The sequence below is a fragment of the Cohnella xylanilytica genome (genome assembly GCF_014212175.1).
Classification (GTDB): Bacteria; Bacillota; Bacilli; order Paenibacillales; family Paenibacillaceae; genus Cohnella; species Cohnella xylanilytica.
On record NZ_JACJVR010000140.1, the window covers coordinates 1 to 56,016 of the forward strand.

The 56,016-nt window shown below is 62.1% G+C and carries 44 protein-coding genes; 9 read left to right on the forward strand and 35 right to left on the reverse strand.

Going from position 1 to position 56,016, the window contains the following annotated elements; translation table 11 throughout:
• Positions 1-510: 510 nt before the first annotated feature.
• Both H7B90_RS30655 and H7B90_RS30660 read left to right on the forward strand, forming a co-directional pair.
• Complete coding sequence (locus H7B90_RS30655; protein WP_185139714.1) at positions 511-1,152, forward strand: DedA family protein; 642 nt, start codon at positions 511-513, stop codon at positions 1,150-1,152.
• Entirely contained in the window at positions 1,149-2,612 is a 1,464-nt protein-coding gene (locus H7B90_RS30660) for an ArnT family glycosyltransferase (RefSeq protein WP_185139715.1), read from the forward strand. Before H7B90_RS30655 ends, H7B90_RS30660 begins: the two co-directional genes overlap by 4 nt.
• A 640-nt stretch (positions 2,613-3,252) precedes the next feature.
• Here H7B90_RS30660 and H7B90_RS30665 read toward each other — a convergent pair.
• From H7B90_RS30665 to H7B90_RS30685, 5 genes are all read right to left on the reverse strand, one after another.
• Positions 3,253-4,368, reverse strand: coding sequence for a glycoside hydrolase family 88/105 protein (locus H7B90_RS30665; protein WP_221482230.1), 1,116 nt, complete (start codon positions 4,366-4,368; stop codon positions 3,253-3,255).
• A 69-nt stretch (positions 4,369-4,437) separates the two neighbouring features.
• Positions 4,438-5,313 (reverse strand): carbohydrate ABC transporter permease, encoded by an 876-nt coding sequence (locus tag H7B90_RS30670; protein WP_185139716.1) that lies wholly within the window; start codon positions 5,311-5,313, stop codon positions 4,438-4,440.
• Positions 5,314-5,334: 21 nt separating this feature from the next.
• Entirely contained in the window at positions 5,335-6,282 is a 948-nt protein-coding gene (locus H7B90_RS30675; protein WP_185139717.1) for an ABC transporter permease, read from the reverse strand.
• A gap of 78 nt (positions 6,283-6,360) precedes the next feature.
• Positions 6,361-7,941, reverse strand: coding sequence for an extracellular solute-binding protein (locus H7B90_RS30680; RefSeq protein WP_185139718.1), 1,581 nt, complete (start codon positions 7,939-7,941; stop codon positions 6,361-6,363).
• Between the two features lie 425 nt (positions 7,942-8,366).
• Complete coding sequence (locus H7B90_RS30685; protein WP_311772842.1) at positions 8,367-9,893, reverse strand: extracellular solute-binding protein; 1,527 nt, start codon at positions 9,891-9,893, stop codon at positions 8,367-8,369.
• Positions 9,894-10,004: 111 nt separating this feature from the next.
• On the opposite strand from H7B90_RS30685, the gene H7B90_RS30690 reads away from it, so the two are divergent.
• Positions 10,005-12,311 (forward strand): helix-turn-helix domain-containing protein, encoded by a 2,307-nt coding sequence (locus H7B90_RS30690; protein ID WP_185139720.1) that lies wholly within the window; start codon positions 10,005-10,007, stop codon positions 12,309-12,311.
• 91 nt (positions 12,312-12,402) lie between these two features.
• Here H7B90_RS30690 and H7B90_RS30695 read toward each other — a convergent pair whose 3' ends face one another.
• The 10 genes from H7B90_RS30695 to H7B90_RS30740 all read right to left on the reverse strand — a co-directional run bounded on the left by H7B90_RS30695 (position 12,403) and on the right by H7B90_RS30740 (position 24,508).
• Positions 12,403-13,302, reverse strand: coding sequence for an SDR family oxidoreductase (locus tag H7B90_RS30695; protein WP_185139721.1), 900 nt, complete (start codon positions 13,300-13,302; stop codon positions 12,403-12,405).
• 140 nt (positions 13,303-13,442) lie between these two features.
• Positions 13,443-15,137 carry an extracellular solute-binding protein gene (locus tag H7B90_RS30700; protein ID WP_185139722.1) on the reverse strand — a complete coding sequence of 565 codons (1,695 nt, stop codon included), beginning with the start codon at positions 15,135-15,137 and terminating at the stop codon, positions 13,443-13,445.
• Positions 15,138-15,160: 23 nt separating this feature from the next.
• On the reverse strand, positions 15,161-16,057 hold the full coding sequence (locus tag H7B90_RS30705; protein WP_185139723.1) for a carbohydrate ABC transporter permease: 897 nt from the start codon (positions 16,055-16,057) through the stop codon (positions 15,161-15,163).
• 45 nt (positions 16,058-16,102) lie between these two features.
• On the reverse strand, positions 16,103-17,017 hold the full coding sequence (locus H7B90_RS30710) for an ABC transporter permease (RefSeq protein WP_311772843.1): 915 nt from the start codon (positions 17,015-17,017) through the stop codon (positions 16,103-16,105).
• 234 nt (positions 17,018-17,251) lie between these two features.
• The gene (locus tag H7B90_RS30715) at positions 17,252-19,534 is read right to left on the reverse strand and encodes a helix-turn-helix domain-containing protein (protein WP_185139724.1); all 2,283 of its coding nucleotides are present in this window, start codon (positions 19,532-19,534) and stop codon (positions 17,252-17,254) included.
• 275 nt (positions 19,535-19,809) lie between these two features.
• On the reverse strand, positions 19,810-20,583 hold the full coding sequence (locus H7B90_RS30720; protein WP_185139725.1) for a Cof-type HAD-IIB family hydrolase: 774 nt from the start codon (positions 20,581-20,583) through the stop codon (positions 19,810-19,812).
• Between the two features lie 96 nt (positions 20,584-20,679).
• Positions 20,680-21,240 (reverse strand): NUDIX hydrolase, encoded by a 561-nt coding sequence (locus H7B90_RS30725; RefSeq protein ID WP_185139726.1) that lies wholly within the window; start codon positions 21,238-21,240, stop codon positions 20,680-20,682.
• 165 nt (positions 21,241-21,405) lie between these two features.
• Entirely contained in the window at positions 21,406-22,677 is a 1,272-nt protein-coding gene (locus H7B90_RS30730) for an alkaline phosphatase (RefSeq protein WP_185139727.1), read from the reverse strand.
• A 144-nt stretch (positions 22,678-22,821) separates the two neighbouring features.
• Complete coding sequence (locus H7B90_RS30735; RefSeq protein WP_311772844.1) at positions 22,822-23,730, reverse strand: sugar phosphate isomerase/epimerase family protein; 909 nt, start codon at positions 23,728-23,730, stop codon at positions 22,822-22,824.
• Positions 23,699-24,508, reverse strand: coding sequence for a phytanoyl-CoA dioxygenase family protein (locus H7B90_RS30740; protein ID WP_185139728.1), 810 nt, complete (start codon positions 24,506-24,508; stop codon positions 23,699-23,701). Before H7B90_RS30740 ends, H7B90_RS30735 begins: the two co-directional genes overlap by 32 nt.
• Positions 24,509-24,644: 136 nt before the next feature.
• On the opposite strand from H7B90_RS30740, the gene H7B90_RS30745 reads away from it, so the two are divergent.
• Positions 24,645-25,493 carry a helix-turn-helix domain-containing protein gene (locus H7B90_RS30745; RefSeq protein WP_260411351.1) on the forward strand — a complete coding sequence of 283 codons (849 nt, stop codon included), beginning with the start codon at positions 24,645-24,647 and terminating at the stop codon, positions 25,491-25,493.
• On the opposite strand, the gene H7B90_RS30750 is transcribed toward H7B90_RS30745, so the two are convergent.
• From H7B90_RS30750 to H7B90_RS30765, 4 genes are all read right to left on the reverse strand, one after another.
• The gene (locus tag H7B90_RS30750) at positions 25,490-26,611 is read right to left on the reverse strand and encodes an NADH:flavin oxidoreductase (protein WP_185139729.1); all 1,122 of its coding nucleotides are present in this window, start codon (positions 26,609-26,611) and stop codon (positions 25,490-25,492) included. The genes H7B90_RS30745 and H7B90_RS30750 overlap by 4 nt on opposite strands.
• Before the next feature lie 413 nt (positions 26,612-27,024).
• Positions 27,025-27,828 (reverse strand): ABC transporter ATP-binding protein, encoded by an 804-nt coding sequence (locus H7B90_RS30755; protein WP_185139730.1) that lies wholly within the window; start codon positions 27,826-27,828, stop codon positions 27,025-27,027.
• 14 nt (positions 27,829-27,842) lie between these two features.
• Positions 27,843-28,886 carry a FecCD family ABC transporter permease gene (locus H7B90_RS30760; protein ID WP_185139731.1) on the reverse strand — a complete coding sequence of 348 codons (1,044 nt, stop codon included), beginning with the start codon at positions 28,884-28,886 and terminating at the stop codon, positions 27,843-27,845.
• A complete protein-coding gene (locus H7B90_RS30765) occupies positions 28,879-29,892 on the reverse strand; it encodes a FecCD family ABC transporter permease (RefSeq protein ID WP_185139732.1) in 1,014 nt (337 codons plus the stop codon). Before H7B90_RS30765 ends, H7B90_RS30760 begins: the two co-directional genes overlap by 8 nt.
• A 183-nt stretch (positions 29,893-30,075) precedes the next feature.
• Between H7B90_RS30765 and H7B90_RS30770 the strand changes: the two genes are divergently transcribed.
• Positions 30,076-31,086, forward strand: coding sequence for an ABC transporter substrate-binding protein (locus tag H7B90_RS30770; protein ID WP_185139733.1), 1,011 nt, complete (start codon positions 30,076-30,078; stop codon positions 31,084-31,086).
• Between the two features lie 98 nt (positions 31,087-31,184).
• Here the strand turns inward: H7B90_RS30770 and H7B90_RS30775 are convergent, their stop codons facing one another.
• The 11 genes from H7B90_RS30775 to H7B90_RS30825 form a co-directional block, all read right to left on the reverse strand.
• Entirely contained in the window at positions 31,185-31,502 is a 318-nt protein-coding gene (locus tag H7B90_RS30775; RefSeq protein WP_185139734.1) for an ArsR/SmtB family transcription factor, read from the reverse strand.
• 187 nt (positions 31,503-31,689) lie between these two features.
• Positions 31,690-32,679: a carbohydrate kinase family protein gene (locus H7B90_RS30780; protein ID WP_185139735.1), complete on the reverse strand. Its 990-nt coding sequence runs from the start codon at positions 32,677-32,679 to the stop codon at positions 31,690-31,692.
• Between the two features lie 80 nt (positions 32,680-32,759).
• Positions 32,760-33,599 (reverse strand): carbohydrate ABC transporter permease, encoded by an 840-nt coding sequence (locus H7B90_RS30785; protein WP_246578810.1) that lies wholly within the window; start codon positions 33,597-33,599, stop codon positions 32,760-32,762.
• Positions 33,600-33,614: 15 nt separating this feature from the next.
• Positions 33,615-34,550: a carbohydrate ABC transporter permease gene (locus tag H7B90_RS30790; protein ID WP_260411352.1), complete on the reverse strand. Its 936-nt coding sequence runs from the start codon at positions 34,548-34,550 to the stop codon at positions 33,615-33,617.
• A 37-nt stretch (positions 34,551-34,587) separates the two neighbouring features.
• The gene (locus tag H7B90_RS30795) at positions 34,588-36,528 is read right to left on the reverse strand and encodes a GH32 C-terminal domain-containing protein (RefSeq protein ID WP_260411353.1); all 1,941 of its coding nucleotides are present in this window, start codon (positions 36,526-36,528) and stop codon (positions 34,588-34,590) included.
• A 1-nt stretch (position 36,529) separates the two neighbouring features.
• On the reverse strand, positions 36,530-38,035 hold the full coding sequence (locus H7B90_RS30800) for a glycoside hydrolase family 32 protein (protein ID WP_185139736.1): 1,506 nt from the start codon (positions 38,033-38,035) through the stop codon (positions 36,530-36,532).
• Positions 38,036-38,218: 183 nt separating this feature from the next.
• Complete coding sequence (locus tag H7B90_RS30805) at positions 38,219-39,844, reverse strand: response regulator transcription factor (RefSeq protein ID WP_185139737.1); 1,626 nt, start codon at positions 39,842-39,844, stop codon at positions 38,219-38,221.
• Between the two features lie 7 nt (positions 39,845-39,851).
• Positions 39,852-41,708: a cache domain-containing sensor histidine kinase gene (locus tag H7B90_RS30810; protein WP_185139738.1), complete on the reverse strand. Its 1,857-nt coding sequence runs from the start codon at positions 41,706-41,708 to the stop codon at positions 39,852-39,854.
• A gap of 133 nt (positions 41,709-41,841) precedes the next feature.
• Entirely contained in the window at positions 41,842-43,209 is a 1,368-nt protein-coding gene (locus H7B90_RS30815) for an ABC transporter substrate-binding protein (RefSeq protein ID WP_260411354.1), read from the reverse strand.
• A 225-nt stretch (positions 43,210-43,434) separates the two neighbouring features.
• Positions 43,435-44,013: a 5' nucleotidase, NT5C type gene (locus H7B90_RS30820; protein ID WP_185139739.1), complete on the reverse strand. Its 579-nt coding sequence runs from the start codon at positions 44,011-44,013 to the stop codon at positions 43,435-43,437.
• A 75-nt stretch (positions 44,014-44,088) separates the two neighbouring features.
• Complete coding sequence (locus tag H7B90_RS30825) at positions 44,089-44,619, reverse strand: HPP family protein (protein ID WP_185139740.1); 531 nt, start codon at positions 44,617-44,619, stop codon at positions 44,089-44,091.
• 186 nt (positions 44,620-44,805) lie between these two features.
• Between H7B90_RS30825 and H7B90_RS30830 the strand changes: the two genes are divergently transcribed.
• The 4 genes from H7B90_RS30830 (at position 44,806) to H7B90_RS30845 (ending at position 49,089) form a co-directional block, all read left to right on the forward strand.
• Positions 44,806-45,810, forward strand: coding sequence for a GntR family transcriptional regulator (locus H7B90_RS30830; RefSeq protein ID WP_185139741.1), 1,005 nt, complete (start codon positions 44,806-44,808; stop codon positions 45,808-45,810).
• Between the two features lies 1 nt (position 45,811).
• Complete coding sequence (locus H7B90_RS30835; RefSeq protein WP_185139742.1) at positions 45,812-46,606, forward strand: Crp/Fnr family transcriptional regulator; 795 nt, start codon at positions 45,812-45,814, stop codon at positions 46,604-46,606.
• A 63-nt stretch (positions 46,607-46,669) separates the two neighbouring features.
• The gene (locus H7B90_RS30840) at positions 46,670-47,221 is read left to right on the forward strand and encodes a peroxiredoxin family protein (RefSeq protein WP_185139743.1); all 552 of its coding nucleotides are present in this window, start codon (positions 46,670-46,672) and stop codon (positions 47,219-47,221) included.
• Between the two features lie 965 nt (positions 47,222-48,186).
• Positions 48,187-49,089, forward strand: coding sequence for a DUF6612 family protein (locus H7B90_RS30845; RefSeq protein WP_185139744.1), 903 nt, complete (start codon positions 48,187-48,189; stop codon positions 49,087-49,089).
• A gap of 66 nt (positions 49,090-49,155) precedes the next feature.
• Here the strand turns inward: H7B90_RS30845 and H7B90_RS30850 are convergent, their stop codons facing one another.
• From H7B90_RS30850 to H7B90_RS30870, 5 genes are all read right to left on the reverse strand, one after another.
• Positions 49,156-50,391 (reverse strand): MFS transporter, encoded by a 1,236-nt coding sequence (locus H7B90_RS30850; RefSeq protein ID WP_185139745.1) that lies wholly within the window; start codon positions 50,389-50,391, stop codon positions 49,156-49,158.
• A 15-nt stretch (positions 50,392-50,406) separates the two neighbouring features.
• Positions 50,407-51,447, reverse strand: a complete 1,041-nt coding sequence (locus tag H7B90_RS30855; RefSeq protein WP_311772845.1) for an ROK family protein — start codon at positions 51,445-51,447, stop codon at positions 50,407-50,409.
• A gap of 293 nt (positions 51,448-51,740) precedes the next feature.
• On the reverse strand, positions 51,741-52,184 hold the full coding sequence (locus tag H7B90_RS30860; RefSeq protein ID WP_185139746.1) for a PaaI family thioesterase: 444 nt from the start codon (positions 52,182-52,184) through the stop codon (positions 51,741-51,743).
• Positions 52,185-52,230: 46 nt separating this feature from the next.
• Complete coding sequence (locus H7B90_RS30865) at positions 52,231-53,910, reverse strand: long-chain-fatty-acid--CoA ligase (protein WP_185139747.1); 1,680 nt, start codon at positions 53,908-53,910, stop codon at positions 52,231-52,233.
• A 73-nt stretch (positions 53,911-53,983) separates the two neighbouring features.
• Positions 53,984-55,780 (reverse strand): acyl-CoA dehydrogenase FadE, encoded by a 1,797-nt coding sequence (locus tag H7B90_RS30870; protein WP_185139748.1) that lies wholly within the window; start codon positions 55,778-55,780, stop codon positions 53,984-53,986.
• Positions 55,781-56,016: the final 236 nt, after the last annotated feature.

Consider the following 56,016-nt stretch of genomic DNA (forward strand, 5'->3'; position numbering starts at 1 on the left):
AAATACGAGGGACGGACCCAGGAGACGCTAATTCGTTGGAAATGGGCGAATTTGAATTCTAACGGATCGTACAGACGTGATTTCGTTCCGGATGCCCGCATGTCCCCACGATTGGCCGAAATAAGAACGCCTGAGTCCGTTAGATTTTCAAAATGGGCTTTTGACGCTAAATAGCGACTCCTGAAACCGTAAGAGCTTATACCGATGAACCCGTGGGATAGGATCCGATAGTAACGTCGATTTTGGCATCCGAATCCAACGATTCCGGGACAAGTTCCGTTAGTCAAATGGTCATCCCAAGTTTTTTTCTACGATTGCCTCCCCGGACTCAGGGCCGCTTCTCTCAGATGGTGGAGGGACTCCCTCTATTTTGTTAAAATAGATAGCCTGTACGTCGTCTTAAGTTGATCTTATGTTTCTCCTAAACCGTCTATTAAGAAGTCCGGGTTATTCTGGTCGTGTGAATACGATTCCGCTATCGGAAAAATAGAGAAAAGGGAGCGGAGCCATTTGAAACTGCTGGAGCTGATCGAGAGCCTGTTCGCGCACTACGGCTACCTCGTCTTGCTGATCGGCCTCCCGCTCGACGCGATCGCGCTGCCGATCCCGCCGGGCAATACGACTCTTACGTATACGGGTTATCTATCGTTCAAAGGGATTCTCTCCCTTCCGTCGGCCCTGGCCGCGGCGTTCGCGGGAGCGGCGATCGGAATGACGGTCACCTATTGGATCGGCTACAAGCTGGGAATGCCCCTGATCGAGAGGTACGGGAAGTGGCTGCTCCTGAAGCCCGAGTATTTGACCAAAACGAGAAGGTTCTACGATAAATACGGCAACCGGCTGCTCCTGTTCAGCTGCTTCATTCCGGGGGTTCGGCAATTTATCGGCTACTTCGCGGGCATCGTCCGCGTACCGTACCGCGACTTCGCCTTGTACGGGTACGCGGGTTCCGCGCTATGGGTGCTCGCGTTCGTCGGAGTCGGGTACCTGTTCGGGGAACAATGGCAGCTTGCGTTCCGCTGGCTCGAGCAGTCGCTGAAGTACCTCTCGCTCGGGGTGGCGGCCGCGCTCGTTCTCATCCTCTCGCTCAAGTGGCGCGGCCGCCGTCTGCGGGCGCGGCTGGACAAGCTCAAAGGGGAGGCGGACGGATGAAGCTCGCGAATCGGACGATCGCTTTGGGCGGCGGGCTGTTTTTCCTGGTCGCGCTGATCGCGTCGGTCTTGACGGCGGCGGACCGGATCGGTTCGGTCTGGGCGACGGTTCTCTCGCTGGCCGTCGCCTTCGGCCTCGCGATAGGAGCCTTCCGGCTGTCTCTTGCCGGGAGGCTGAGCGGGCGCGTTTTTCTCGCCGTCGCGTTAGGGCTGGGCTTCCTGATCCGGCTGGCTTGGATCCTATGGAACCCGACGCCGCCGGCCTCGGACTTCCAGGTCATGTACGAGGCGGCCCGCGCCGCGGCGGCCGGAGACTTCGCCTTCTCGCAGAAGCCGTACTATACGAACTTCCCCTACCAATTCGGGTTCACGATGTACCAGGCTCTCGTCATCCGGTTGTTCGGGGATTCGCTGTTCGCGCTTCGGCTGCTGAACGTCCTGTTCGGCGTCGGGACCGCGGCGATCTTGTACTTGGCCGGCTCCCGGGCCTACAACGAGAGCTGCGGCCGGATCGCCGCCCTTGTCTATCTGCTCTATCCGCCGAACATTATCATGGGCTCGGTGCTTACCAATCAGCACATATCCGGCTTCCTGCTCCTGACGGGGTGTCTCGTGCTGCTCCGGGGGCGGCATTCGAAGCTCGCGTGGCTGCCGGCCGGCGTTCTGCTCGCGCTGGGCCAACTGATGCGCCCGATCGCGATCGTCTATCTGGCCGCGATCGTCCTGTTCTTCCTGGCTAGCCTATGGAAGAGACGCCCTTTCTTCCCTCGCTATGCGCTGGCCGCCGGAGCCCGTGTCGCCGGGATGATCGCCGCCTATTATCTCGTTCTCGCCTTGGCGAGCGCCTCTCTGAATGTCGGAGGGGTGACCGATCGAAGCCTGTTCGGCGGAGACAAGTACTGGAAGTTCATGGTCGGCTTGAACGCGAGCACGGACGGCCGCTGGTCGGCGGAGGACGCCAAGTACTCGAACAGCTATCCGGCCGGGGAGGAACGCAGCCGCGCCCAGCTGGTCAAGATCCGGGAGCGGTTGTCCGACCCGGCCGAGACGGCAGCCCTCATGGGGCGGAAGCTCGTGCAGCTGTGGGGAGGCGCGGACGCTTCCGCCTATTGGAGCCTGCAAGGGACGGGGCGGGAGAACGATTGGGACAAGCCGTTGAATCGCGTCGAACGGGCGATGTACGTTCTGCTCTGCGCGTTCGGCTGCGCGGCGATGGTGTCGCTGTGGAGACGGGGGCGATCCGGGGAAGCGGCTTTCTATACGCTGCTGCTTCTGCTGTATGCGGGGATTCACCTGCTGATCGAGATCCAGCCGCGGTACCGCCTCGACCTCATCCCGGCGCTCCTTCTGGTCCAGAGCTACGGCGCTTACCGGGTGTACGGCTGGGTGCGGGAGCTCCGGCTGCCGACGGGCCTCCCCGGCGCCCGCGAGCGGGACCGCACCGGCGGCTTCGGCGCGTAGCGTCCGGAAGATGCGCCGTATGCGGCGCGCGGCCCTTGGCCGTGCGTGCGACTTGTGCGGCAGCAGCGGTTACAGAAGCAACTCCATGCGATTTAGGCACTGTAACCTCCAAAATGGTGGTTACAGCAGCAACTCCATGCGACTCAGCCTCTGTAACCTCCAAAATGGTGGTTGCAGCAGCAACTCCACGCGACTCGGCCTCTGTAACTTCCAAAATGGTGGTTGCAGCAGCAACTCCACGCGACTCGGCCTCTGTAACTTCCAAAATGGTGGTTACAGCAGCAACACCACTCGACACTCCCGATTCCGCAGACAGATGTCCCCTATTCGCGCGTTCTAACTTACGTGTTATCTGTTACCCGAGACGGCGAGAGGACCGGCTGGTTGGACGGAAAGTTAGTTAGCAAGGAATATCGAGTTGGACAGTGGGATCATCGCGGCTACGAATTGGACAGTAGGTTGCGGTTGAGCTGACTGGGTTGCGGCTCAAGTCGACTGGATTGCGGTTGAGGTGACGGGTTGGATAGCGGGCGAGACGATGAGCGTTGACGATGCGGCTACTGGCGGAGCGGCGGCATAATCACGACGAAGAAGAGGCTGCGGGCTTCCCGCGGCCTCTTCTTCGTCTCTAATCGAGTGTTCATACCGAGATCAGATCGTTCATCTCGACGCACGCCATGACGAACGCGCCGACGCCGTGCAGATCGTTGCGGCTCGTCGGGCGAGTGACGTAGTTCTCGTAGTCCCCCGCGGACGTGCCGATGCAGATGTTCGGCATGGAGAATTCGCCGTCCGCCGAGGCCCGGGCAATGACGGTCACCAGGCCGCGATAGCCGATGCGGGCGGCGGTCAGGCATTCGTAGCCGACGATCCCCTGCTTCACCCCGCGAGCCAGCGCGTAGACGAACAGGCTCGAGCAAGACGTCTCCAGCCAGTTGTCGGGCCGATCCCCTTTGTCCACCACCTGGTACCATAAGCCGCTGCCCGGGTCCTGGAAGCGAACGAGCGCCCGCAGAAGACTCCGCTGCGTCTCCTCCAGCTCCGGGCGCGCGGGCGCGCCGTCCGGCAGCAAGTCGAGGAAGTGCGCCAGCGCCAAAGCGTACCAGCCGATCGAGCGGCCCCAGAACTCCGGCGAGCAGCCGGTCTCCGGGTCGGCCCAAGGCATGCGCCGGCTCTCGTCCCAAGCGTGGTACAGCAGCCCGCTCCTCTCGTCGCGCATATGCTTGCGCATGAGCCGCTCCTGAAGCAGCGCCATCTCCCGCAAGCCGCCGTCCTCTCCCCCGTTCCCGTAGGCATCGGCATACTTCAGCGCGAAAACGCCGCCCATGTACAGGCCGTCCAGCCACATCTGGTACGGATACTTGTCCTTATGCCAGAACCCGCCCTCCGACGTCCGGTTCAGCGTCCGGTACAATCCCTTCAGCCGATCGGCGGCGATACGATACCTGGCGTCCCCGGTCCGCTTATGCAGCCGGAACAGCAGCAGCCCGGCCTGGATCGCGTCGAGCTCGTCCCGGGCGAACAGAAGGTTCCCCCGCTCGTCCACGAGCCCGTCGACGTACCCTTGAATGTATTCGTCGTACCGGCGATCCCCCGCCGCTTCCGCCAGCCGCTCCATCCCGCACAGGAACACGCCCTGATGATAATGCCAGCGGCGGGCCGGCGGAAGCTCCGACGGCTCGCAAGCCGCCATAAGCGCCTCGCAAGCGGCCTTCGCCCACTCGATCGGGGCTCGTTGCGCTATCGCAGCATTCATCCTCCACACTCCCTCTGTCGCCATCTCTCTTTTTTCACCAGACTAATCTTGACTCCCCCGGCTGCCCGACTACCCCTTGATCGATCCGAGCAATGCTCCCTTGGCGAAATGCTTCTGCAAGAAAGGATACACGAGCAGAATCGGCAGAGTCGCTACCAAGATGACCGCCATCTTGACCGCCTGATCCGGCGGAGGCACGACTCCGTCGAGATCGGAGCTGTGATCGAACCCGCTCGCGAGAACGACGATCTGCCGCAGAAGCACCTGGATCGGCCACATCTTGCTGTCGTTGAGGTAAATGATCGCGTTCAGGTACGTGTTCCAGTACGTGACCGCGTAGAACAGGGACAGCGTCGCGACGGCCGGCATCGAGAGCGGCAGCACGATCCGGAACAGAATGCCGAAGTCGGTGCACCCGTCGATCTTGGCCGATTCCTCCAGTCCCTCGGGGATGTTCTGGAAGAAGTTCTTCAAGATGATCATGTTGAACGCGTTGATCGTCAGCGGCAGCACGAGCGCCGCGTACGTGTCGATGAGGCCGAGCTCGCTCACGACGAGGAACGTCGGAATAAGCCCCCCGTTGAACAGCATCGTGAATACGACAAGGAACATGAGCGTCCGGCGGCCGTCCAGGTCCTTGCGCGACAGCCCGTACGCCATGAGCGACGTGATCAGCATGCTGAACAGGGTGCCGCACACCGTGACGCCCACCGACACCGCCATCGCCCGGAAGATCGTATTCGTCGAGAAAATAAACCGGTAAGCGTCCCAGCTCCAATCCGTCGGGAACAGCACGAACTTCTTCGCCGCCATCTCCGCGCTCGTCGTGAACGATCCCGCCAGCACGTGGATAAAGGGCAGGATCGTGACCAAGGCGACTATCGTCAGCAGCGCGAAGTTGACGATGCCGAACAACCGGCCGCCCAGCGAGCGGTCTTCTACCATATGAACTCCTCCTCTCCGGCCTTAATAGACGCCTTCTTCTCCGAATTTCTTGGCCAGCCGGTTGGCGATGACGACCAGGATGAGCCCGACGAGCGACTTGAAGAAGCCGATGGCCGCGCTGTAGCTGAACTTCATCTGGCGGAGCCCCGCCGTGTATACGTACGTGTCGATAATCTCCGCGACGTCGCGGTTCATCGAGTTGAGCAGCAGGTACACATGCTCGAAGCCGAGCTCCAGCACGTCCCCGATCTTCAGAATGAGCAGGACGATGATGACGCTGCGGATCGCCGGGAGCGTGATGTGCCAGATCTGGCGAAGCCGCCCCGCCCCGTCCATCCGGGCCGCCTCGTACAGCTGCGTGTCGACGGACGCGATCGCCGCCAGGTAGATGATCGTTCCCCACCCCGCCTCGCGCCAGATGACCTGAATGATGTAGGTCGGCCGGAACCACGCGGAGCTGAGGAGGAAGTTGATCTTCTCGAACCCCATCCAGGAGAGCAGCTCGTTAATGATGCCGCCGTCCATCGTCAGCATGACGTAGCCGATCGAGACGATGATGACCCAGGACATGAAGTGGGGCAAGTAGATTAACGTTTGGAAAAAGCGCTTGAAAAATGAGATTCTCACTTCGTTCAGCATCAGCGCCAGAATGATCGGAATCGGGAAATAAATGAGGATGTTCAAGCTGAACAGGATCAGCGTGTTGGACAGAATGTTCAGGAAGTCCGGCTCGGAGAACAGTCTCCGGAAGTGCTCCAAGCCGACCCATTCGCTGCCCGTGATCCCGCGGAACGGCTTGTAATCCTGGAACGAGATGATGAGCCCGTACATCGGAATGTACTTGAACACGAGAAAATAAATCAGACCCGGCGCAATCATCAGATACAGCCATTTATTGCGCCGAATCCGTCTCGACCGCTCGCTGCCGGTCTTGAGCGCGGCCGCCGGCCGTACGATCGCTTCCTCCATCGCTTACGCTTCCTTTCCGCGCCTCGGGTGTGAGCCGGCAAGGCCGCCGCTAGCGGGCGACCCGCCGGCCTTCGGCCGTTACTTCTTGTATGCCGCGTTAAGCTCCTCGACGATCTTGTCGCCGCCGCGGCTCCGCCATTGCTCGACCGCTTTGTCGAAGCCGGCTTTGTCGATTTTCCCGTAGATGTACTGGTAAGTGGCGTCCGTAATGAGATTCTGCAGCTCCTGGCCCTTCTCGGTGTACGTCGGGGAATCGAGAGCGGCCGCCGGATCGTGGATGGCGATCTTCTCGTTCTCCAGCGCGAACTGTTCGGCGCGAATCCGCCCTTCGAGCGTGTAGTAGCCTTCGTACATGCCGTTCGTCTCCGACTCGCCGATGACGCTGTCCTTGTAGCCCTTCACCTCGCGCTCGGTCCGCTCCTTGTCGTCCGAGACCTTGGCCTTGCCGTCGACGACCGTGTAGTGGGTGCCTTCGATGCCCCAGAACATCATGTTGGCGACTTCCGGCGTCATCATCTTGTCGAAGAAGGCGAGAATCTCCTTCAGGCGGGCTTCGTCCTTGATCGCGGACTTGGGGAACAGGACGACGTTGTTGTAGCCCGGAATCGCCCACGTCGACAGCTGGCCGTCCGGCCCCTTGATGAGCGCTTGCGTATCGACGACCGCCGTCGGCACGTTCTTGAGCAGATCCTTGTTGAGCGAATCGATATCCGACATCGCGCCGATGTAGAGACCGGCCTTGCCGCTCGTGAACAGGGCGACCTGGTCCGTCTTGCTCGTCGCGGCGAAGTCCTGGTTCATCGCCTTGGCGTCGCGGATCTGCTTCATCGTATCCATCGCTTGGACGTACTGCGGGAACGTGAAGTCCGGCTGGAGCTGTCCGTCCTTCTCGCCCCAGTTGTTCGGCGTTCCGAACCAGGAGGCGATCGTCTTGAACGCGCCGTAGACGAGGTCGTTCCGGTCCGCGAGCCCGATCGTGTTCGGCTTGCCGTCCCCGTCCGGGTCCTTCTCGGTGAACGCCTTCGCCATCGCCACCAGATCGTCGACGGTCTCCGGCGCCTTCAGATTCAGCTTATCCGCCCAGTCCTTCCGGTAGATGAGCCCTTGGCGGGCCAGCGGCCGCCCGATGTAGAGCGAATACAGCTTGCCGTCGACCTTCGTGTTGTCCAGGATGCGCGGCTTCAGCTTGCTCAGGTTCGGGAATTCGCTCAGGTACGGCCCGATCTCCCAGAACTGCCCGTCGCGGATCGCTCCCTTCATCTGAATGAAGGTCGACTGGTTCTTCAGATACGTCACTTCCGGAAGAGCGCCGGTCGCGAGCGCCGCGTTCAGCTTCTCTTCATACGTGTCGGCCGGGAAAAACTGATACGTCAGCTTCGTGTTCGTCAGCTTCTCGACCTCGTTCTTGATCGTGTCCGGCGGCGTCTCCGCGATATTAAGCGGAAGCATGATCGTGATCTTGACGGGATCCGCGTTCTTCGGCGGCTCCTCGGCCGGCTTGGATGCCTCCGCGGATGGCGACCCGCCCGCCTTCGGCGATTCATTGCCTGCGGACGGCGACGCTCCGCCGTTGCCTTCGTCCTTGCCCGCGCAGCCGGCCAGCAAGCCGGCCACGATGGCCACGCTGAGCAGCAGGGATGCTTTGCTTTGTCTTTGCATACCGCTTGACCTCCATCTACCCGTTCGGATTGGATTGGGTGGTGCAAGTCAAACGATACCTTGCGGCGAACGGGTGCCGATACAATCATTCCTACACATCGGGCCTCCCGCCGCCTTATCTGAGCAAATGATTATGAGCTGAGCCGGGGACACCTCGCTAACCGCTCATTCCGCCTCTCCTTCTCGCGGTGCCCCGGGTTTGTGCGACATGCGGTTCCTCTCTTGGGGCCTTTATCGCGATCCGCCCCCTTATCGACGCGACAAAAAGGCGACAAAAAGGCGACAAAAAGAGGCCGGGCATTCACCCGACCTCTCCCTCGTCGTCGTCCTTCCAACCTTCCAACCTTCCAACCTTCCTACCTGCCTACCTGCCTACCTTCCTACCTGCCTACCTTCCTACCTGCCTACCTTCCTTCCGTGCCCGGCTATTTCGCCGTTCCGAAGTAAGCCTGCTCGTATTCGCGAATGATCTGGCTGCCTCCGCTTCTCTTCCACCGGTCGATCTCCTTCCGGAAGCCTTCCTCGTCGATCTGACCGATAATGTAGTTGTAAGAAGCGTCCGAGACGATCTTGGACAGCTCCGTCCCTCTCTCATCGTAAGTCGGCGATTCCAGGTCGATCGTCGGGTCGCGCACGACGAACTTCTCGTTGTCCTCGATCAGCCGGTCCGCCAGCTCCGGCAGCGTTCCCTGCTGAGCCACCTTCAGCAGGTTCGGGTTGCCGAGGTCCGCGATCATAAGCGTGTACAGCGAGGCGATCTCGTTCACCCGCATCTGCGACGTCTCCTCGGGCAGATAAACCTTGCCGTCCCGCAGCTCGTAATGCCGCCCTTCGACCCCGTACTTCATCAAGTTGGCGACGTCCGCGTCCATCGTCCGGTCGAAGAAGCGGAGCACCTGCTTCAGCTCGTCCTCCGTCTTGATCGCCGTCTTCGAGAACAGGAACAGGCCGTTGAAGTTCGGGATCGACCAGACCCGGTAGCCTTCGGGCCCCGCGATCCGGTTGACGAGGGTGAACTCCGCCTTCGGGTTGACCGCCTTCGCCTCGCCGGCCAGCCGCTGCACGTCCGACATGCTGCCGATGTAGACGCCGGCCTTCCCTTGGATAAGCAGGTTCCTCTGCACGTCCTTGCTCGTCACCGCGAAGTCCGAATTGACGATTCGCTCGTCGTACAACTTTTTCATAAAATTCAACGTATCCATATACCGAGGCGATTCGAACTCCGGGACGAGCTTCGTGCCTTCGACGCTCCAGCCGTTGGGCACGCCGAAGTAGGAGCCGAGCGTCTTGAACGCCCCGAACACGAGGTCGTCCCGGTCGGTCAGCCCGATCGTGTCGTTCTTGCCGTTGCGGTCCGGATCGCCGTACGCGAACTGCCTCATCGTCTCGTACAACTCGTCGATCGTCCCCGGCTTCTCCAGGTTCAGATTGTCGAGCCAGTCCTGCCGCAGAATGACCCCCTGGCGGGAAGAAGGCCGCTCCGTGTACAAGCCGTACACCTTGCCGTCGACCGTCGTCTGCTTCAGAATATCGGCATCCAGGTTCCGCAGGTTCGGGAACTCGTCCAGATAAGGGCCGATCTCCCAGAAGGCGCCGGAGCGAATCGCGTTCTTCATGACGATGTAATCCGTGTATTTGACGAACGTCGCCTTCTTGAGCGAGTTGGTCGTGAACGCCGTGCTCACCTTGTCCGCGTAAATCTCGTCCCTCACCCACTCGATCTCGAGACGGGTGCCGGTCATCTCCTCGATGCTCCTCAAGAGCGAAGACTCGGGCGGGTTCGGGAAATGCAGCGGCACCATGACGGTGACGACGGGAAGAGCGGCCGAGAGAGGCCGTTCCCCGACGGTCGCCGCCCGGCTCGCGCAGGAGCAGAGGACGGCCAGCAGGGCCAGCCAAGCGGCGAGACGCGAGAAGACGCGGGTTAAATCGGCGGTCCGGGCGCGATACACGGGCATTCCTCCTTCGAATCTGTCGAGATGATTATCGGCGAGTCTAATGATTATTGTCGCGGGAGGGCGATTGTCATACAATGGAAGAATCTTCGGGCGAGGTGTGGCGCGATGCGATCCCTAAGCTTCCTGACCAAGATGACGATCTTCGGCTTCCTGCTCGGCACGCTGCCGGTGCTGTTCATCGGAATCTTCTCGTACCTGACCTCTTCGAGAGAGATTCAGGCTCACGTCAATCAAGGCAAAACCCAACTATTGATTCAAATTAATGCCAATGTAGAGCAAATTTTGAAGACTGTCAATCACACGTTGAATCAAGTCAGCAACTCGACGGTGCTGAAGAGCGCCATGAGCAGCCCTTTAACTGTAAGCGATTTCATCTTATATAACAACCTGCGCAACGAGCTTCGCCACATGCAGACGTTCGATACGAAGCTGGAAGACGTCGTTCTCCTGAACGAGAAGCGGGATTGGATGGTCAAAAATTCCGGCTTGTACCGGTTAAGCGAATACGAATACGCGAAGGAACTGAAGGCCCTCGTCCACGAGCCGAGCGAAGCGGCCTGGACGCTGAACCCGTCGCGCTGGTTCTACAGCGAGGAGAGCGCGGACAGCGTCGCCTGCCCTTACAGCATCAGCCTCGCGAAGAAGCTTCCGGTCGGGGGGCTGGCCCCGTACGGCCTCGCGCTGGCCAACATTCCCGCGTGCAGTCTGCAGGAGCTGCTGCAGTCCGATTCCGATGCCGCCGACGCGCTCATGGTGCTGGACGAGGGGGGCCGGATTCTGATGCATCCCGACCACTCTCTGATCGGCAGCCCCGCCGCCGCCGCGGGGTTCGCCGATTCCGGCCGGCTGTCGCAGACGAGCGGCCAGTTCGAATCGCGCGTCGACTCCCGCTCGTATTCCGTCTCCTATTACCGTTCCCCCTACAACGGGTGGGTCTACCTGTCGTTCACGTCCATCGCGAGCCTGACGAAGGAGTCGAACAAGATCGGCTTGTACACCTTGATCGTCTGCCTCGTTCTGCTCGTCGCCATGCTGCTCATCGCCTGGATCGGCTCCCGGCGGATGTACTCCCCGATCCAGAAGCTGCTGCGGATGATCGACGAGAGGCTGCCGGGAGCGCGCCGGGAGCGATCGAACGAATTCGAGGTGATCGGGGACAAGATCCATCACCTGTTCCAGTCCAACTCGCGGCTGGAGAGCGAGGTTCACCGGCACCTGAAGCAGGCCGGGGCGTTCCTGCTCGTTCGCGCCTTCCAGGGGAGCGTCAAGTCCGGCGAGCTGGCCGGACAGCTCGAGAGGTTCGGCTACCGCGCGCGGATCGGCGGCTGGAGCCGGATGGCGGTGTTCGCGCTGCAGATCGATTCCCTGGAAGGAACCCGCTACGAGAAGGACGATATCGATCTGCTGCTGTTCGCGGTCCACAACATGATCGAGGAGCTGATCCCGGCCGAGCGCCGGCTGTCTCCCGTCACGATCGACCAGACCGTCGTCCTGCTGTACGGAAGCTCCGCCGGGGACGTCGCCGAGTTCAACACGGCCCTCTACGAAGCGACCGAAGACCTCCAGCGGAAGATCGAGAGCTTCCTGGGCCTGAGCGTCAGCATCGGCATCAGTCTCCCCTTCGACTCGGTCAAGCAGCTCGCGATCGCTTACCGCGAAGGGCTGGACGCGCTCAAGCACCGGCTGAAGCTGGGAGAAGGCATCGTCATCCAGTACGAGAACGTCAACTCGGGCAAGCACTACGTCAAGATCAATTATCCCGTTCACCTCGAGAGCGAGCTGCTGGACGCGATCAAGCTGGCGGACAAGGAGAAGGCGAAGGAGCTGCTCGGCTCGTTCCTCCGCCCCGTGTTCAAGTCGGAGATGTCGCCCCAGGAGTACCAGGTACCGCTCGCCCGCTTGCTCAACAGCCTGCTCGTCGTCATGCAGGAGTCGGGAATCGGCCTGAGCCAGATCCGCCACGCGCAGGGAACGCTGCTCGAGGAGCTGATCGACCTGAACACGGTACCGGAGATCGAGGACTGGTTCTGGACGAACGTGATTTATCCGATGATCCGGATTTTCCGCGATCGGCAGCATTCCCAATACCACAACATCTCCGAGAAAATCATCGACCTCATCCAGCGCTACTACGACACCGACCTGTCGCTGGAGGAATGCGCGTCGCGGCTGAACTACAACGCCAACTACTTAAGCAGCGTGTTCCGCAAGGAGACGAACGTCTCGTTCAGCGAATATCTGGCCGACTACCGGCTGAGCATGGCCAAGAAGTGGCTGACGGACACCGACATGCCGGTGAAGGATATCGCCTCCCGGCTGCGCTACAACAATTCGCAGAACTTCATCCGTTCGTTCCGGAAGCAGGTCGGCATGACGCCCGGCCAGTTCCGCGACCGGAGCCTGGGCGGGTAAGCAAGCGGGGCAGCACCCCGCACAAGACGCCAAAGAGGCGGCTCCTCTTGGGAGCCGCCCTTGGCGGGATGAGAGCTTAAACCGGACAGCATCACGTCTCCGTCATGATCCCGCCGTTGACGTGCAGAACCTGGCCGGTCACGTACGAGGAGTCGTCGGACGCCAGGTAGACGTACGTCGGCGCCAGCTCGAACGGCTGGCCCGCCCGCTTCATCGGCGTCTCGAGGCCGAACGACATGACGTAGTGGGCCGAATAGCTGGACACGATCAACGGAGTCCAGATCGGTCCGGGCGCCACCGCGTTGACGCGGATGCCTCGGTCGACGAGCTGCAGCGACAGCGAGCGGGTGAAGGAGACGATCGCCCCCTTCGTCGACGAATAGTCGACCAGCAGCTTCGCTCCGGCGTAAGCGGTGACGGAAGACGTGCTGATGATCGAGCTGCCCGGGCGAAGGTACGGAAGAGCCGCCCTCGTCATGTAGAAGTGGGGGAAAATGTTCGTCCGGAACGTATCCTCCAGCTGCTCGTCGGAGATATGCTCGATGCTCTTCTGCGGGAACTGGACGGCCTGGTTCAGCACCAGCACGTCCAGGCAGCCGTATTCCGCCAGCGTCCGGCTGACCGCTTCGGCCGAGAAGGCCGGGCGGCGCAGGTCCCCTTCGATGAGCAGGCAGCGTCCGCCGTAGGCTTCGACCATCCGCTTCGTCGCGAGCGCGTCTTCCCGCTCGTACAGGTAGACGATCGCCACGCTCGCCCCTTCCTTGGCGAACGCGATGGCGACGGCGCGGCCGATGCCGCTGTCGCCCCCGGTGATGATCGCGACTTTGCCGGCCAGCTTCCCGCTTCCCCTGTAATTCGGATTGTCGGAGATCGGCAGCGGGTGCATGAGATATTCGAGCCCCGGCTGAACGTCCTGATGCTGGGGCGGGAACGTGATCGGCTTCGGCTTGCACTCGGTCTCCACCCCGTAGTACGGGTATGTCGGAACCAACGGAATCCCTCCAAACGCGTTGCGAATTGATAGCAGAATATTCAGCTCCTGCCCAGACGTGCGGGGGAATTCCATCGCTCCGTCGTTCCGTCGTTCCATCGTTTCATCGTTCCGCCGGACCGCCTCGGCCGCTGTTCTCGCTACGACTTGAATTGACGCTCGTAAGCGATCTGATAAATGCCGATCGCCTTCCCGAGCCCGATCCGGTCCATGCCGGACACGTATGCGTCCCAATCGGACTCGAAGTTCAGGTTGCCCATAATGAACTTGACCTTCGACTCCTTCGCGTAATTCTCCAGCTCCACGCGCAGGGTCGACAAGACGTCCATCTCTTCGCTGAGCAGCTTGAGGCTCGGCATCAGCGAGACGTCCTTCGGCGCGTACGGCTCGTATTTGTCCTTGGTCTCCCGCATCAGCAGCTTCTCCAGGCCTTCCGGGCTGTACGGGTCGATGCTCGGATCGACGGCGTCGCTCAGCCTGGCTTCGCTCGTCTGGAACGGCTCGCCGATATAAGACCACGTGTCGTTCTGCGGCTCGTTCGAATACGGCTTCAACCGTTTGGTCCGCGCGGGGAGACCCGTGATGCCGACTTCGCCGGGCTCCGCCTTGCGCCACAACGTTCCCTCGCCGTATTCCTTGTCCGGGTTGAAGAACAAGTCGGCCACCCGGATGGCGACTTCCGGATGCTTGCTTTTCGCCGAGATGATGAAGCTCCCCGCCGCATACGGGAAATTGCTGTAGTACGTGGAATATTGAACGCCGCCCGGGCCCTTCAGAGGCGCGAGAGCCGTATAATGCTTGTACCGCTCGGGATTGCCCGCTCCGTCGATAATGTTGACGATGGCTCCGGCCGGGAACGCCCCGAGCACCTCCTCTTCGCTGTTGGCCAGCTGCTTCAGCTGATCGACCGACTGCGTGAACGAAGCGTTGTAGAGCAGACCGTTCTCGTACAGCTTGTGGAGATACATCAAGCTGTCGCGGTATTCGGGCGTCACGACGTTCGACTGGATCTTCCCGTCCTTCAACACCATGTTCAGGACGTCTTCGTCGTTGCTCAGGAAGAACGCGTTCGTCAGGAAGCTGTCCACGATATGGTGCCATCCGCCGGACGAGGCCCCCGCCAGCGGCACTTCGTCCGGCTTGCCGTTCCCGTTCGGGTCTCTCTCCTTGAAGGCCTTCAGAACGTCGAACAATTCGTCCGTCGTCGTCGGCGTCTTCAACCCGAGCTTGTCCAGCCACGACTGGTTGATCCAATACTTGTTCCCGTACATGCAGTGATAGCACTCGTTAACGGTCGGCAGCCCGTAGATGTTCCCGTCGGTGGCCGTCAAGTAGCCCTTCAAATCGGGACGCTCCCCGAGCAGCTTCTTCAGGTAGACGGTGTCGTTCTCGATGTAATCCTGCAGCGGCAGGAACAGTCGCTGTTCGACTCCGTATTTCTGTTCGTTGACGGCGCTCAGGCTCGTCCCGATGAACAGATCGGGGAAGTCCCCGCTCGCCAGGATGATATTCAGCTGCTCGGGCTGGTTCGCCTGGTACGTCTGCCATTCGAGATGAACGTTGGTCTTCTCCTCCAGCCACTTGGTCATTCCGTTGGTCGAGAAATCGATGACGTCGGGCAATTGCGGCGCCAGCACCTTCAACGTCACCTTCTCCTTGACGATCGGGTACGTGCCGACGGGATTCAGATTCGGGTCCTTCTGCGGCGAGCCGGACGAACCCGGCGAAGCTTGGGCAGCCGGGTCGCCGGCTTTATCGGAGCTGCAGCCCGCCAGCACGAGGACGAAGCTCATGACGGCGGCGAGAACGAGCGAGAGCGTTTTTTTTCTCGGCATGTCGAACAACCTCCTGATTGGAATTAGCCTTTAATAGCCCCGATCATGACGCCCCGTACGAAATACTTCTGAACGAACGGGTACAGAACGAGAACGGGAGCGCTGGAGACGATGATGACCGCGTACTTGATGACGTCCGTGAGCCCCTGCCTGCGCATAAGCGCGTCGAAATCCTTGATCATGGTCGGATCGATCATGTTCAGGATGAGAATGTTCCGCAGCACGAGCTGAAGCGGCTGCAGATCGGCCGACTTCAGGAAGATCAGCGCGTTGAAGTACGAATTCCAGATCCCGACGGCGACATAGAGGCCGATAACCGCCAGAATCGGCTTGGACAGAGGCAGGACGATCTTCGTGAGATATTTGAAGTCGCCGCAGCCGTCCATGGAGGCCGCCTCGTGCAGGTCCTCCGGGATGGAATTCGCGATATACGTCCGCATAAGAATGACATTCCACGCGGACAGCGCCGTCGGGACGATCATCGCCCATCTCGTGTCGATCATCCCGAGCTCCTTGACGAGCAGGTAATAAGGAATCAAGCCGCCGGAGAAAAACATCGTGATAACGAAGAACAGCATAACCTTGTTCCTCGGGGCGAATTGCCTGCGCGTCAGCGGATACGCGGCCAATACCGTCATGACGAGGTTCAGGGCGGTTCCGCCGGCCATGTACAGAATGGAGTTGGTGAAGCCCGTCACGATCTGGCTGTTCTTGAACACGGCCGCGTAGCCGTCCAGCGTCCATTCCACCGGCAGAAGCCAGACCTTCCCCGCCGAGATCGCCCGCGGGCTGCTGAGCGACGAACTGAGCACGTACAGCAGCGGATAAGCGACGACGACGAGGCAGCCGGTCAGGAACAGCAGGATAATCCCGTGAACCGCGCGGTCGCTCGCGCTCTGGCGAATGTGGGGATGATGCACGTCTCTATCTCCTTTCGATAGGCTCCTGACGGGACGGCGAACGGGCTACCATAGGCCGCCGTTCCCCGTTCTTCGGGCGATGAAGTTCGCCGCCGCCAGCAGCGCCAGGTTGATGACCGAATTGAACAGGCTGACCGCCGTCGAGAAGCTGAAGTTGGAGTTGATGAGCCCCATCTTGTAGACGTAGGTCGAGACGACCTCGGAAGCCGACAGGTTCAAGGCGTTCTGCATCAGATAGATCATCTCGAAGCCGACCGACATCACGTTGCCGACGTTCAGAATCAAGAGGATGACGATGGTCGGCCGGATATGGGGCAGATCCACGTGCCAGATGCGCCTTATTTTGTTCGCCCCGTCGATGATGGCCGCTTCCTGCAGATCCTTGCTCACTCCCGCCAGCGCCGCCAGGTAGATGATGGCCGCGTACCCGGATCCGGCCCAGATGCCGATCAGCACGTAGATCGTCTTGAACGATCCGGGCTCGCCCATGAAGTTGCGCGGCTCCAGGCCGATCAGCCCGAGCAGCTGGTTGACGATGCCGATCCGCGGGTCCAGGAACTGAAGCGCCATGCCTACCAGAATGACGGTCGAGATAAAGTAGGGGGCGTACGTGACCATCTGAACCGTCTTCTTGAACCAGGCGCTTCTCGCCTCGTTCAGGGCGATGGCGAGCAGGATCGGGATCGGGAACCCCGCCGCGATCGAATACGCGCTGATCGCCACCGTATTCCCGATGATGCGCCAGCTGGACGGGGACTGGAAGAACTGCTCGAAGTACTTGAGGCCGACCCAGGGACTGTTCCAGATTCCGTCCGCGACCCGGTAATCCTTGAAGGCCAACAACACCCCGTACATCGGGACATAGCTGAAAATCACGAAGAACAAAACCGGCAAAGCGATCATCGCGTACAGCTGCCAATGCTTCGCCGCGTTCGTCCTCCTCCACTTCAACGAGTGCACAATGCCTTCTCCCTCCGCTCCTGCGGAATCCGTCCATGGCGGACTCCGTTGTTCGCCGCTCGTCGCGACAACCTTAAAGTAGACCAATCCGGCGCCCGGAAGATAGCGACGATTCCTCCAGAACGCGCTTCTGGAGGAATCGTCGCGGCCGGACAGACGACTTATAGGGTGATCGACTCAGGCAGATCGACGTAAGCAGGGCGGCTCAGATCGGGCGGAACGGATAGGGCGGCACTACTCGGCAGGGCCGCGATCCGCGGCCTTGAACTTGGTCGGAACGTGTCCGGTCACCCGCTTGAAGGCTCTGCGGAACGTATGCTCGTTGGCGTAGCCGACGCTGCCGGCGATCGCTCGGACCGTAATCTCGCCCGCATCGCCGCCGTCGCCGTTCAGAATCTCGATCGCGCGGGCGATCCGGATCTCCTCCAGCATGCTGGCGAACGTCGCCCCCATGTGATCTTTGAAGAACAGGTAGAACGAGGATTCCGACATGCCGAAGTCGCGGGCGGCCTGGCCGATCGTCAAATCCGCGGACGGGTAGCGTTCCTCCAGGTAGGCTCTCAACTTCGCGCTCGCGGCGTTTCTCTCTTCGCACTTCTTCTTCTGCGACAGATGATAGAAGACGGCGCACAGGGCATGAATGCCGTGGACGATCTCTTCGAATTGCTGAGCCTCGTTCACTTCCCGCAGCGTCCGCCCGATCGACTCGTTCGGATACGCGCCGAGCCCCCGGCTTAAGCTCCCTTTGACGACCTGAATCAGCTGCTCCAGTCTGGAAGCCGTCAAGGTCCGGTTCGCGAAGTTCTCGCGCCGAATCAGATCGGTCAGCTCCTTGACCGCCGGAATGTCGCCGGCCTTGATCGTTCGGAGCAGCCGCGTCTCCAGTTCGACGGGGAACAGGAACTCTTCGTCTTGCTCCGGCAGGTCCGCGTATTCGATCCAGCTCTTGTCCGAGTAGCCGCCGAATTCCAGCGCGCTCTTCGCTTCCCGGAACGATTCGTGAAGCCGGACGAGCTCGGGATAGCTGCCGCCCAGAGAGAAGTTCAACCGGAACTTCCCGCCGTGATGATCGCTCAGCACCTGCGCCGTCGAGCGGAGAGCATGGCGGAAGCTCGCGTCATGGACCCGTTCGCCCGCGAAGACGAACGCGACGAGGCCCGGATCCAGGTCGTAAATATACCGGTTGGCTTCCGGCACCCCTTGTCGGTACATCTCCTTGACGATCATCTGGACGGCATCCATCTCCTGGAGCACGTCCTCGTACACGAGATAGTGATAGCGCTCGATCGAGAACAGCATCGCCAAGGCTCCGCCGGGCTCCATTCGCACTTCCAGACGGTCGAGCTCCCGGCGCGCCTCCTCCTCCTGGACGATCTCGCCCTCCAGCAATCTGCGGAACAGCATGCTGACCATAAGGGGGCGGTAATCCTCGCGTTCCCGGACCAGCTTCTCCCGGTCCTTCGAGATCTTCATCATCGTCCGGGTCAACGAATCGAATTCGTCGGCGCCGTCCTCCGGGGCGAAGTCCGCGTGGAACAGGCTCTTGAATCTCTGCATCAAGGCGGTCAGCGGCTTCGCGTTCCGATGGGCCAGGAACAGGGAGATCAGCAGGCCGGCCAATACGATTCCGATGAAAATCGAGAGGGTCATTTCCTTAATATAGTAGACTTTGCCCAACACCGAACGTGCCGGGACGACGGACACGTAAGTCCAATGCGTGTCTTCCGAGTAAGCCCTCGACACGATGTAGGAACCGCCCGCTTCCGATCGCGGGTCCGGTTCGGCCCGGGGGCCCGACTCCCCGAGCAGCGACGGATCGGCCCGGTCGCCGGCGATATAGGTCACGAGCCGGTTCCGATCGTCCAGAATATAAGCGATCCCTTCTCTTCCGATCTCGGTCTTCCCCAGAAGCTCCCGGATCTGGCCGCCGTCGATCCCGATCGCGACCGTGCCGCTCCCCGCCCGCACCGCGTCGATCGGAAGCGTTTGCAAAAACAGCAATCCGTCGGAAGCGCCCGTTCCCGATGGCCCGGACATGGGGATGAAGGGCGGCGCCGCCGGGCTCCCCGCCAGCATCTCCCGGAACGAAGACTCGTCCCATCCGGGGAACGCGAACCGCCGCAGGTCTTCCGGGCTCGCGAAGACGCCCTCCGAGGCGATCACGATCCCGCTCTTCGGCAAGTAGACGTAATAGTCGGAGATGAACCGGTTGGTCAGCGTGAACTTGGGCAGCTGGTTGTATGCCGCGTATACTTGGAAGAAGTCCTTGTCCCCTTGCCCGAAGGGAGGGTGGTTCAACAGATTGTTCACCGCCGGATGAATGGCCAGCTGCTTGGCGACCGACTGGATCTCCTTCAATCGGATGTCCATAATGTCGCGGGTTTGCAGAAGGGTGTTGATATTCGCCTGCTCCGCGTCCTCCTCGACGATCCGGACGACCTCGCGGTACGCGAAGCTGGCGATGACGATAGGAATGAACAGAATAATCAGGTAGGAGATGACCAGTTTGACGAACAAGGAAGGTCGTGCCCTTCGGTTCCCGTTCGGCTTCTTCATTGTGACGAACCCCCGTATCCGCAAGCCTACACCCACTATATAGCAAGACGATTCTCGTACAAAACGGACGATTTTTAGAGAAGCGGACGATTTATGGAAAAGGCGGTTGAACAGGGCCGGTCCGCACCCCGGTCCGAAAAGGAAAGAACCCCTCGGGCGGACGTTGCCGGCCCTGATTGGCCGCGTCCGCCCAAGGGGTTCCCCGTTGGCGAAGGTGGAGGCTAAGTCCCCGTGGATTACAGCAGCCCCGCGTAGACGAGGCCGTTCCTCACGCCGCCCTCTTCGACGCGCGTCGTGACGTAGTCCGCGTACGGCAGCAGCTCCGGATGCGAGTTGCCCATGGCGATGCCGAGGCCGACCAGTTCCAGCATCTCCTTGTCGTTCAGCCCGTCGCCGAAGGCGACCGCCTCCTCGGGCTTCAGGCCGAGCGCGTCCAGCAGCGCCTGGATGCCTTCGGCCTTCGAGCCGGTGCTCGGCAGCACGTCCATCGCCTTCGCGTGCCAGCGCACGAACCGAAGTCCCGGAAGCTCGGACGGGTACTCATGCTCCTCGTGGCTCTCGCAGTGGAGGAACACCTGGTAGATGCCTTCCGTCTTCCAGAAGTCGGCCTGGAAGCCCGGATGCTCGACCTTCAGCGACTCGACCGCTTCGAAGACGGACGGATGCCCTTCTTGGTTAGCGAAGTACGAGCTCTTCCCTTCGAACACGAGGGCGTGCCCCTGCCGGGAGCTCAGCTCGACCAGCTTCTCCAGATCGGCCAGCGGGATCGTCCGCTGGTGCAATTCCTTGCCTTTGTACACGACGTAGCCGCCGTTCAGGCTGACCCAGGACTCGATGCCGGCTTCCTCCGCCAGCTTCTTGAAGAAGTACGGCGCCCGTCCCGTCGCGATGACCGGCTCCACCCCGGTCTCCTTCAGGCGGCGAATGGCCTCGATCGCGTCCGGAGGAATGCGCTTCTCCTCGTCCACGAGCGTTCCGTCGATGTCGAAAAACACGATTTTGTAAGCCATGGTCTCTTCCAGCTCCTCTTCTTCTTCTCTCTATGGAAAACAATTATCCTCTATCATCGTACAAATCGTCCGGTCTGTAAACCTCGCTCGGCCGTTCTATCGGCGGAACAGCCCGTATCCTTCCAGCGGCACGATCGGCTCGGCGTCGCGGAGCAGCCCCTCGGACTTCCCGCGGATCGCCACGTCGACGAGCCAGCGGGTGAAGGGAGCGACCGTCATCGTCTCCATCTCGTCGAGACCGAAGAACCCGGCCGCGTCGACCTCGACGCCGTCCGGAACCGGCTCGCCGCCTACGTATTCCATCGAGAACGCGACGTACAGATTGTGGATCGCGCGCGGCTGGTCGCGCACCGCCGCCAGGCTCGTCACGACGGCGTCGACACCCGTCTCCTCCAGCACCTCGCGCCGGACCGTCTCGTCGATCCGCTCCAGCTGTTCGGCGTAGCCGCCGGGATTCGTCCAATAGCCCTTGCCCGGCTCTTGCGCCCGGCGGACGAGCAGCAGCTTGCCTTCCCGCATCACCAATGCGCCGACTCCGATGCTGTAATCGCCCCAATGAACGAAGCTGCAGCCGGGGCACGCCCTTCTCGGCGTGCCGCCGATCTCCCTCGTCTCGAGCTCCATTCCGCAGGACAGACAATAATTCGCATTGCCCATGATCTCCCGTCCCCTTCCTTGCAGTCTATGCGCTTGTAGCCGTCCTCCGATTATACTGCGGCCGGGCGCGTCTGCATAGGACGGCTTCCTGCGGGGACCCCGCGACGCGACAAAGGCGAGGCTCGTCGCCCCGCCTTCCTTTTTTTCCTCGCATCGCCTTGCTTCTTACTTTGCCTTCAGGCCCATCGCCTGCATCATCTTCGCGAACACGCCCGTGTTCTCGTACGTTCCGGCGAACAGCTCGGCGTTCTTGCCGGCAGCCGTAAGCGGAATGTCCGTCGCCTTGTGGCCGGACGTCGTCCAGTCGATGACGAACTTCTCGGTCGAGTTCGGGATCGAGAACGGGCCGTCTTCCTTCGAGATGCCGTCTCCGGACTCGTCCTTGTCGTCCACGGACTCGATCGAGAAGCCGCCCGTCTCGTGGTCGGCCAGAACGAGCACCAGCGTGTCCGGATTCTTCTTCGCGAAGTCCTTCGCGACTTGAACCGACTTGTCCAGCTCCTGGCCGGCCTTGATCGTCAGCTTCGCGTTGTTCTCGTGGGCGAATTCGTCGGTGCCTTCTTCTTCGACGACGAGGAAGAAGCCTTTCTTGTTCTTGGAGAGCACGTCCAGAGCCTTCTTCGTCATGTTCGGCAGCGAGACGACCGGGTTGTAGATGTCGCCGTCGCCTTCTTCGCGCTGTTGGAACATCTCTTCGTTGGCGAACAGGCCGAGCAGCTTGCCGCCCTTGGCCGCCTGCAGGGCCGATTGGTTCGTAACGTACGTGTAGCCGAGCGACTTGGCCTTCGCGACCAGATTGCCCTGCGTGCCCTTGCTCTTCTCGCTAGGATCTTCGGCCGGCTCGTCCGGGAACCCGCCGACTTGGCCCGCCGGATACCAGAAGTCTTCGCCGCCGCCGAGAATGACGTCGACCTTGGCCTTCGTCAAATATTGCAGCGCGATGTCGCTCTGCTTGGAACGATCCTCCACGTGAGCGGCGAAGGCGGCTCCCGTCGCGTCCGTCACTTGGCTCGTCGTGACGATCCCGGTCGCCTTGCCGGCTTGCTTCGCGTATTCCAGCACCGTCTTGACCGGCTTCTTGTTCTTGTCTACCCCGATGGCGCCGTTGTACGTCTTCACGCCGCTCGCGAACGCCGTAGCCGCAGCCGCGGAATCCGTCACGGGAACCGTGGAGCTCGTATGGATCAGACCGGCGTAAGGCATGTCGTCCATGGCCAGCTTGCCCGTCTCGCCGACGGTCGCGAGCCGAATCGCGCTGCGTTGGGACAGTCCCATGCCGTCGCCGACGAACAGAATGACGTTCTTCGTCTTGCTCGTTGCCGCTGCCGCCTCTTCCGACTTGCCGCCGTTCAGCGATACCGTACCGCCGGCGATCAGCGCGACCGCCGTTACGGACAGCGCCGCCGCCTTGAGACCTTTGCCCGTCTCCTTCTTCATCGACCGGATCTCTCCTTCTGATTCGAACTTGTCTCTTCGATTCAGATGGTACTCGTCCTGTGTAAACGGCGCATTCACGGTACGTTAGCGGATTGTTAATTCGATTGGAACTTTAAGGTAACGGACATGCCGTCGTCGCCGCCGTTATCGGCTTGTCTCCGCGCTCTCCCGCCACAGCCTGCGGGCGATGCCGGCCAGCAGAAGCGACTGCTTCCAGCGGTCGTCCAGCTCGCGCCGCCTGCCGTCGCGATCCTCCGCCGTTATCGCGTAGGGCGGCGGACCGAGCTCGCAGACGAACGGCAGCCGATCGCTCTTCGCCGCGGATTCGCGCCAATGCCGCATGCCGTCCCGCCACCACCGCTCGAAGGGCCCCAGCATCGGATGCTCGCCCCGCTCGCCGAGGCCGACCTGCACCTGCTCGCCGTTCGAGACGCGGCCGTGAATGGCGCGCGTTCGCGGCAGCAGCCTCTGCAGCCAGTTCTCCGCTTCTTCGCTCACCGTATGCAGCTCGCCCGCGACGACATAATGCGAGTAGTCGATCGTCAGCCCGAGCGTTAGGACGCGCTCCGCGTACTCGACGGTGCGAACCAGATCCTGCGTGATCGTCCCGCGGTGCGTCTCGACATGGACGGGAATCCCGTATTCCCGCGACAGCCCGGCGACGTCCGCGAGCAGCTTCGCGGCCGGCTCGCCGGTCAGGAACGGCGTCAGCACCTGCGCGTTCACGTAGCGGACGCGGCCGAACGCCTTCGCGGCCCGCAGGAACGTCTCCAGCTCCGCCGCGGACTTCGGATACGCGTTAACTCCGAAGAGCAGCCCGTGGCGATCGAGCCGCTCGCGCCAGGCGTCCGCCTCCTCCGGAGCGGGCAGGAAGCCGTCGATGCCGTCGAACCCCGCCTCGGCGATGCGGCGCGCCTTCTCGTCCGGAGAGAGCGGCTCGCCCTCTCCGAGATCGAGATCGGTCATGCCCCACCAAGACATGTATGCGTCGAGGCGAGGCGCGCTCCCGGGCGCGCTCCCGTCAGTGAGGGTAGAGCGTCTCGAATTCGACACCGCAGGGCCCTCCGTCTTCGTTCAGCTCGAGGTCGATCTCCGTTCCGTCCGCGCGGAACAGCGGGCGATAGAAGGAGCTGATGCGCGTCGCCGACTCGTTGGCGTAATGGCAGATGAACGCCCGGCGGAAGCGGTCCTTCGTCTTGTTGCGGTACGAGCCGTGAATGAGGTTGCCGTTGAAGAAGAGCACGTCGCCCCGGTCCATGACGACCGGCATCGCCTTCTCCTCCTTCGGCGGCTTCACGTAGTGGGTCGTGAACGATTCCTTCGAGTCGGCGAGGTCCGGGCAGACGATGTCGTAATCGTTCGTTCTCGGCACGACGAGCAGCCCTCCGTTCTCCTCGTCCGCGGGGTCGACCGCGGTCCAGGCGGCGATGCAGTTGCCGGGCTCCACCTTCAGGTAGAAGTTGTCCTGATGCAGCGCTTGGCCCCTCGATCCCGGCGGCTTGTAATAGAACATGCTCTGGGCGGCGAGCGCCTCCTCCCCGTACAGGTCGGCGAGCACGTCCATGACCGGCCGGTGCAGCATGTACCTCTTGGCCGTCTCGTCGAAGCGATGCGGGTGCATGACGCGCGGGTACCGCTTGAGCGGATCGACGCCGTCCGCGCTCAGGTCCGGCTCGAAGTGGCCGGGAACGACCCGGTTGCCGATCTCCTCGAACGTGCGGTCGATGACGGCCAGGTCCTCCTCGGCGAACAACCCTTTGACGACCAGATACCCCTCGGCATCGAACTGCTTTTTCTGCTCTTCCGTTAAGGCGCGAAGCTTCAAGGTCATGTCGGAATCCTCCTGGATATAGGCTTATTGGGAATGCCGTGGTATGCTTCTAGCATAGTCCCGACAAGGCCTCGGAGGAATATCCGATGCTGCCGTAATCTCACACGATCCTGCTGTTTAAGGGAGATGGAATGCGATGATGCGACCAAAGGACCTCCCGTCCTCCTTCCCGTTGGAGAACGAGGATACGCTGCTCGCCGGCCACTTCGACGAGCCCGAGGGCTACGTCGCCAAGCGGCCGCGCGGCATGAACGATTGGCTCGTCACCTTTACGCTCGGCGGCGAAGGCTTTTACCGCATCCCCGGCCGGGAGGAGGCGCGCGTGCGGGCCGGAGACGTCGCCCTGCTGAAGCCGGGCACGCCTCACGAATACGGCACCTCTCCCGGCGAGCGGTGGCATTTCGTCTGGGCCCACTTCTCGCCGCGCACGATCGAGGCCGGGCTGCTGCCGCAGGACGAGCCGCTCGACGTCCAGCGCGTCGAGAGCGGGCACGTCCGCAAGCGCATCCTGCGCGCGTTCCGCCGCATCCTCGCCGATTCGCGCGAGCGCGGCGATTATTGGCAGGAGCTGTGCGTCGGCGCCCTCCGCGAAGCGCTCCTGCTCGTCGCCCAGCGCCGCCGGAACAAGCGGGACGCTCGCGTCGAAGAGGCGCTGCGGCTGCTGTCCATTCATATGCGGGAGCCCGTTCGCATCGAAGCTCTCGCCCGAGCCGTCCGGCTCTCCCCTTCCCGGCTGTCCCACCTGTTCAAGGAGCAGACGGGCGAGTCTATCGTTGATGCGTTGAACGGCATGCGCATCCGCCAGGCCGCCCTGCTGCTCGAGCATACGGGCCGGACCGCCTCGGAGGTCAGCTACGACGTCGGGTATCACAACTACAACCACTTCATCAATCAGTTCCGCAAGCGGTACGGACTGAGCCCGAGCGCCTATCAGAAGCAGAAGCGCCCGCAGGGGATCTCCCCCGCGGACGCTTCTAAGGATTAATACAGCGTTCGGGTCGCTTCCGGCTTGAACGGAATCAGTTCGTCGTCGCGGCCGTCGCGGACCTTGGCCGCCCACGCCGGATCCGCCAGCAGGGCGCGGCCGATGGCGACGAGGTCGAATTCGTGGCGTCCCAGCCGCTCGAGCAGGCCGTCGATGTTCTCGGTGCCCGCTCCCGCCCCGTCGGAGAACAGTCTGGTGAATTCGGTGTCCAGCCCGACCGAGCCGACCGTGATCGTCGGTTTGCCCGTCAGCTTCTTCGTCCAGCCGGCCAGGTTCAGCTCCGAGCCTTCGAACTCCGGCTCCCAGAACCGTCTCGTGGATGCGTGGAACACGTCGACTCCCGCGGCCGCGAGCGGTGCGAGGAACTTCTCGAGCTCCTCCGGCGTCCGGGCGAGCTTCGCTTGGTAGTCCGTCGGCTTCCACTGCGAGAAGCGGAACACGATCGGGAAGCCGGGGCCGACCGCCTTGCGCACCGCTTCGATGACCTCGACCGCGAACCTCGTGCGCTCCACCAGATCGCCGCCGTAGCGGTCCGTTCTCTTGTTCGTCTCGGCCCAGAAGAACTGGTCGATCAGGTAGCCGTGCGCGCCGTGCAGCTCGACGCCGTCGAAGCCGATCCGCTTCGCTTCGCCGGCCGCCTTGGCGTACTCCTCGACGAGAGAGGCGATCTCGCTCTCGGTCAGCTCGTGGCCGGAGCGCTCTCCCGCGGCGTTCAGGCCCGACGGTCCGATCGGGACCGCGTCCGATTCCGGGAACGTCGCCGGGTTGCGCGCCATGCCGACGTGCCAGATTTGCGGGATGATGCGGCCGCCCGCCTCATGTACGCTTTTAACGACTTCGGCCCAGCCTTGCAGCGCCTTCTCCCCGTAGAAGTGAGGCACGTCCCGGTCGGCCGCCGCCGCCGGATGGTTGATGACCGTCCCTTCGGTGACGATCAGGCCGACGCCGTTCTCCGCGCGGCGCTTGTAATAAGCGGCGACGTCGGGACCGGGGACTCCGCCCGGAGAGAAGCTTCGCGTCATGGGAGCCATGACGATGCGGTTGGCGAGCTCGAAGCCGCCTCCGGAGAACGGCTCGAACAAGGCTTTCACGGTCGGGGAAGAAGATGCGTTGGCCATTTTTGAAACCCTCCTAAAGGACTCGGGATTTAACGGATGATTTTCATTATATCTATTTTTTTAGATATGTAAATATGATTCTGCGGCTGCCGGGGCCCTTTTTGCGCCTTTCGGGTTCCCGCTTTGCGCGCCATGCTGTTCTGCGTGCCTTGCCGCCCTCAAGGTCCTTTTTGCGCCTTGGGTCCTCACCCTTATGGCTGAGCAGTCCCTTTTTTCGTCTTACGGGACGGCGACGGGGGTTGCCGGACGATCGCGAGTCGCTTTTCTCGGCTTGCGACCGGCGCGCCCGGCTGGACGGCGCTCGTACGTTACTATTTTCAACTTGGGGGATCGGCATTCCTTCTCCATCAAATAACCCCCTATGCAAACCCGACAATCGCCTTGTCTGCATAGGGGGAGCCTTTATCGTTCCTCTATTCGCGAGCCGTCACCTTGCGGCCCTTGCCGTAAGGGATGACGAGCGGCGTCCCCAGGATCGGATCTCTCGTCACCTGGCATTCCATGCCGAACACCTCGCGGATCAGCTTCTCGTCCACGATCTCCTCGGGCGCGCCTTCCGCGTATACGGCTCCCGCCTTAACGGCCACGATATGGTGAGCGTACCGGCACGCCAGGTTGATGTCGTGAAGGACCATCGCGACGGTGCGATTCTCCCGCTCGTTCAAGTCGAACAGCAGATCGAGAATCTCGATCTGGTGGGCCATATCCAGGAACGTCGTCGGCTCGTCCAGCAGAATCGTCGACGTATTCTGGGCGAGCGTCATCGCGATCCAGGCCCGCTGCCGCTGCCCGCCCGACAACGAATCGATCGAGCGGCCGGCGAGCTCGTCCATGCCCGTCGCCTGCAAGGCTTTGTTCACCATCGCCTCGTCCTCGCGGGACCATTGCTGCAGGAAGCTCTGGTAAGGGTACCGACCCTGCTTGACGAGCTGGTGCACGGTCAATCCTTCCGGAGCCAGCGGCCCCTGAGGCAGGATGGCGAGCCGCCGGGCGATCTCCTTGCCGGACAGCTTCGCGATCTCGCTGCCTCCCAACAGAACGGTGCCCTGCTCGGGCTTCAGCAGGCGGGCCAGCGAACGCAGCAGCGTCGACTTGCCGCAGCCGTTGCTGCCGATGAAGACCGTAATCCGGCCTTCGGGAATGCGCAAATCCAGATCGGAGAAGATCGGCTTCTTCCCGTATGACAAAGTAAGTTTGTCCGCTTGAATGGCTGACACGCGGCTCGCTCCCTTCACGAATGGCGGTGACGATACAGCAGGTAGACGAAGAACGGCGCTCCGACCGCGGCGGTGAACACGCCGGCCGGGATGTCTAGCGGGATAAACGCGACTCGCGCGACGAGGTCCGACAGCAGCAGGACAAGCGAGCCGATCAGCGCCGACACGGGAATGACGCCTCCGTACGCGGGACCGACCAGCTTGCGGGCGATATGCGGGGCCATCAAGCCGATGAAGTTGATCGTCCCTCCGATCGCCACGGCCGCTCCCGCGAGCGCGACGCTGACGAAGAGCAGCATCGTCCTCTTGGCGTTAACCGAGCTGCCGACGCTGGCCGCGACTTCGTCCCCGAGCTCTTGAACGTTCAGGTGCCTGGCATAGATCAGGGCGACGGGCATCAGAACGACGAGCCACGGAAGCAGCGTCAGCACGTCTTTCGTCCAGGAGACGCCGTAGATGCTCCCCGTCATGAAGGTGAACGCTTTGACCGCGACGGCCGTCGGGGTGAACGAAGCCGTCAGAATGAGCATATACGATACGGCCGTCAACGCCGTCGCCATGCCGATCCCGATCAGCACCAGCCGAAGCGGAGTGATCCCGCCGCGATAGGCGAACAGATAGATGAGCAGCGCCGCGCCGAACGCCCCCGCGATCGAGCTGATGGGCATAAAGCGGATGCTGACATGCGAAAAGTAAAGGATAAAAACGATCGTGCCCAGGGACGCCCCTCCCGAGATTCCGATGACGTCCGGCGACGTGAGCGGATTCCTCACGATCCCTTGAAGCAAGGCGCCGGAGACGGCCAACATCGATCCGACCATAACCGCGATGACGACGCGAGGCATTCTGAGCGTAAAGATGATCATATCGTTCGAAGAGTCTCCGATGCCCAACAGCGAACGGATGACGGCGAGCGGGCTGATGAACGTGCTGCCGAACCCGATGCATGCGATCATGACGATCACATTGACGAGGAACAGCGCCGCGAGAACGGCGATCGTTCTCCGAGGAACTTGGAAGGACAGGCGACGGCCTCTAATCGTTACCCAGTTACTCATGCGCGCGCCCTCCTTGTCTGGCGATATAGACGAAGAACGGCACGCCGAGGATAGCGGTCATGACGCCGACGGGAACTTCCTTGGGGAAGGCGATGTACCTGGAGCCGATATCCGCCGCCAGCAGCAGAATCCCGCCCAGAACCGCGCAGTACGGCAGCGTCCAGCGGTAATCGATGCCGACCAGATAACGCGTCACGTGGGGAATGATGATCCCGACGAACGCGATCGGCCCCGCGATCGATACGGACCCGCCCGCCAGCAGCACGATAACGACGGCGGCCCCCATCTTGACGAAGACCGTCTTCTGGCCGAGCCCCGTGGCGACGTCTTCCCCCAGCGCCAGCAGGTTCATGTGCCTCGCGAGCACGAACGACCCGAGCAGGGCCGCCCCCATATAAGGCGCCGCGGAATTGAACGTGGCCATGTCGCGCCCGGCGACCGAACCGACGAACCAGTACAGCACCTGGTCGAACGTTTGCCCTCCCGTCAGAAGCACCCCCAGGGACAACGACGAGAAAAACGCGGTCATCGAAGCTCCGGCCAACGTCACCTTGAGCGGAGTCAATCCGTCCTTGCCGATCGACCCCAGGACGTAGACGAGAAGAGCCGTGAAGGCGGCTCCGATGAAGCCGAGCGTGGCGAAGGCGGACAATCCGCTAGCGCCGAAGAACGCCGACGCCGCGACAATGAAGAACGCCGCGCCGGCGTTAATGCCGAACAAGCTCGGCGAAGCGAGCGGATTGCGCGTAATGCCTTGCATCAACGCCCCCGCTACCGCCAGAGCGGCCCCCGCGATCGCCGCGATGAAGGCGCGAGGCGCACGCGCCGTCCGGATAATGAGATGCTCTTGGGACCCGTTAAATGCCGTGAAGGAATCCACGACGGTCCGCCATTTGATATCGGCCACTCCGAATACGATGCTGCTGACGATGCAGACGAGGAGGACGAAGATTCCGATGACTAGACCCGCGGTCTTCTGCGGGCTCGTCCGAAGCAAGTTGTTCATCCTGTCCCTTTCCGATTCTCATTGGAATTGATAGATCGATCCGACCGAATACTCCGTCATTTTAGGGGATAACCCCCGGAGTGTCAATGAATCTGATTCTCATTATCATTGACTTCAATTTGGCATCCTGCTATAGTTTCTATGGCAATGAGAATGATTTTCACTGGGGAAAAGGAGATTACCATGTTGTCTGCACGCAAAAAGAAATGGGGTTGGACGGCTTCGTCCGTCTTATTGGTTCTCGCTGTTCTTCTCTCCGGCTGCGGCAATTCGGGGTCCGGCAATTCGGGATCCGACTCTTCGAACGCAAGTCCGTCGGCGTCGAACGGGCAAGCTTCGGCAGAGGCTCGAACGATCAAGCACGCCATGGGAGAAGCGAAGATCCAAGGAACGCCGCAGCGCGTCGTCGTTCTTACGAACGAAGGAACGGAAGCTCTGCTCGCGCTTGGCGTCAAACCGGTCGGAGCCGTCAAGTCCTGGACGGGGGATCCTTGGTATAAACATATCGCTTCTGACATGGAAGGCGTCACCGTCGTCGGCGAGGAGAGCCAGCCGAACCTGGAAGTGATCGCCAGCCTGAAGCCCGATCTCATCATCGGCAACAAGCTGCGCCAGGAGAAGGTTTACGAGCAGCTGGACGCGATCGCTCCGACGGTCTTCTCCGAGACCCTCCGCGGAGCGTGGCAGGACAACTTCCTGCTCTATGCCGACGCGCTCGGCAAGAAGGCCGAAGGCGAGAAAATCATCGCCGATTACGATGCGCGCACCGCGGACTTCAAAGCCAAAGTCGGCGACAAGCTGAACCAGAGAGTATCCGTCGTCCGCTTCATGGCCGGCAAAACCCGAATTTATCTGGAGGATACGTTCACCGGCGTCGCCTTCTCCAAGCTCGGCATCAAACGCCCGGACAGCCAGAGTCATTATAAGGATACGTTCGTCGAAGAGATTACGAAGGAACGCCTTCCGGAAGTCGACGCCGACCTGCTGTTCTACTTCACGTACGAGACGGGAGACGGCAAAGGAACGGCCATGGAGCAGGAGATGCTGAACGATCCGCTGTGGAAGAGCCTGTCCGTCGTGAAGAACGGCAAGGCGATCCGCGTGGACGACGCGATCTGGAACACGGCCGGAGGGGTCATCGCCGCCAACCTGATGCTCGACGAACTCTACAAGATTTACGGCATCGAAGCTTAATTTATCATTCCAAAAAACGCACCCATTCCCCTCCCGGGATTGGGTGCGTTGTCGTTCGCGGGCATTCGTTCGCTCCGCCGTCAGTTCCGCTCTTCGCTCTATAACTCCACCGACAAGCACTTCAAGAACTCCTCGATCTTCTCTTCGTTCCGCCGGTAATACGTCCATTGGCCGACCCGCTTCGACTCCAGCAAGCCCGCCTTCTGCATCATCGACAGATAACCGGAGATGACCGATTGCGCGAGGCCCGACTTCTCCTGGATGCTGCCCACGCACACGCCGCCCTCGAACTCGCACTTCACCGGGGCGCACTCCGGCCCGAAGTTGGCTTCCGGGTCCTTAAGCCATTGGAGGATGCTCATTCTCGTCTCGTTGGACAGCACCTTCAGTATCGTCAAGTCGATGGACGTGTTCATTGCCGATGACATCTCTTTCGTTAGGGAATGGATGGCCTGCGGAACCCGCGGTTCCGGCAGCGCTCTCTATCCATTATAGCATTAAAACAAGGCTCCGTTCAGCGCCAAATGCTCCCGTTATCGAAATGTCCGCTTGATTCGATTGGTTCGAGTGATTCGAGTGATCCGCTTGGTCCGCCGCTTCGTCCTACCGAACCTGCAATCCTTGCAGCTCCTCGATCTCCCGCAGCGACGCGAGCGAATGGATCGCTCCCTTGCGGGTCGTCGCCAGAGCTCCCGCGGCGTTCGCGAACGCCACCGCCTCGCGCGTCTCCTCATCGCTCCAATCGAGCACGTCTAGAGGCATTCTCTCAAGCGCCTGATAGAGAAAAGCGCCCAGAAATCCGTCTCCCGCCCCCGTCGTGTCGACCGTCTTCACCGGATAGGAGGCGACATAACCCGCCGCACCCGGCTTGCGATAGTAGGTCCCTTCGGCGCCCAGCGTCGCCAGAACGAGGCGCAGTTGCCCGAAGCGCGCCAAGAGGCGCGCCGTGCCTTCCTCCGCGTCCTCCGCGCCGGTCAGGAAGACCAGCTCCTCCGCGGACACCTTCGCGACGTCGGCCAGCTCGAGGCCCTTCAAGATCGTCCGCCTCGCCTCCTCCTCGCCGCTGGGCCATAGCGGCGCCCGCCAATTCGGGTCGTAGCTGACGAGCGCTCCCGCTTCCCTCGCCAGGCGCGCGGCGAACAGGGTCGCCGACCGCGCCGGCTCCGAGGCGAGCGAGACGGAGCCGAAGTGGAAGACGGCTGCGCTCCCGACCCTCTCCCGGTCGACCTCCTCCGCCCGGAGCAGCTCGTCCGCGCCGGGCTTCCGGGCGAAGTGGAACGACCGCTCCCCGTTCGCGTCCAGATGAACGAACGCCATCGTCGTATGGGCGTCGTCCGCGAACGCGAGGCCGCCGGCGTCGATGCCGCGCTCCGCGAGCACGTCCGCCAGATAACGGCCGAACGGATCGTTGCCTACTTTGCCGATGAACCCCGTCTTCTTGCCCAGCCTGGCGAGCGCGGCCATGACGTTGACCGGCGCTCCGCCCGGATTGCGCTCCAGCAGCGGCCCGCCGGATTCGGAGAACGCGCCCGAGGGAATGAAGTCGATCAGGCATTCCCCGATCGCGACGGCGTCGTATGTTTTCGTCGACATCACCACAAGTCCAAACTCCTTTGCAAGCTTATCTCTTCGCATTCGAGCCTCGCCGATCGGCTTCCGTCCCGCTTCCTTCCCTATCCCTTGACCCCGGACATCGTAATTCCTTGAATGTAGTAGCGCTGCAGGAACAGGAACAACGCGAGAATCGGCGCGGTGGAGATCGTGCTGGCCGCCAGAATCTTCGACCAATCCGTGCCTTCCAGCGAGGAGAACGAGGCGATCGCCACCTGGATCATCTGCTTCTTGTCGTCGTTAAGGACGATAAGCGGCCACAGGTACGAGTCCCAGTTGCCCAGGAACGTCATCAGGCCCAGCGTGATCATCGCCGGCACGGCCGCGGGCAGCACGATGCTCGCGAACACCCTCGTCACCGACGCTCCGTCGATGCGGGCGGCCTCCAGAATCTCTCCCGGGATCTCCGCGAAGAACTGCCGCAGCAGGAAGATGCCGAACACGGACAAGGCAGACGGAACGATCAGGGCGGTGTACGAGTTCAGCCAGCCGAAGTCGTGCATGAGCAGGTAGTTCGGCACGAGCGTCACCTCCGCCGGAATGATCATCGCCGACATGAACAGGGCGAATACGATCGGCTTGCCCTTGAACCGAAGCTTGGCGAACGCGAACGCGGCCATCGAATTGACGACGAGCACGAGAGCGGTGACCGAGACGGCCACGATCAGCGTGTTGCCGATGTACCGCAGGAACGGATTGCGATCGTCCCAGATCACCTCCCGGTAATTGGCCAGCGTAGGCTCGACGGGAACGAACAGGCGGACGTTGAGGCTTGTAGCGTATTTGAACAGCTCTTGGTAAGGCCGCAGCGAGCCCGCGATCATCCAGACGATCGGAACGATCGAGACGACGGCGATCGCGGTCATGACGGCGTATTTGAGCGCTGCGTAAAAGGGTCTCAAGGCGTTTTTCCCCCCTTAATAGTCGGCTTCCCGGTTGAACAGCTTCATCTGCACGAGGGAGATGACGAGCACGATGGCGAACAGGATGAACGCGGCCGCGGTGCCGTACCCCATCTGCATCTGCTGGAACGACGTCTTCCAGATGAAGTAGACGACCGTCTCCGTGGACCCGTTCGGCCCGCCGTTCGTCAGCACGAAGACGAGGCCGGACAGCTTGATCGCGTCGATCGTCGTGATGATGACGACGAACGCGGTCGTCCGATTGAGCAGAGGCAGCGTGATCCGGAAGAACTGCTGGATCCGGTTCGCCCCGTCGACGCGCGACGCCTCGTACAGGTCTTGGGGAATGTTGTTGAGCCCCGCCAGGAAAATAATCATAAAGAAGCCCGCGCCCTTCCAGATGCCCAGCAGAATAATGCCGTACATCGCCGTGTCGGGATTGGACAGGAAGTTCGTCGTCGGCAGATGGAGCGCCTTCAGCGCGTTGTTCAGAATGCCGAACTCCTTGTTGTAGATCAGCTTGAACACCGTCGCCGCCACCGCGGTGGAGACGACGACCGGTATGAAGTACGCCGTCCGGAACAAGCCCGTCAGCCTAGCCTGCTTCTGGATGAGCAGCGCCAGGCCGAGCGCGATCGCGCTCTGCACCGGAATGACGACGATCGCGAAGTGGAAGGAGTGCTTCAGGCTGCCTAGGAATTGCGCATCGCGCAGCAGGTTCTTGTAATTGTCGAGGCCGACGAACGACCTCGAGCCGCCGAGCAGCGAGTCGTTCTGGAAGCTGATGACGAAGGCCTGGATCATCGGGTAGAACACGAAGACGAGGAGGACGGCCAGCGCCGGCAGCACGAACCACCAGGCGGCCGCCTGCTCCCTTCGCAGGGCCGCTCCCATCCCCTTCCCTCGCGGAAGCTCCGTCGCCGCCGCGCGGCTTAGCTGTGTCTGTTCCATATGCGTTCCTCTCCGTTCATGGAATGGGGGCCTCCGTTCACGGCTCGTAGACGAAGACGTCGACCGAGGCCCGAACCTGCCCGTCGGATGTCGTCGCGGCGATGGCGGCTTGTCCCTCCTTGAGGCCGATAACGGCCGGCGCTCCCGCCTCTCCCGTCTCCACCTTCGCCACCGTCTCGTCGCTGGACGTCCATGTCAGCTCCTGCGGCGAACCGAGCGGGACGACGGAGGCCCGAAGGCGCCCGGTCCCGCCGACGGGAACGTCGAGACTGCTTGCCGAGAGCCTGATCCGGATCGGCTTCGCGCTGTCCGGGTCTTCGTCCCGCCAGATCGGCTTCATCGGATAGAAGACGGCCCTCTCCAGCTCGACGCTTCCCTTGGCCGAATAGATCTCGAGGCCGTCGCTCGTCTCGTCCGGGAACAGAATGGCCGAGAGTACCGCCTTCCCGTCGTTGGCGAACACTTCGAGCGTGCTCTCGTCCGAGTAGATTCTCAGCTTGATCCGGCCGTCTTCCGGCCGAAGCGGCGCGGAGAACGTCTCGGCGAAGCCGGCCTCGAAGGAGCTCTCCCCCGACTTCGTCCGGTCGAGCGTCAGCAGCCCGGCGGAGGCATCGTAGCGGAGAACCGTCTCCTGGCCTTCGCCCTTCCTCAGCTTGATGCCGAACTCCGCGTCCGCTTCGTCCTTCAAGGCGAACTCCGTCTCCAGCTCGAAGGACGTTCCGCGAAGGCCGGCGAGCGGGTTGGCGCCGCCGGGCTTGAGGACGGCCGCCTTCGTCTCGACGGCTTTGCCGCGAAGGGCGTCCAGCTCCCGGACCGGCCGCTGGACGAGCCGCACGCCTTCTCCGGGAACGTCCGCGAGCGCCAGCTCCCGCGGGACGGACAGGTTGCCCTTCCACGGATCGGTCGGCATGCCGAACGGATACCGCCAGTTCGACATCCAGCCGGTCCAGATGCGGCGCCCGTCCTCGGCGGGAATGTCGGAGTAGGAGACGGCGGCGTAGAAGTCCTTGCCGTAGTCGGTCCACAGCACCTTGGATGGCGGATTGTCGTTCGCGAACGTCTTCCCGTCGAACGAACCGACGAAATATTGCGCCGTCGAGCCCTTCGTCTCGGCGTTGCTGCCGATGCTGACGGTCAGCACCCACTTCTTCTCACCCGTTCCTTCGACCGGAAGCTCGAACAGGTCCGGACATTCCCACACCGCGGCGTGCGAGCCCTGATCCGCCCCGAACTCGCCGGTCTCGGTCCATTCCTTCAAGTTCTTGGAGGAATAGAAGCGGACGCGGTTATCGACCGAGACGACCATGACCCAAGACCGGGACGGCTCGTGCCAGATCACCTTCGGATCCCGGAAGTCCTTCAGTCCCGGATTCGGAATGACCGGATTGCCCTCGTATTTCGTCCACGTCCGTCCCTTATCCGCGCTATAGGCGATGCTCTGGGACTGCGTCCCGTTCCGGAAGTGGGTGAAGATCGCGACGAGCCCCGCCTTGCCGCCGAAGAAGCCGCTCGTGTCGTCGCGGTCGACGACGGCGCTTCCCGACCAGATCTCGCCGAGGGAATCGCGAACGAGGGCGACCGGCAGGTGCGTCCAGTGGATCAGGTCCGTGCTGACGGCGTGCCCCCATTGCCCGCTGTTCTGGTAGAACTGGTGGTATTCGCCTTCGAAGAACACCATGCCGTTCGGGTCGCTCAGGTTGCCCGTCTCGGGGCTGAGATGGTATTGCGGTCGGAATCTCTCGGTGTAGTAGGCGGGGTCGGTCGAAAAGGAGAATGCCGCGGGAGCCGTTCCGGCCCCCGGCTCCCCTGCGCCCGGGGCGGGCGAAGCGGACGATGAGGGCGAGGCCGCCCCCGTCGCCGCCGGTCCGGAGGCCGTCGATTCCGGCTTCTCCGCTCCGTTCCCTTGGCAGCCCGCGAGCGCCATCGCCGCCGCCACTCCCGCTATCGTCAGGTTCATGGCCCTTCTGCCTCGCCGCATGTCAGCCCTCCTCTCCGTCCCGGCCGTCGCCCAGGCTCCACAGCTTCAGGTTCGCGAAGCGGACCTCTCCGCCGACGGCCTCCAGAACGAGCGAGCGGCTCGACGTGCGAGGATAGATCCGGTTCGTGACGACTCTCTGTCCGTCGTTGACGAACAGCTCGATCGAGGACGTATCCGCGAACAGCCGAAGCTTGATCCGATCCCCGGCCGAGGGCGGCAGGACCGACGTCGAGACGCCTCCGTCCCCCATCCCCGACCGTTCCCGATCGACCGTCAGCTTCCTCTCGGCGAAGACGTACCGGATCGAGGTCACGTCCTCCTCGTCCGGCTCTCCCGTCAGCCGGATCTCCAGCTCCTTCGCGGTCGTCCCGCCAAGGTCGAGCTCCGCCAGCCACTCCATCGCCGCGGGACGGCTCCAGCTTCTCGGCCGGCCATCCTCCAGCCGAAGCTCATCGTAGGCCAGCTCCTCGCCGCGAAGAGTGTCCAGCTCCTCGACCGGAACGGATGCGAGCGTCCCGTCCGGCAGCAGCTTCAATTCCCTCGGCAGCGTCATCGCTCCGTACCACCCGCGGTTCTCCGCGATCATCTTGGAGCCCCACATGTCCATCCAGCCGATCAGGATGCGGCGCCCCTTGTCGTCGAGGAACGTCTGCGCGGCATAGAAGTCGAAGCCGTCGTCCAGCTTCCCTTGGGCTTCCGGCGTGAAGACGCCCCTCTCGTAATCCATCTCCCCGACGAGATACAGATTCTTCGTCCCCTCCATGTTCATCGGGGACAGCGCGAGCACATGCTTGCCGCCGAGCGGGAACAAGTCCGGACACTCCCACATGTCCCCTTGGGTTCCGTCGCTCTCGGCCGCCACGCCGACGTACTCCCAGTCCGTCAAGCCGGCGGACTTGTACAGCAGCGCCTGGCCGCGCCCGTTCTTGCCCGAGCCGACGACCATATACCAGCGGTCCCCGTGCCTCCATACCTTCGGGTCCCGGAAGCCGAACCGCTCGCCTTCGTCCGGAACGTCCGCGATGACCGGGTTCCCGGCGAACTTCTCGAACCGGACGCCGTCCTCGCTTGCGGCCATGCACTGCGCTTCCGTCGGCTTGCGCCCGTCCACGTGGCCCGTATAGAACAGAACGAGCTTCCCGTCGCTCTCCACGGCGCTGCCGGACCAGCAGCCGTATCCGTCCTTGTCGCCGAGATCGTAGAACTCGGACGGGGCGAGGGCGACCGGCAGGTGCTCCCACCGGACGAGATCCTTGCTTTTCGCATGGCCCCAATGCATCGGACCCCACTTGTCTCCGTACGGGTAATGCTGGTAGAACAGGTGATATTCGCCTCTATATTGAATGAGCCCGTTCGGATCGTTCATCCACCCGGACGCCGGCATGAAGTGGTACCGCAGCCGGAACGGATCCCCCTGCACGGAATCCGCCCCGGCGCGCGCCGCCTCGTCCGCCCGTCTCGTCAACGTCTCATGCGGAAGGTTCCGGCCGTTCTCCAACTCTCTCACCGATCCGCTCTCCCTTCTATCCTCGAATGCCCTCATTGTAGCCCACCGCGGCGGATAAAAATTTCACTATGCTCGGGGATATGCTTGCAAATTTCTCGCTATGACCCGCCGGCTGCTGCCGTGCGCCAACGCAAAAAGCCCCCCGTGCAGGGGGGGGGGGCGGAACCGACGGAGACAGACGGACTAGCCGGACGAGAACAGCCTGTCCCGATATTCCTTCGGACTCGTTCCGTAATGCTTCTTGAACGCGGTGCTGAAGTAGCTCGAACTCGAATACCCGACCAGCATCGCGATGTCGGTCAGCTTCAGGTCGCCTTGGCGCAGCAGCTCCTCGGCCCGCTTCATCCGCGTCGCCGTCAAGTAGTCGCTGAACGTGACGCCCGCGATCTGCTTGAACAGGCCGGACAAGTACGTCTCGTTCAGATGGAACATGGCGGCGAGCGACGAGAGGGTGAGCTCGTAGGAATAGTTCTCGTCGACGTACTTCTTCACCGCCTCCGCGAGCTGCACGCCGCCCGAAGCCCTCGTCCTCTTGACGGCTTGAACGACCTTGTCCGCCAGCCGGACGATCCGCTCCATCGCTTCCTCGCGGGACGGATAGGAGGCGATCGTCGTCTGGCAGTCCCAGAGCAGCTTCTGAAGAGCCGGATCTCCGGTCTCGAACTTCTTCGCGACGGAGCTCAGGAGCAGCAGCACCCTCAGCGCCAGGAACGTGAATTCGAACCGGGACGTGTCGGCGTCCGGGGAGAACAGCTTGCCGAGCTGCGCGCGCAGCCCGTCGGAATCCAGGTTCTCGATCGCTTGGATGAGCCTTCTCTCCGTCTCCGGCGAGAACGCCTCCTCCTGCTCGGCGATGGAGCCCGCGGCGCCGGAGATCCGGACCGTGCTCCGGCTCCACGACAGCATGCAGGAGGCGTAGCCGTTTTTCAACCGACTCAGCCCTTGAATCGGCTCGCCCAGTCCGGCCACGCTCTCCAGCCGCAAGTAGCGCTCGACGTTCCGCTTCAATTCCCGGACGAACCGCTCGCCCCTCTCCTCGCCTTCCGGCCCTTCCGGCAGAACGATCAGGAAGAACATCATGGACGAATGGCCGGCGTCGTAGAACGGGTACACCCCCTCCTGGCGATCGGCCGTCTCGCGGCACAGCAGCCGGAACGCGAGCTGCAGCAGATCGCGGCGCTCCTCGCCGTCCCCCAGCCGCCCGCTCGGAATTCTCATCTCGACCGCCGCGAACCGGGCCGTCAGCCGCTCGTCCTCGAGAATCGCAAGCCCCAGCTGCCGCGCCCGCTCCCGCGTCGCCGAGAAGCTGTACCAGTCGTCCTTCACCAGCTGAAGCAGGAACTGCTCCCGCAGCAGCTTCATCTGCCCGCTCTGCCGGTGCTCGTCCGCCCGGCTCTCGCTCTCGCGCAGCCGTTCCTGCCGCAGCTCCTCCGCCAGCTTCCCGAGAAGGGCGAGCAGCTCGCCGCGGACGACGGGCTTGAGCAGGTAATCCTTCACGCCGAGCTGAATGGCGGCCTTCATGTATTCGAAGTCGGAATAGCCCGACAGCACGACGAGGCGAAGGCCGGGATACAGCCGCTTGCACTCGCGTATGAACTCGATCCCGTCCATCTTCGGCATCCGGATGTCGGTGACGACGAGATCGGGCAGAGGGGACGATTCGGATTCCAGCAGTTGCAGCAGCTCCAACCCTTCCAAGCCGTTCGAGGCTTCCGCCGCGATCTCGAAGCCGGCCGCCTCCCAGTCGATCTTCGCCTTGATGCTGCGCCGCACGCCCGCTTCGTCGTCCATCAGCATGACTCTGTACATCGGTTGTTCAACTCCTGCTCCAGGGAAGATTCAGCGTGATCGACGTTCCCCGTCCGGGCTCCGTATCGATCTCGAAGCGGAAGCCCTCCCCGTAATTCAGTCGGCATCGGGCAAGCACGTTCCGCAATCCGATGCGGTCGCCCGTCGAATTCAGAATGGAGGCCGCATCCTTCTCCTTCTGAAGGGCGTCCCGCGCGAGGTCCGCCGCCAGCTCCGGCGCCATCCCGATCCCGTTGTCCGCGACGGTCAGCCGCAGCCGGCCGTCCGAGACGGACGAGCCGATGAACACGGACGCCGCTTCGGCCGCCCCCTTCTCGAGGCTGTACTTGACGGCGTTCTCCACGAGAGGCTGAAGAATGAACTTCGGGACGAGCGCGTCGCCCGCGCCTTCCTCCTCTTCGATCCGGAGCTCCAAGTCCTCGTCGTACCTCAGCTTCAGAATGAACAGATAATCGCGAATATAAGCGAACTCCTCGGCGACGCGGACCCGGTCCGTGTTCAGGTTCAGGGAGTATCTCATCATCTGGCCGAGCGCCTCCGCGGCGTCCATGACCAGATCCTCCCTCTTCATGGCGGCCAGTCCGCCGATGATCTCGAGGGAATTGTTGTAGAAGTGCGGATTGATCTGCAGCAGCAGCGCCTTGTATTCGGCGTTCTTGCGGCGCAGGTTCGTCTCGAACTCGGTCTCGATCAAATATTTGAGACGGTGGGTCATCTGCTCGAAGGCGTCGGTCACGAAGCCCAGCTCGCTATGGCCGGACTTGACGGACGGCATCAGCTTGAGCGCCTTGTCGAAGTCGCCGAGCTTCACCTGCCTCATCGCCCGGGCCATGCGGCTGAGCGGTCTCGTGATCCCCTTGGACAAGCCGAACGCCACGACGATGACGACGACGAGCAGCAGCCCGCTGATGAGCAGCATCGCGTTGCGGGTTTGGCGGATCTCGACGTACAGCTCGTCCTCGGGAACGATGCCGACGATCGTCCAGTTCGGTTCGGCCAGATGCCGGTAGAAAAGAAGGTAATCGGTCCCGTGTCTGCGGATCGGGATAAAGCCGGCCGGGGCGTCCGCCGTCCGGCCGCGGATCTCGCCCAGCGCGTCGCCGAGCAGCCCGCCTTCGGTTAGCGAGCCGGCCTCTTCGGTTCCATCGGGTTTAGCGGCTCCATCGGGTTCATCGGCTTCGCCAGCCTCGTTCTCCCCAAGGACGCTGCGTCCTTCGGAATCGAGCAGGAACGCTCTTCCGGTCTCGCCGAACCGGATCTTCTCCAGCGGCGCCCGCAGCAGCTCCGTCGGGTAATTGACCTTGATGACCCCCATCGTCCTCAGCGATTGAAGCTGTACGAGCGGAAGGATATAGCCGTTGATCGCCCGGCCCGCCAGAGTCTCGTCCGCTTGGTCGGGGTCGAGATGCGACCTCGTCCACTTGACGCCCCGTTCGCGGTACTCCCCGTACCATTCCCGCTCCGCGTAGCTGCGGTCCTGCCTCCAGATGCCTCCGGCGCCGTCCGCGAACACGCCGATCGAGATGCCGTTCGAGTCGTTGATCGCCAGCGAGGAGAGGAATTCCTTCATTCTCCGCTTGGAGAGCAGCTTCTCTCCGGGGGACAGCTCGTCGTTGCGCAGGCCGGCCAGCCATTCCTGCGCGATCGGGCTGCCCAGCACTTGGTTGCCGGTGTCCTCGACCTGGGTCAGAAGAGTGTCGATATGCGAGGCGTACTGCTCGATCGTCTGCGACGTCGACACTTCGACGGAGCTCTGGATGGACTTCGCGGACCGGTCCGTCAGCGTATAGACGAGCACCGTGAACGGAACGATCAGCAGGATGGAGAACGCGGCCATTAACCGGCTGCGAAGCGAATACAGCATGCGGAACGCCCCCCGGATCATCGAACGAGCAAGAAGAGACGATCCGCGTACGGCCGTCTCTTCCCGCTAGGAATGGGATTCATATACATGAGCTGGTTAAAGCACTATTAAAGCGATAAAGCGCGATTAACGGTTATTTCGCTTGGGACTGAAGGTCCGCGTACGCCTTGTCGATCTTCTTGATCGCGTCCGCCGCGGCGGCGTCGATATTGCGCTTGCCGATCGTCACGTCCTCGAACAGCTTGTTGACCGCTTCGGACATCTGCGGGAAGATCGGCGTCACCGGACGGGAACGGCCGAACTTCTGGTTCTGCACGACGAAGACGTTCTTCGGATATTCGCTGAGCTCCGGATACTCCTTCGCCACCGAATAGCGGACCGGAATGTCCTTCGTGATCGACGTGTACGTCTTCTGGCCGTCGTGGCCCGTCACCCAGTTCACGAACTTCCAGGCTTCGTCCGGGTGTTTGCTCTTGGAGGAGACGGCCAGCGCCCAGCTTCCGTTGGCGACGGCCTGCTTCGTTCCTTTCGGCAGCGGCGCGATGTCCCAGTCCTCGCCGAGCTTGAAGTCCGGGAACTTGTCCGCGTAGTAGGACAGCGACCACGAGCCGTCGACGGTCATGGCGAGCTTGCCGTTCGGGAACGGGTCCGGCGGATACTCGAGCGCGGACACTTTGTCCTTATTATACAGATCGGAGAAAAACTGCAGCGCCTTCTTCGTCTCGGGGGAATCGAGATACCCTTTGGACGTCGTGCCGTCCGCGCTCATCACCTCGCCGCCGAACTGCCAGATGATCGGGTATTTGAAGTAAGCCGTCGCCCCGGCGTTCTGGAAGCCTTGGGCCGGGTCGATGCCGTAGACGCCCTTCGCCGGATTCGTCAGCTTCTTCGCCGCGTCCAGCACCTGGTCCCAAGTCATCGGCTCCTCCGGATTCTTGGAAGGAAGCGGAATGCCGGCCGCCTCGAACATCTTCTTGTTGTAGAACAAGGCGATCGACGACTCGGTGAGCGGCGCCATATAGATCTGGTTCTGGTACGTATAGGCGGACATCGTCGTCTCGGGGATATCCTGCAAGTCGCCGTCCGCCTTGAAGTAATCGGTCAGAGGCTTGAGAGCGCCGGCCTGCGCGTAGGAGGCCATGTTCGGCGCGTCGATCGCCATGATGTCGGGCGGGTTGCCCGACGCGATGGAGGTTCTCAGCTTCGTGTCGTAATCGGCGTACGGAATCGGGCTCATCTGCACCTTGATGTTCGGGTACTTCTCCATGAACGAGGCGACCAGCTTGTCGTAGGCCGAATTCTCGGCGTCGTTGCCGGAGTTGCGCCAGAATTGCAGCGTCACCTTCTCCTCCTTCGCCGGCTTGCTCGCGCCCGCGCCCGCGGAAGCGTCCGCCGAAGGAGATGCCCCTCCCTCATTCCCGCCGTTCGAGCCGCATCCGGCCAGCAGGCCGACGGTCAGCAGCGCGCTCGCGGCGACGGCCATGGCTTTGTCGTGTCTCAAGCGAATAACCCCTCTCTGTTAGGTTGTAAGTCTTCGATGTTCGTATCGTACCAGACGAGAGAGCGCTTAAAATTCATTATCCTCTGATTCCGACTTGCAAAATAATCGGGTCTCCCCGGCGGGCGCGCCCCGTCCGGGCACCCAGCAAAAAATCGCCCGGCGGCCAAGCCGGCGATACCGCCGGACGCCGCAAGGCGATCCCGATTGGCAAGTCGCGGAGGAGCGTCATCCCTCCGCCGGATGGTTCTTCACGATCTCCAGCAGCTCGTCCCAAGACGTGATCCGCGGAATGTCCAGATGCCGGTTGTAGGAGTTGTCCCTCACGTACACCTGCAGCGACAAGTCCGAGAGCGTATCGAGCACCGCCGGCTTGTCGTCGAAGTAATAATCGAGCCCCAGCTTCCGGATAATATGGACCTTCTCGGCGTCGCCCATCCCGCAGTAGAAGCGCCCTTCCTCGACCGGGAAGCCCGCCTTCTCGATCCACTCCCGCGTCCGCTCGCAATGCTCGGGAGCTCTCGCGGTGATGTAGTACACCTCGTGCCCTTGGCGCACCAGCTCCTGAAGCGCCTCCACCGCGCTCGGGAACGGCGGGCAATCCGTATAGTAAATCTCGTCCCGCAGACTGTTCCACATCCGCCCGCCCTCTTCGGCCGTCAAGCCGAACAGCTCGTGGATCGGAACGGTCGTCAGCTCGTTGAATCGCTCGATCTCCACGTTCCGGTTCAGCTTCGCGTTGTACAGCCGGAAGGCGTGCTCCCTCAATTGAATCAAAGTATCGTCGATGTCGAACCCGAATTTCATGGCTGGTCTCCTTATCCGCTTGTCGGAATTGCTTCCATTTTAACAGATTCGTCGAGGCCATGCCGGAACGATCGCTCAAAACCAGAAAGTCGGATATCGCCGCTTCCGGTTCAGGTTGTTGACGATCAGGGCGAGCGCGGCGATGGAAGCCGCCCCCAGCAGCACCGGGGCCAGCAGGAAGGACCAATCGCTGCCCGCCATCATGACGACGAGCGGATTCGCTCCGGCGGGAGGATGCGTCGTCTTGGTCAGAATCATCGCCGCGATCGCCAGGCCGACGGCGAGCGCCATGCAGACCGGCCCTCCGCCCAGAAGATGATAGACCGCCAGCCCGACGATCGCGGACACGACGTGCCCTCCGACGATGTTGCGGGGCTGCGACAGCGGGGCGTCCCACAATCCGAACGCGAGAACGCAGCTGGCTCCGAACGGGGCCATGATCCACGCCTCGGACGACCATTCCGTCAAGAGCCCCAGAAGCCCGATCGCCACGAACCCGCCGGCGAATCCCATCCACGCGTTAGCCGGAGCGATCTTCAAGGGGCTTCGGCCTTGCCCTTTCATTTTCCCCACGTACGCCATGATCGCCTTGCTTAAGGTCGCCATCGAAATCCCCTCCAGGATATATGTATAATTACCTAGTTAACCAGTTATTATGTTAAAATGGCTGCGTTCGGTTGTCAACGAGGATTTGCAGCGGCTATGCTTCGAGATAAAAGAAAGGGTTGGTCAACCGTTCTCCCCGATGTAGAATAGATAATAAATAGTTCACTATGCAAATGGGGTGTCCGAATGGAGTCCGACGAACTGATTCTCCAGGTCGATCCTCACCTGACGTTCAGCGTCAACGCCCAGATCAAGGAGCAATTGAAGTGGCTGATCGGAACCGGCCGGATCCAGCCGGGAGACCGGCTGCCTTCGGCGAATCAGCTGGCCGACTCGCTCGGCATCAACCGGAACACGGTCAACCTCGTGTATACCCAATTGCGGGACGAGGGGCTCCTCGACATGCACAAGGGCCGGGGAACCGAAGTCCGGAGCGGAGCCAAGATCGACCGGCTGCGGTCGGACCGGGAGCCGATGAGCCGGCTGGCGGAGAAGACCGTCGAAGAGGCCGAACGAATGGGGATCGATCCGACGGCTTTCTTCACGGCGGGGCTGGCCTACATTCTGCTTCGCGATACGGGCGCCTCCTCGCGGGTTCGCCTCCTCTTCGTCGAGTGCCGGCAGCACGACCATCCCTTCTACCGAAGGGAGATCGAGCGGGTTATGGGCGGCGACGTCCGCACCGTTTTCCTGGAGGATCTGCCTGCGGACAGCGGCCGGATCGCCGACCTGCTGGCCCAGACGGACCTCGTCGTGACGACGCTTAACCATGCGGAGGAGACGAAGGAGCTGTTCGGACGCTACGACCGGAAGGTGCTGGTCATCGGCGCGACCGTCGAAGCCGCCGCGCTTCTCGACATCGCCCGGCTCGAAGCCGGCTCGAGCGTCGGGTTCGTCTGCCTGGGCCGCGCCGGGGGCGAATGGATGGCCGGGCGGGTCCGGGACGCCGGCATCGCCCATATCCGGGCGGAGAGCGTCGGCTTGGACGAAGGCGAGCGGCTGGAGAGCTGCCTCGCCAATGCGGACAAGGTATACGCATCCGGCGCCGTATTCGATGAGCTGAAGGCCAGGGCCGCGGACAAGGTCGAGCTCTACCCGATGAAGCTCGAGATGAGCAGCGAGAGCCTGCTGGAGGAATGGGCCGCATCGGCCGGTCCGGGCGGGCGGCCCCGCGAGAACGGGGGACGATGATATGCAGCCGAACACGCGACAGAACGCGCAGCAGAACATGGAACAAGACAGGCAACAGGACATGCGACAGAACTTGCGCCAAGACCATTCCGGCCGCGATGCCCGCGTTTCCCTCGAAGCCCTGACCGCCGCGTTTCCTTTCTTCGGCTCGCTTCCGGCGGACGAGTGGACTTCCGCCCAGCCCCGGCTCAAGTCGTTCCCGGCCGGTTCGTCCTTGTTCCGCGGGGAGGACTCTTCCAAGTTCGCGGTTTTCCTGCTGGAGGGGACGGTCAGCATCTCCACGGTGACCGACGGCGGCCGCGAAGCGGTGACGGCCCGTTTGTCGCCCGGCGACATCTGCTCGCTTATGGTGCTCAGCGGACTTAGCGATCGCGAATATCCCGGCGCCATGATCGCGGATTCCGAAGCGACGGCCCTCTTCGTCGCGAAGGGCTCATTCCTTCGCTGGATCGGTCAATACGACGCGATCCGCACCGCGGTGTTCGGCAATCTGCTGGACGGCTTCATCCGGGTAGGCAGCCTCCTGGCCGGCAAGCTGTCGCTGCCGATCGAATCGCGGCTCGCCGAGACGCTCCTTCGCCATACGTCCGAGCGGGAACCGGCCGCCCGGATCACCCACCGGCAGCTGGCCGCCGAGCTCGCGACGGCTCGCGAAGTCGTCAGCCGGGCGCTGGGCCGCATGCAGCGGCAAGGTTGGGTATCGACGCGGCGGGGATGGGTCCGGGTCCTTCGGCGGGACGCGCTGGAATCGCTCGTCGGTGACTCGGTCACAGATGAAGCCGGCCTCCCTTGGTAAGGTAGAATCAGCCGTCGCGAGAAGGCGCGGCCGAATAGCCCATACTTGGAGGTCGACCCCATCATGACCGATTATTTGTCCAACGGCAGCCCCGCTCCCGACTTTACGTTCCCGGATATGGACGGGAATCCGCTCCGATTGTCCGATCTGCGGGGCCGCAAGGTATTGCTCGCGTTCTTCCGCAACGCCGCCTGCGCGTTGTGCAATCTGCGGGTGCGTCAATTTATCCGCCGCTTCGACGAATGGCGGGCGCAAGGGCTTGAAGTGATCGCGGTGTTCGAATCCGCGGACGAGAGCGTGTCGCGGTACGTCGGCCGGCAGGAGGCGCCGTTCCCGATCGTCTCCGACCCGCAGGCGGAGCTCTACGGACTGTACGGAGTCGAAGTGTCCGAAGAGAAGACGCAGGCGACGATCGCCGATCCGGGAACGCAGGCGTACGTGGCCGAAGCGGCACGCGAAGGGTTCGCCTTGACGACGGAAGAAGGCTCCAACTTCAACCGGATTCCGGCCGAGTTCCTGATCGACGAGGACGGAATCGTTCAAGTCGCCCATTACGGCGAGAAGATCACGGATCACCTGCCGCTGGAAGCGATCGACCGGTTCGCCGCCCGCTGACCCCCGCTCCGGACGAGAAAGGCCTTAACGTCCCCCGAAGAGGGCGTTAAGGCCTTCGTTTTCCGCCAATTTGTTTGCTCGTTTTCCGGGTTTCCACTAGTTTACCTCAGCCATTGAGTCACTTTTGCTCATTCCCCGGTTATCCGCCAATTTGTCTCAGCCACTGAAGTACTTTTGCTCGTTCTCCGGGTTTCCACTAATTTACCTCAGCCATTGAGTCACTTTTCCTCGATCCCCCGGATTTCCGCCAGTTTGTCTCAGCCACTGAGGTACTTCTGCTTGTTCATCGAGGCTCTAACACTTCAATATGTTCCCGGGCCTCCCCTTCGCCTTCCATTACATTAACCCCCGAACGGCGGACGGAGGATGTTGCAGTTCCACAAGACGGATTTTTCCGCTTGTTACTGCCCGAATGATCCCCGCGCAGCTCAACAAGACGGTTTTTTCCGCTTGTTGCTGCCCTTGCAGGTCTAGCTCAGCCCGACAAGACGGTTTTTTCCGCTTGTTAGTGCCCGTACGAGCCCAACGCAGCTCAACGGACGGTTTTTTCCGCTTGTTGCTGCCCTTGCAAGCCAAACCCGGCCCGACAAGACGGTTTTTTCCGCTTGTTGTCACGCTGGCAGGTCCAGCGCCCCCCGGCAGGACAGGTTTAGCCGCTTATTCGGCCATGCCGGAAGCAGGGGGTACGATGCGGACGGGAGCTTGCGATTCGGGACTTACGAGGCCCGAATGGTACCCAAGGCGGACCGCAAGGTCTCATTCTTCCCGCGACATCTCGTTCCTTCGTACCGGTTCTCCTAAATTGTTCCTAAAATTGAATCCTTTTTTCCATTCCCCGTGCTATAATTCCCTCTCGTTGGCAACATTCGATCCGATTCAGGCTTCGGATGCGGCCGGCTAGTCTCGCGAAGGCGATTGATAGAGAGACAGGCAATCGTCGAATTCAACCTAGAGGAGAGAGTTACTTGAGAACGAAACGCTACGCTATTGGAATCGCAGCCCTGCTGGCCGTTACGATGCTTGCGGCCTGCGGCAAGAACGACAACAAGCCCGCGGAATCCCCATCGGCTTCGCCGTCCGCGTCCGTATCCGCATCCCCGTCGGCTTCCGCGCCGGCATCCCCGTCCGCTTCGGCCCCGAGCGCGGAGAACTCGAAGCTGTCGGCAGCCGAAGTATTCGACAAGACGATCGAGGCCTTGAAGCCGATCAACAGCTATAACTTGTCGTCCAAAATCAGCCAAAAGATGACGCCGGCGAACGCGGAGACGATCACGAACGACATCTCGATGGACATGGATCTCGTGAACAGCCCTCTGTCCTTCAAGCAACTGACCAATATTACCTCGAACGGCGTCGCGCAGAACGTGGAGATGTATTACACGAAGGACGGCATGATCATGAAGGATCCCTCGTCCGGCACTTGGATGAAGCTTCCGCAGGAGCAAACCGACGCCGCGCTCGCGGGCATGAACCAGGACGACATCAATCCTTCCAAGGAGATGGAAGGGCTGAAGCCGTACGCCGGCGACCTGAAGCTGGAGGAGACGGATAAGGCCTACATCGTCAAGCTGGACGCGTCCGGCGAGAAGTTCAACGAGTTCGTCCGTCAGAAAGCGCTCGAGAACCTGCAGAACCTGGCGTCGGAGAACCCCGACTTCAAGATTCACAAGGTCGACTACGCCTTCACCATCGATAAACAGACGTATCTCCCGATCTCCGCGGACATCAACATGAACTTCGACATGGAGTTCTCCGGACAGCAGATGGCCGTCGACCAGAAGATCGCGATCGACTATTCCAAGTTCAACGAGATCAAGGAAATCGTTCTTCCGGATGAAGCCAAATCGGCCGTGGGAGCCTCCCAATAAGCCGAGCCGATGCGTCATCCGCGCCCAGACGCTTGCCGATCCAAGGCAAGCGTCTTTTTTTGTCCCTTAGATGACCTCGCCCCGCCTGCGCAGAATAACGTAGAGCAGCACGCAGCAAGCCGAGCACAGCAGAGCCATCGCGGCGATGAACACGTAGCCGGCCTGCAGGCCGACGATCTGGCTGTCCCCGCCGCCTTGGCCCGCGACGATCCGGCGGACGAAGTCGATGATATAGCCGATGACGAGGTTCCCGACGAAGCTGGCGATGCCCATCAGCGTCACGGTGAACGTGATCGCGGTGTCCGTCCCCTTCGGATAACGCTTCGCGATCATCGCCATGACCGTCGGGTAGATCGGCGAGATGCCGACGCCCGCCACGGCGAACAGGACGGCGGCCGGCTCGCCGATCGCGATCGCCGCCAGGCTGCACAGGCCGGAGAAGGCCGAGAAGATCATCACGGACAGCGTGTACCCGATCTTATCCGTGACCGGTCCGAGGAACAGCCGCGCCAGCATGAAGAAGAGGAAGAATACGGACAGCATGCCGGAAGCGTCGGTCGACGACCAACCGTACGCCTTCTCCAGGAAGTTGACCAGCCAGCTGCCGACGGCGAGCTCGGAGACGACGCCGAACGACAGAATCGCCACGATGAGCCAGGCGATCGGATCGCGGGAGAGCACGCGCAGCGACACCCGGTCCTCCTTCGCGTGGACTTCGCCCGGGAACTTCCCGAGCAGCGACGGGATGATCGGCAGCAGCGACAAGCTGAGCATGATCAGATACATCCCGCGCCAGCCGAGCTCTCCTCCTCCCCCCATATGCCACCCCATCATGGAAGCCGCGATCAGCGGAGCTACCGTCGAGCTGAGCCCATAGAAGAAGTGGGCGAGATTCATCATCGTCCCCGTGTTCTTGGTGAAGATGCGGGCGGCCATGATCGCGAGGCCGATCTCGAGCATCCCGTTGCCGATATACATAAGAAAATAAGAGGCCGACAGCGCCGCGTAGTTGGCGGATACGTACATGAGCACGCCGGAGACCGCCATCGACCCGAACGCGAGAATGCCCGTCGCCTTGACGCCGATCCTTGCCGACAAGGCGGACGTGAACGAGCATGCGACCAGATAGCCGAGCGAATTAAGCGCGAGCAGGACGCCGAGCTGCGCCTCGTTCAAGCCGAAGTCGGCCTGCATCCGCGGGATGGCGGGGCCCTTCACGTTCTCGGAGAAGCCGAAGACGAGGAACCCGCCGAAGACGACGAACAACAGAATGACGTAGTTTGACTTCACATTTTTGACCAACCGTATGCTTCCTCCCTAATGTTCCTTCGCCATCAGAAGATCCAGCGCGAGCCGCTGGAGTCCAAGAAGATAGTCCTGCGTCCAATCGCTGGCGACGAGCCGCGGAAGGTGCTCCGCCGGCACGTACTCCGCGCCCTTCGCGGCGATCGCGGCGAGCGTCTCTCCGCTCGCTTCCTCCCGGTTGAAGACGACTTCCCCCGGGTTCAGAATCGCCGCCAGCGAAGCGACCAGCCGGGCGATCGCCTCCACGGCCCCCGGCGGCAGCGGGTCTCGCCCGCGGCCCGGCCCTCCTTCTTCGTCCAGCGCCCGCTCGAAGCTTCGGTCCCGGTCCAAGGGAACGAAGCTGACCTCCCCGGAGAAAAAGGTGCTGCCCCGAACGACGTCCCCGTTCACGAGAAGACCCGCGCCGGGACCGTTCTTGCCGAGGTACAGGTAGACGACCGGCGGGCCGGCCGTCCCCCCGCTCCGGTCGCGATAGCCGATGACGGCCGCGTTCATGTCGTTCTCGACGACCGCCGGCATCGACAGGCGCTCTTCGAAATACGCGGCCAGATCGAAGTCCCGGAACTTCCCGTAGTCCGGGATATGGAACGCGCGCCCTCCGTTCACGGCCCCGGGCACGCCGATCGCCGTCGCCCCGATCTTCGGATAAGCCCGAACGATCTCCCGAACGAGTTCGGCCAGCGCGTCCGGGCCTTCGTCCAGCACGCTCGCCCGCCGCCCCCGCTCCTTGACGTCTCCCAGGCAGTCGAACACCGCGAACACCGTCTCGTCGCGCTCGAGGAACACGGCGAGGCCGAGCACGTGCTCCGGATTCATCGCGTAGCGAAGCGCCCTTCTCCCGCCGCTGGATTCGTCGAGCCCGACGACCTTCGCCTCCCCGTCCTTCACCATCCGGTCGAGCAGCTTGCCGACCGTCGGGAAGCTGATGCCGGCGCTGCGGCTCAGCTCCGCCTTCGTGGCGCTGCCGAGCCGCAGCAGCTTCAGCCGGACCGCCTTCAGCATCGCCAGCCGCATCGCCTGCGGGTTCGCCGCGCCGCCTTCCGTCTCGAACACCTGCGGACCCTCTCCTTCTTTCGATGCCTCGACACTTTTTAAACGCGTTTAATAAGTATGTTTAGCATAACACGATTTTTCGCGTTGGAGAATCTCTTTTTCTGTCGCATCCTTGTTGCGCTAACCTGGGCGGGTTCTTTTCGTTTCAAGGATGTCGGCAGCGCAAGCAAGGTCATCCCCCGCATAACGGCTTCCTGCAACGAATATTTCATGGGCATCCCCTCCAATCGGAGGCGATACGATTCCACCCAAGTAAAAACGAGAGCCGCCCCCGTCAAGAGCGGCTCTCTTCCTTATGGCGATTCCGGCTTCCGGTCCATCACCCGGAACGTTCCCGTCCCGAAGGCGAGCAGCTCGCCGCCTTCCGTCCGCACGAACGCCTGCGCGTTCATCGACTTGCGCGTCGCGTGCAGCAGCTCCGCCGTCACGAGAATGCGTCCTTCGCTCGCCGGCGCGACGTAGTTCAAGTTCAGATTCGTCGTCACGACGTTCTCCCGCGGCCTCAAGATCATAACGACGAGCCCCATCGCGGAATCGATGAGCGTCGCGTGCACGCCGCCATGCAGAATGCCGATCAGATTGAGCAGCTGCGGCTTGATGTCGAGCGCGACGGTCACCGTCTTCCCGTCCCAGCCCGCGAATTCGCAGCCGAGCAGCCCCCAGAACGTCGATTCCCCTTGCTTCTGCCATCTCTCGAATTGCTTCTCCAACTCTTCGGCCGGATTCCCGATATCCATGCGGCCGCCTCGCCTCCCTGTCGCTGCCGACGAGCCTTCCTTCCCGTTACGAGCTCATCGGCCGTCCGTCGTCTTCTTCGATCAGCTTGCGCCGCAGCACCTTGCCCGCCATCGTCTTCGGAAGCGCTTCCCGGAACTCGTAGATTTTCGGAACCTTGTACGCCGCCAGCTTCTCCTTGCACCAAGCCTTCAGCTCCGCCTCCCCGGCGGCCGCCCCCGGCTTCAGCACGATATAAGCCTTGACCGTCTCGCCCCGATACGGATCGACGACGCCGGCGACGGCCGCCTCCTCCACGTCCGGGTGCTCGAACAGCACCTCCTCCACTTCCCTCGGGTACACGTTGTAGCCCCCGGCCAGAATCAGGTCCTTGCGCCGGTCCAGAATGGCGAAGTAGCCCTCTTCGTCCATCCGCCCCAAGTCGCCGGTCAGCAGCCACCCGTCCCGCAGCACCCGTTCCGTCTCGCCCGGGCGGTTCCAGTACCCCCGCATCACCTGCGGGCCCTTCACCGCCAGCTCGCCGATCTCGCCGGGAGCCGCGTCCTCGAACGTCTCGGGGACGACGATCTTCGCGTCCGTGTCGGGGAACGGGATGCCGATGGTTCCGTTTTTGCGCCGTCCCCAGATATTGTTCGCGTGCGTCACCGGAGACGCTTCCGTCAGCCCGTAGCCCTCGATGAGCCGCCCGCCCGTCAGCTCCTCGAACCTCGTCTGCACGTGTTGGGGCAGCGGAGCCGCCCCGCTGATGCAGTAGTTGATCGAGGAGAGATCGTAGTCCCCGACCTTCGGGTGGTTGATGATGGCGATGTACATCGTCGGCGCTCCCGGGAAGACGGTCGCCCTCTTCCTGCGGATCGTTCTCAACACTTGATTGACCTCGAACCGGGGCACGAGCAGCAGGGTGCCCGCCGTATAGATGCCCAGATGGAGCAAGCACGTCAGCCCGAACACGTGGAAAAAAGGCAAAGCAGCCAAATACCGTTCCTTCGCCTCCTCGGTCTTGTAGCACCAGGCCCGGCTTTGCACCGTGTTGGCGATCAGGTTGCGGTGGGTCAGCATGACGCCCTTGGCCAGCCCGGTCGTTCCTCCCGTGTACTGGATGAGCGCCAGGTCGTTCTCGGCGTCGACCTCCATGTCCGTCGGGTCGTCGGGCGCCTCCTTCAGCAGCTTGCGGAACGAGAGCACCTTGTCGTCGTAGACGATCCGGACCGCCTTGCCGTCCTTCTTCTGCTTCAGGGCGAACAGGACGTTTTTGGGGAAAGGAAGGTAGTCCTGTATCGAAGTTACGATGATTTTCTCAAGGGAAGACTTCTCCATCGCTTCGCGGACCCGCCCGAGAAGCTGGTCCAGGGCGACGATCAGCCTCGCTCCCGAGTCCTTCATCTGATGCTCCAGCTCCCGCGGCATGTAGAGCGGGTTCGTCATGACGACGACCGCCCCCGCCATCAGGGAGCCGTAATACGCGATGACCGCCTGCGGGCAATTCGGCAGCATGATGGCGACGCGGTCGCCCCGCCGAATGCCGAGCTTCGGCAGGACGTTCGCGAAGCGTCTCGCGGCGGCCAGCAGCGACCGGTAGGAGATTCGCTTGCCCAGGAAGTCGAGGGCGATCCCCTTCGGATGCTTCAAGGCGGAATCGGTCAGGAAGTGGGCCACGTTCCGGTTCGGGTACGCGCACGTAGGCGGAACTTCTGCAGGATACTCCTGTAACCAAGGTCTGTCCGGCATCGCCGACACCTCATTTACGCAAAGTGGGTTGCAGAAAAGCCTGTCGCTTGACGCTTCTCTCCCTCTCCGTCGGTCACACGACGTATCTCTCGGCTTCGATCACCCGGGCGGCGATCTCGCGCTTCAGGCCCAGCACGTTCGCTTGGGTCCGGCGGGTCAGCTTCTTCAGGACGGACAGCTGGGTGCGGAGCGTGTCGCCGGATTCCATCGCCGCGAGCGCCTCCTTCGCCCACGCCTCGATGCGGCCGAACTCCTCGTGGACGAACACGGTCGCCATGGCGATCGCGTGCCGTTCCTTGTCCTCCCCGTTCTTCGCGATCCGCTTGCGGGCGCGCAGCAGGGCGCTCTCCATCGCGAAGGCCGAGATCATGATGTCCGCCAGATGGCTCAGAACCTCTTGCTCCTGCTCCAGCTTCGTCTGGTACTTCTGCACGGCTTGCGCGCCGACGAACAGGAAGATCTTCTTCGTCATGTTCAGCATATGCGCTTCCTGCTCCAGAACGCCCTCGAACCATTGCCCCGCCGATTGAAGCTCCATCAGCTCGGCCTGCAGCCCCATCGCCTTCTGCATGAGAGGCAGCTCGCCCTTAAGCGCCCGCTTCACGAGCGTGCCCGGAATAAGCATGCGGTTGATCTCGTTCGTCCCTTCGAAAATCCGGTTGATCCGCGAATCCCGGTACATGCGCTCGATCTTGTATTCCTGGATAAAGCCGTAGCCTCCATGGATCTGGACGCCTTCGTCGACGACGAAGTCCAGCGTCTCCGAGCCGAACACCTTGTTGATCGAGCATTCGAGCTGGTATTCCGCGATCGCCTTGGCGGCCTGCAGGCCGGCGTTGTCCGCGCCTCCTCCTTGGCCCACGTCGGCGAGCCCCTCGTCGAACAGCCCGGCCGTCCGGTACACCATGCTCTCCAGCGCGAACGTGCGGACGTTCATCTCCGCGAGCTTCTTGCCGATGAGCGGGAAGGACGAGATCGGGCGGCCGAACTGGACGCGTTCGTTCGCGTAACGCGCCGCCAGCTCGATGGCGTCCTTGGAGGCGCCGACCGCCCCCGCGGCCAGCTTGAAGCGGCCGATGTTGAGGATGTTGAAGGCGATGAGATGGCCCTTGCCGACTTCCCAGAGCAGGTTCTCCGCCGGCACGCGGACGTCCTCCAGGATGAGCGGGCAGGTGGACGAGCCCTTGATGCCCATCTTCTTCTCCTCCGGCCCGACGCTGACGCCCGGCATCGTCCGCTCGACGATGAACGTGCTGAAGTCGGTGCCGTTCACCTTCGCGTACACGATGAAGACGTCCGCGAAGCCCGCGTTCGTGATGAACTGCTTCGTGCCGTTCAGCACGTAGTGGCTGCCGTCCTCGGACAGGACAGCCGTCGTGCGAGCTCCGAGCGCGTCGGAGCCGGAGGACGGCTCGGTCAGGCAGTACGCCGCCAGCTTCTCCCCGGACGCGAGGGCCGGGAGGTACTTGCGCTTCTGCTGCTCGTTGCCGAAGTAGACGATAGGCAGCGTGCCGATGCCGACGTGCGCTCCCACCGACAGGGCGAACGACGACGCCTGTGTCAGCTTCTCGGTGATGAGCGTCGTGCTCACCTTGTCGAGGCCGAGGCCGCCGTACGCTTCCGGGACGTCCGCCCCGAGCAGGCCGATCTCCCCGGCTTTGCGCAGCTTCTCCACGGTCAGCTCGTAATTCAGCTTCTCGATCTCCTCGTCGTGCGGCGCGATCTCCGTCTGGACGAAGTCCTCCGTCGTCTGCGCGATCATGCGCTGCTCCTCGGTGAAGTCCTCGGGCGTGACGATCCGCTCGCAGCCGATGTCCTCGATGATGAAGCTGCCGCCCCGCACCTTTTCCCCGCTTAACGTTCCGCTCATCGCCGATCTCTCCTTTTCATGTGGAAAATGAACCTTACCTCCGTGGCGCCTCCGCCTCGTATGCGCCCCTCTGTAACCGGAGTCTCGCCGCTCGTCCTCTCTAACCTCCATTTTGGAGGTTACAGCGCCTGAGTCTCGCTGCTCGCCCTCTCTAACCGCCATTTTGGCGGTTACAGCGCCGAAGTCTCGCTATCCGCACTCTCTAACCGCCATTTTGAGGCTGTCGATTCATTGTG

Bases quoted from the DNA above. Each gene is read 5' to 3' on its own strand.
- H7B90_RS30700 (WP_185139722.1), bottom strand. From the start codon at position 15,137: ATGCCGAGAAAAAAAACGCTCTCGCTCGTTCTCGCCGCCGTCATGAGC.
- H7B90_RS30690 (WP_185139720.1), top strand. From the start codon at position 10,005: ATGCGATCCCTAAGCTTCCTGACCAAGATGACGATCTTCGGCTTCCTG.
- H7B90_RS30770 (WP_185139733.1), top strand. From the start codon at position 30,076: ATGTTGTCTGCACGCAAAAAGAAATGGGGTTGGACGGCTTCGTCCGTC.
- H7B90_RS30810 (WP_185139738.1), bottom strand. From the start codon at position 41,708: ATGCTGTATTCGCTTCGCAGCCGGTTAATGGCCGCGTTCTCCATCCTG.
- H7B90_RS30825 (WP_185139740.1), bottom strand. From the start codon at position 44,619: ATGGCGACCTTAAGCAAGGCGATCATGGCGTACGTGGGGAAAATGAAA.
- H7B90_RS30665 (WP_221482230.1), bottom strand. From the start codon at position 4,368: ATGAATGCTGCGATAGCGCAACGAGCCCCGATCGAGTGGGCGAAGGCC.
- H7B90_RS30840 (WP_185139743.1), top strand. From the start codon at position 46,670: ATGACCGATTATTTGTCCAACGGCAGCCCCGCTCCCGACTTTACGTTC.
- H7B90_RS30670 (WP_185139716.1), bottom strand. From the start codon at position 5,313: ATGGTAGAAGACCGCTCGCTGGGCGGCCGGTTGTTCGGCATCGTCAAC.
- H7B90_RS30725 (WP_185139726.1), bottom strand. From the start codon at position 21,240: ATGGGCAATGCGAATTATTGTCTGTCCTGCGGAATGGAGCTCGAGACG.
- H7B90_RS30835 (WP_185139742.1), top strand. From the start codon at position 45,812: ATGCAGCCGAACACGCGACAGAACGCGCAGCAGAACATGGAACAAGAC.
- H7B90_RS30860 (WP_185139746.1), bottom strand. From the start codon at position 52,184: ATGGATATCGGGAATCCGGCCGAAGAGTTGGAGAAGCAATTCGAGAGA.
- H7B90_RS30750 (WP_185139729.1), bottom strand. From the start codon at position 26,611: ATGGCCAACGCATCTTCTTCCCCGACCGTGAAAGCCTTGTTCGAGCCG.
- H7B90_RS30660 (WP_185139715.1), top strand. From the start codon at position 1,149: ATGAAGCTCGCGAATCGGACGATCGCTTTGGGCGGCGGGCTGTTTTTC.
- H7B90_RS30720 (WP_185139725.1), bottom strand. From the start codon at position 20,583: ATGGCTTACAAAATCGTGTTTTTCGACATCGACGGAACGCTCGTGGAC.
- H7B90_RS30820 (WP_185139739.1), bottom strand. From the start codon at position 44,013: ATGAAATTCGGGTTCGACATCGACGATACTTTGATTCAATTGAGGGAG.
- H7B90_RS30790 (WP_260411352.1), bottom strand. From the start codon at position 34,550: ATGGAACAGACACAGCTAAGCCGCGCGGCGGCGACGGAGCTTCCGCGA.
- H7B90_RS30780 (WP_185139735.1), bottom strand. From the start codon at position 32,679: ATGTCGACGAAAACATACGACGCCGTCGCGATCGGGGAATGCCTGATC.
- H7B90_RS30760 (WP_185139731.1), bottom strand. From the start codon at position 28,886: ATGAGTAACTGGGTAACGATTAGAGGCCGTCGCCTGTCCTTCCAAGTT.
- H7B90_RS30830 (WP_185139741.1), top strand. From the start codon at position 44,806: ATGGAGTCCGACGAACTGATTCTCCAGGTCGATCCTCACCTGACGTTC.
- H7B90_RS30740 (WP_185139728.1), bottom strand. From the start codon at position 24,508: ATGACCTTGAAGCTTCGCGCCTTAACGGAAGAGCAGAAAAAGCAGTTC.
- H7B90_RS30775 (WP_185139734.1), bottom strand. From the start codon at position 31,502: ATGAACACGTCCATCGACTTGACGATACTGAAGGTGCTGTCCAACGAG.
- H7B90_RS30680 (WP_185139718.1), bottom strand. From the start codon at position 7,941: ATGCAAAGACAAAGCAAAGCATCCCTGCTGCTCAGCGTGGCCATCGTG.
- H7B90_RS30675 (WP_185139717.1), bottom strand. From the start codon at position 6,282: ATGGAGGAAGCGATCGTACGGCCGGCGGCCGCGCTCAAGACCGGCAGC.
- H7B90_RS30865 (WP_185139747.1), bottom strand. From the start codon at position 53,910: ATGCCGGACAGACCTTGGTTACAGGAGTATCCTGCAGAAGTTCCGCCT.
- H7B90_RS30805 (WP_185139737.1), bottom strand. From the start codon at position 39,844: ATGTACAGAGTCATGCTGATGGACGACGAAGCGGGCGTGCGGCGCAGC.
- H7B90_RS30765 (WP_185139732.1), bottom strand. From the start codon at position 29,892: ATGAACAACTTGCTTCGGACGAGCCCGCAGAAGACCGCGGGTCTAGTC.
- H7B90_RS30745 (WP_260411351.1), top strand. From the start codon at position 24,645: ATGATGCGACCAAAGGACCTCCCGTCCTCCTTCCCGTTGGAGAACGAG.
- H7B90_RS30870 (WP_185139748.1), bottom strand. From the start codon at position 55,780: ATGAGCGGAACGTTAAGCGGGGAAAAGGTGCGGGGCGGCAGCTTCATC.
- H7B90_RS30795 (WP_260411353.1), bottom strand. From the start codon at position 36,528: ATGCGGCGAGGCAGAAGGGCCATGAACCTGACGATAGCGGGAGTGGCG.
- H7B90_RS30730 (WP_185139727.1), bottom strand. From the start codon at position 22,677: ATGAAGAAGGAGACGGGCAAAGGTCTCAAGGCGGCGGCGCTGTCCGTA.